Annotated in this window: 55 protein-coding genes, 3 tRNA genes and 1 pseudogene (2 of these 59 running past the window's edge); 27 read left to right on the forward strand and 32 right to left on the reverse strand. The window is 53.8% G+C overall.

What is annotated here, in order from left to right; all coding sequences use genetic code 11:
- The 7 genes from infC to cobA form a co-directional block, all read right to left on the reverse strand.
- Positions 1-97, reverse strand: the 5' end (the start) of a protein-coding gene (gene infC / locus ACR0L3_RS05490) for a translation initiation factor IF-3 (RefSeq protein ID WP_480744672.1). Its footprint begins 494 nt before the window's first position; 97 of the gene's 591 nt are visible here — the first part of the coding sequence; it begins with the start codon at positions 95-97; the stop codon falls past the left edge of the window.
- A gap of 117 nt (positions 98-214) precedes the next feature.
- Positions 215-1,048 (reverse strand): ferredoxin--NADP reductase, encoded by an 834-nt coding sequence (locus tag ACR0L3_RS05495; protein ID WP_480744286.1) that lies wholly within the window; start codon positions 1,046-1,048, stop codon positions 215-217.
- Between the two features lie 106 nt (positions 1,049-1,154).
- The gene (locus ACR0L3_RS05500; protein WP_480744288.1) at positions 1,155-1,562 is read right to left on the reverse strand and encodes a DUF934 domain-containing protein; all 408 of its coding nucleotides are present in this window, start codon (positions 1,560-1,562) and stop codon (positions 1,155-1,157) included.
- Positions 1,559-2,320, reverse strand: a complete 762-nt coding sequence (locus ACR0L3_RS05505; RefSeq protein WP_480744290.1) for a phosphoadenylyl-sulfate reductase — start codon at positions 2,318-2,320, stop codon at positions 1,559-1,561. The genes ACR0L3_RS05500 and ACR0L3_RS05505 overlap by 4 nt, the downstream gene beginning before the upstream one ends.
- The gene (locus ACR0L3_RS05510) at positions 2,310-3,974 is read right to left on the reverse strand and encodes a nitrite/sulfite reductase (RefSeq protein WP_480744292.1); all 1,665 of its coding nucleotides are present in this window, start codon (positions 3,972-3,974) and stop codon (positions 2,310-2,312) included. Before ACR0L3_RS05510 ends, ACR0L3_RS05505 begins: the two co-directional genes overlap by 11 nt.
- A 66-nt stretch (positions 3,975-4,040) precedes the next feature.
- Positions 4,041-4,355: a DUF2849 domain-containing protein gene (locus tag ACR0L3_RS05515; RefSeq protein WP_480744294.1), complete on the reverse strand. Its 315-nt coding sequence runs from the start codon at positions 4,353-4,355 to the stop codon at positions 4,041-4,043.
- Positions 4,355-5,131 carry a uroporphyrinogen-III C-methyltransferase gene (gene cobA, locus ACR0L3_RS05520; protein ID WP_480744295.1) on the reverse strand — a complete coding sequence of 259 codons (777 nt, stop codon included), beginning with the start codon at positions 5,129-5,131 and terminating at the stop codon, positions 4,355-4,357. Before cobA ends, ACR0L3_RS05515 begins: the two co-directional genes overlap by 1 nt.
- Before the next feature lie 140 nt (positions 5,132-5,271).
- On the opposite strand from cobA, the gene ACR0L3_RS05525 reads away from it, so the two are divergent.
- Positions 5,272-5,751: an Lrp/AsnC family transcriptional regulator gene (locus ACR0L3_RS05525; RefSeq protein ID WP_170324770.1), complete on the forward strand. Its 480-nt coding sequence runs from the start codon at positions 5,272-5,274 to the stop codon at positions 5,749-5,751.
- A gap of 6 nt (positions 5,752-5,757) precedes the next feature.
- Here ACR0L3_RS05525 and ACR0L3_RS05530 read toward each other — a convergent pair whose 3' ends face one another.
- Positions 5,758-6,930 carry a cytochrome P450 gene (locus ACR0L3_RS05530; protein WP_480744673.1) on the reverse strand — a complete coding sequence of 391 codons (1,173 nt, stop codon included), beginning with the start codon at positions 6,928-6,930 and terminating at the stop codon, positions 5,758-5,760.
- Positions 6,931-6,977: 47 nt separating this feature from the next.
- Here ACR0L3_RS05530 and ACR0L3_RS05535 point away from each other — a divergent pair, with 47 nt between their 5' ends.
- The 6 genes from ACR0L3_RS05535 (at position 6,978) to ACR0L3_RS05560 (ending at position 13,953) form a co-directional block, all read left to right on the forward strand.
- Positions 6,978-8,711 carry a sensor histidine kinase gene (locus ACR0L3_RS05535; RefSeq protein ID WP_480744297.1) on the forward strand — a complete coding sequence of 578 codons (1,734 nt, stop codon included), beginning with the start codon at positions 6,978-6,980 and terminating at the stop codon, positions 8,709-8,711.
- A complete protein-coding gene (locus tag ACR0L3_RS05540; protein ID WP_480744298.1) occupies positions 8,708-9,937 on the forward strand; it encodes a sigma-54-dependent transcriptional regulator in 1,230 nt (409 codons plus the stop codon). The genes ACR0L3_RS05535 and ACR0L3_RS05540 overlap by 4 nt, the downstream gene beginning before the upstream one ends.
- A gap of 370 nt (positions 9,938-10,307) precedes the next feature.
- Complete coding sequence (locus ACR0L3_RS05545; RefSeq protein WP_480744300.1) at positions 10,308-11,309, forward strand: DctP family TRAP transporter solute-binding subunit; 1,002 nt, start codon at positions 10,308-10,310, stop codon at positions 11,307-11,309.
- A gap of 116 nt (positions 11,310-11,425) precedes the next feature.
- Positions 11,426-12,103 (forward strand): TRAP transporter small permease, encoded by a 678-nt coding sequence (locus ACR0L3_RS05550; RefSeq protein WP_480744302.1) that lies wholly within the window; start codon positions 11,426-11,428, stop codon positions 12,101-12,103.
- Complete coding sequence (locus ACR0L3_RS05555; protein WP_480744304.1) at positions 12,103-13,479, forward strand: TRAP transporter large permease; 1,377 nt, start codon at positions 12,103-12,105, stop codon at positions 13,477-13,479. The genes ACR0L3_RS05550 and ACR0L3_RS05555 overlap by 1 nt, the downstream gene beginning before the upstream one ends.
- A 162-nt stretch (positions 13,480-13,641) precedes the next feature.
- Positions 13,642-13,953, forward strand: coding sequence for a DMT family transporter (locus ACR0L3_RS05560; protein ID WP_480744305.1), 312 nt, complete (start codon positions 13,642-13,644; stop codon positions 13,951-13,953).
- A gap of 8 nt (positions 13,954-13,961) precedes the next feature.
- On the opposite strand, the gene tpiA is transcribed toward ACR0L3_RS05560, so the two are convergent.
- On the reverse strand, positions 13,962-14,711 hold the full coding sequence (gene tpiA / locus ACR0L3_RS05565) for a triose-phosphate isomerase (RefSeq protein ID WP_480744307.1): 750 nt from the start codon (positions 14,709-14,711) through the stop codon (positions 13,962-13,964).
- Positions 14,712-14,833: 122 nt separating this feature from the next.
- Between tpiA and ACR0L3_RS05570 the strand changes: the two genes are divergently transcribed.
- Positions 14,834-15,745, forward strand: a complete 912-nt coding sequence (locus ACR0L3_RS05570; protein ID WP_480744309.1) for an isopenicillin N synthase family dioxygenase — start codon at positions 14,834-14,836, stop codon at positions 15,743-15,745.
- Here the strand turns inward: ACR0L3_RS05570 and ACR0L3_RS05575 are convergent.
- A complete protein-coding gene (locus ACR0L3_RS05575) occupies positions 15,742-16,107 on the reverse strand; it encodes a HesB/IscA family protein (protein WP_480744310.1) in 366 nt (121 codons plus the stop codon). The two genes, ACR0L3_RS05570 and ACR0L3_RS05575, sit on opposite strands and share 4 nt — an antisense overlap.
- 177 nt (positions 16,108-16,284) lie before the next feature.
- Between ACR0L3_RS05575 and ACR0L3_RS05580 the strand changes: the two genes are divergently transcribed.
- A complete protein-coding gene (locus tag ACR0L3_RS05580) occupies positions 16,285-16,620 on the forward strand; it encodes a hypothetical protein (RefSeq protein WP_480744312.1) in 336 nt (111 codons plus the stop codon).
- A gap of 224 nt (positions 16,621-16,844) precedes the next feature.
- Here ACR0L3_RS05580 and ACR0L3_RS05585 read toward each other — a convergent pair whose 3' ends face one another.
- The 3 genes from ACR0L3_RS05585 to ACR0L3_RS05595 all read right to left on the reverse strand — a co-directional run bounded on the left by ACR0L3_RS05585 (position 16,845) and on the right by ACR0L3_RS05595 (position 18,474).
- A complete protein-coding gene (locus ACR0L3_RS05585) occupies positions 16,845-17,207 on the reverse strand; it encodes an SUF system Fe-S cluster assembly protein (protein WP_480744314.1) in 363 nt (120 codons plus the stop codon).
- A gap of 98 nt (positions 17,208-17,305) precedes the next feature.
- Entirely contained in the window at positions 17,306-17,584 is a 279-nt protein-coding gene (locus ACR0L3_RS05590; RefSeq protein WP_480744316.1) for an NfeD family protein, read from the reverse strand.
- Entirely contained in the window at positions 17,584-18,474 is an 891-nt protein-coding gene (locus tag ACR0L3_RS05595; RefSeq protein ID WP_480744317.1) for an SPFH domain-containing protein, read from the reverse strand. Before ACR0L3_RS05595 ends, ACR0L3_RS05590 begins: the two co-directional genes overlap by 1 nt.
- A gap of 175 nt (positions 18,475-18,649) precedes the next feature.
- Between ACR0L3_RS05595 and ACR0L3_RS05600 the strand changes: the two genes are divergently transcribed.
- On the forward strand, positions 18,650-19,561 hold the full coding sequence (locus tag ACR0L3_RS05600) for a nucleoside hydrolase (protein WP_480744318.1): 912 nt from the start codon (positions 18,650-18,652) through the stop codon (positions 19,559-19,561).
- Positions 19,562-19,623: 62 nt separating this feature from the next.
- Complete coding sequence (gene tgt, locus ACR0L3_RS05605) at positions 19,624-20,754, forward strand: tRNA guanosine(34) transglycosylase Tgt (RefSeq protein WP_480744319.1); 1,131 nt, start codon at positions 19,624-19,626, stop codon at positions 20,752-20,754.
- Here tgt and ACR0L3_RS05610 read toward each other — a convergent pair.
- Positions 20,751-21,389: a hypothetical protein gene (locus ACR0L3_RS05610; protein ID WP_480744321.1), complete on the reverse strand. Its 639-nt coding sequence runs from the start codon at positions 21,387-21,389 to the stop codon at positions 20,751-20,753. The genes tgt and ACR0L3_RS05610 overlap by 4 nt on opposite strands.
- 567 nt (positions 21,390-21,956) lie before the next feature.
- Between ACR0L3_RS05610 and lon the strand changes: the two genes are divergently transcribed.
- Both lon and ACR0L3_RS05620 read left to right on the forward strand, forming a co-directional pair.
- Positions 21,957-24,365: an endopeptidase La gene (lon, locus tag ACR0L3_RS05615; RefSeq protein WP_480744322.1), complete on the forward strand. Its 2,409-nt coding sequence runs from the start codon at positions 21,957-21,959 to the stop codon at positions 24,363-24,365.
- A 294-nt stretch (positions 24,366-24,659) separates the two neighbouring features.
- On the forward strand, positions 24,660-25,775 hold the full coding sequence (locus tag ACR0L3_RS05620) for a hypothetical protein (protein ID WP_480744324.1): 1,116 nt from the start codon (positions 24,660-24,662) through the stop codon (positions 25,773-25,775).
- Between the two features lie 254 nt (positions 25,776-26,029).
- On the opposite strand, the gene ACR0L3_RS05625 is transcribed toward ACR0L3_RS05620, so the two are convergent.
- Positions 26,030-26,106, reverse strand: a tRNA-OTHER gene (locus ACR0L3_RS05625).
- 169 nt (positions 26,107-26,275) lie between these two features.
- On the opposite strand from ACR0L3_RS05625, the pseudogene ACR0L3_RS05630 reads away from it, so the two are divergent.
- Positions 26,276-27,038: pseudogene (locus ACR0L3_RS05630) on the forward strand (IS5 family transposase).
- Positions 27,039-27,060: 22 nt separating this feature from the next.
- Here the strand turns inward: ACR0L3_RS05630 and ACR0L3_RS05635 are convergent.
- Entirely contained in the window at positions 27,061-28,917 is a 1,857-nt protein-coding gene (locus ACR0L3_RS05635) for a M10 family metallopeptidase (RefSeq protein WP_480744326.1), read from the reverse strand.
- Between the two features lie 514 nt (positions 28,918-29,431).
- Here ACR0L3_RS05635 and ACR0L3_RS05640 point away from each other — a divergent pair.
- The 3 genes from ACR0L3_RS05640 to uvrA all read left to right on the forward strand — a co-directional run bounded on the left by ACR0L3_RS05640 (position 29,432) and on the right by uvrA (position 32,672).
- Positions 29,432-29,508: transfer RNA gene (locus ACR0L3_RS05640), tRNA-Asp, on the forward strand.
- Positions 29,509-29,559: 51 nt separating this feature from the next.
- Positions 29,560-29,636 (forward strand) — tRNA-Asp (locus tag ACR0L3_RS05645).
- A 177-nt stretch (positions 29,637-29,813) separates the two neighbouring features.
- A complete protein-coding gene (uvrA, locus tag ACR0L3_RS05650) occupies positions 29,814-32,672 on the forward strand; it encodes an excinuclease ABC subunit UvrA (RefSeq protein WP_480744328.1) in 2,859 nt (952 codons plus the stop codon).
- Positions 32,673-32,685: 13 nt separating this feature from the next.
- Here uvrA and ACR0L3_RS05655 read toward each other — a convergent pair whose 3' ends face one another.
- The 5 genes from ACR0L3_RS05655 to ACR0L3_RS05675 form a co-directional block, all read right to left on the reverse strand.
- Positions 32,686-33,009, reverse strand: coding sequence for a hypothetical protein (locus ACR0L3_RS05655; RefSeq protein WP_480744330.1), 324 nt, complete (start codon positions 33,007-33,009; stop codon positions 32,686-32,688).
- 102 nt (positions 33,010-33,111) lie between these two features.
- Positions 33,112-33,984: a 3-hydroxyisobutyrate dehydrogenase gene (gene mmsB, locus ACR0L3_RS05660; protein WP_480744331.1), complete on the reverse strand. Its 873-nt coding sequence runs from the start codon at positions 33,982-33,984 to the stop codon at positions 33,112-33,114.
- A gap of 3 nt (positions 33,985-33,987) precedes the next feature.
- On the reverse strand, positions 33,988-35,028 hold the full coding sequence (locus ACR0L3_RS05665) for an enoyl-CoA hydratase/isomerase family protein (protein ID WP_480744333.1): 1,041 nt from the start codon (positions 35,026-35,028) through the stop codon (positions 33,988-33,990).
- Positions 35,029-35,035: 7 nt separating this feature from the next.
- On the reverse strand, positions 35,036-36,178 hold the full coding sequence (locus ACR0L3_RS05670; protein WP_480744335.1) for an acyl-CoA dehydrogenase family protein: 1,143 nt from the start codon (positions 36,176-36,178) through the stop codon (positions 35,036-35,038).
- Between the two features lie 96 nt (positions 36,179-36,274).
- The gene (locus ACR0L3_RS05675; protein WP_480744337.1) at positions 36,275-37,390 is read right to left on the reverse strand and encodes a carboxylate-amine ligase; all 1,116 of its coding nucleotides are present in this window, start codon (positions 37,388-37,390) and stop codon (positions 36,275-36,277) included.
- Positions 37,391-37,523: 133 nt separating this feature from the next.
- Between ACR0L3_RS05675 and ACR0L3_RS05680 the strand changes: the two genes are divergently transcribed.
- Positions 37,524-38,375: a class I SAM-dependent methyltransferase gene (locus ACR0L3_RS05680; RefSeq protein WP_480744339.1), complete on the forward strand. Its 852-nt coding sequence runs from the start codon at positions 37,524-37,526 to the stop codon at positions 38,373-38,375.
- Between the two features lie 71 nt (positions 38,376-38,446).
- The gene (locus ACR0L3_RS05685) at positions 38,447-38,923 is read left to right on the forward strand and encodes a fasciclin domain-containing protein (RefSeq protein ID WP_480744340.1); all 477 of its coding nucleotides are present in this window, start codon (positions 38,447-38,449) and stop codon (positions 38,921-38,923) included.
- Between the two features lie 54 nt (positions 38,924-38,977).
- On the opposite strand, the gene ACR0L3_RS05690 is transcribed toward ACR0L3_RS05685, so the two are convergent.
- Entirely contained in the window at positions 38,978-39,562 is a 585-nt protein-coding gene (locus tag ACR0L3_RS05690; RefSeq protein ID WP_480744674.1) for a L,D-transpeptidase, read from the reverse strand.
- Between the two features lie 198 nt (positions 39,563-39,760).
- Positions 39,761-41,260, reverse strand: a complete 1,500-nt coding sequence (locus ACR0L3_RS05695) for a CoA-acylating methylmalonate-semialdehyde dehydrogenase (protein ID WP_480744342.1) — start codon at positions 41,258-41,260, stop codon at positions 39,761-39,763.
- Positions 41,261-41,362: 102 nt separating this feature from the next.
- On the opposite strand from ACR0L3_RS05695, the gene ACR0L3_RS05700 reads away from it, so the two are divergent.
- The 3 genes from ACR0L3_RS05700 to coaD all read left to right on the forward strand — a co-directional run bounded on the left by ACR0L3_RS05700 (position 41,363) and on the right by coaD (position 43,337).
- The gene (locus ACR0L3_RS05700) at positions 41,363-42,265 is read left to right on the forward strand and encodes a LysR family transcriptional regulator (RefSeq protein ID WP_480744343.1); all 903 of its coding nucleotides are present in this window, start codon (positions 41,363-41,365) and stop codon (positions 42,263-42,265) included.
- A 58-nt stretch (positions 42,266-42,323) separates the two neighbouring features.
- Positions 42,324-42,761, forward strand: a complete 438-nt coding sequence (locus ACR0L3_RS05705; protein WP_480744344.1) for a CBS domain-containing protein — start codon at positions 42,324-42,326, stop codon at positions 42,759-42,761.
- Between the two features lie 84 nt (positions 42,762-42,845).
- Positions 42,846-43,337 carry a pantetheine-phosphate adenylyltransferase gene (gene coaD, locus ACR0L3_RS05710; RefSeq protein WP_480744346.1) on the forward strand — a complete coding sequence of 164 codons (492 nt, stop codon included), beginning with the start codon at positions 42,846-42,848 and terminating at the stop codon, positions 43,335-43,337.
- On the opposite strand, the gene gap (ACR0L3_RS05715) is transcribed toward coaD, so the two are convergent.
- The 3 genes from gap (ACR0L3_RS05715) to gap (ACR0L3_RS05725) form a co-directional block, all read right to left on the reverse strand.
- Positions 43,329-44,333, reverse strand: a complete 1,005-nt coding sequence (gene gap / locus ACR0L3_RS05715) for a type I glyceraldehyde-3-phosphate dehydrogenase (protein WP_480744347.1) — start codon at positions 44,331-44,333, stop codon at positions 43,329-43,331. The genes coaD and gap (ACR0L3_RS05715) overlap by 9 nt on opposite strands.
- An 81-nt stretch (positions 44,334-44,414) precedes the next feature.
- Positions 44,415-44,558, reverse strand: a complete 144-nt coding sequence (locus ACR0L3_RS05720) for a hypothetical protein (RefSeq protein ID WP_480744348.1) — start codon at positions 44,556-44,558, stop codon at positions 44,415-44,417.
- A 71-nt stretch (positions 44,559-44,629) separates the two neighbouring features.
- Entirely contained in the window at positions 44,630-45,631 is a 1,002-nt protein-coding gene (gene gap / locus ACR0L3_RS05725) for a type I glyceraldehyde-3-phosphate dehydrogenase (protein WP_480744350.1), read from the reverse strand.
- Between the two features lie 182 nt (positions 45,632-45,813).
- Here gap (ACR0L3_RS05725) and ACR0L3_RS05730 point away from each other — a divergent pair, with 182 nt between their 5' ends.
- Entirely contained in the window at positions 45,814-46,779 is a 966-nt protein-coding gene (locus ACR0L3_RS05730) for a DUF808 domain-containing protein (RefSeq protein ID WP_480744352.1), read from the forward strand.
- A gap of 169 nt (positions 46,780-46,948) precedes the next feature.
- The gene (locus tag ACR0L3_RS05735; RefSeq protein ID WP_480744354.1) at positions 46,949-47,287 is read left to right on the forward strand and encodes a GYD domain-containing protein; all 339 of its coding nucleotides are present in this window, start codon (positions 46,949-46,951) and stop codon (positions 47,285-47,287) included.
- Positions 47,288-47,337: 50 nt separating this feature from the next.
- Here the strand turns inward: ACR0L3_RS05735 and tkt are convergent, their stop codons facing one another.
- Positions 47,338-49,359, reverse strand: coding sequence for a transketolase (gene tkt / locus ACR0L3_RS05740; protein WP_480744355.1), 2,022 nt, complete (start codon positions 49,357-49,359; stop codon positions 47,338-47,340).
- Between the two features lie 246 nt (positions 49,360-49,605).
- Here tkt and ACR0L3_RS05745 point away from each other — a divergent pair, with 246 nt between their 5' ends.
- The 3 genes from ACR0L3_RS05745 to ACR0L3_RS05755 are packed head-to-tail and all read left to right on the forward strand — an operon-like array spanning position 49,606 to position 51,199.
- Positions 49,606-50,454: a hypothetical protein gene (locus tag ACR0L3_RS05745; RefSeq protein ID WP_480744357.1), complete on the forward strand. Its 849-nt coding sequence runs from the start codon at positions 49,606-49,608 to the stop codon at positions 50,452-50,454.
- Positions 50,454-50,849, forward strand: coding sequence for a cell division protein ZapA (locus ACR0L3_RS05750; protein ID WP_480744358.1), 396 nt, complete (start codon positions 50,454-50,456; stop codon positions 50,847-50,849). Before ACR0L3_RS05745 ends, ACR0L3_RS05750 begins: the two co-directional genes overlap by 1 nt.
- Complete coding sequence (locus ACR0L3_RS05755) at positions 50,846-51,199, forward strand: MliC family protein (RefSeq protein ID WP_480744360.1); 354 nt, start codon at positions 50,846-50,848, stop codon at positions 51,197-51,199. The genes ACR0L3_RS05750 and ACR0L3_RS05755 overlap by 4 nt, the downstream gene beginning before the upstream one ends.
- Here the strand turns inward: ACR0L3_RS05755 and grxD are convergent, their stop codons facing one another.
- The 5 genes from grxD to ACR0L3_RS05780 all read right to left on the reverse strand — a co-directional run.
- Positions 51,200-51,565 carry a Grx4 family monothiol glutaredoxin gene (gene grxD / locus ACR0L3_RS05760; RefSeq protein WP_480744362.1) on the reverse strand — a complete coding sequence of 122 codons (366 nt, stop codon included), beginning with the start codon at positions 51,563-51,565 and terminating at the stop codon, positions 51,200-51,202. It lies immediately after the preceding gene.
- Positions 51,552-51,842 (reverse strand): hypothetical protein, encoded by a 291-nt coding sequence (locus ACR0L3_RS05765; RefSeq protein WP_480744363.1) that lies wholly within the window; start codon positions 51,840-51,842, stop codon positions 51,552-51,554. The genes grxD and ACR0L3_RS05765 overlap by 14 nt, the downstream gene beginning before the upstream one ends.
- A gap of 43 nt (positions 51,843-51,885) precedes the next feature.
- Positions 51,886-52,122: a BolA/IbaG family iron-sulfur metabolism protein gene (locus ACR0L3_RS05770; protein WP_170354080.1), complete on the reverse strand. Its 237-nt coding sequence runs from the start codon at positions 52,120-52,122 to the stop codon at positions 51,886-51,888.
- 135 nt (positions 52,123-52,257) lie between these two features.
- On the reverse strand, positions 52,258-54,417 hold the full coding sequence (gene purL, locus ACR0L3_RS05775; protein WP_480744675.1) for a phosphoribosylformylglycinamidine synthase subunit PurL: 2,160 nt from the start codon (positions 54,415-54,417) through the stop codon (positions 52,258-52,260).
- A gap of 168 nt (positions 54,418-54,585) precedes the next feature.
- On the reverse strand, positions 54,586-56,471 hold the 3' portion of the coding sequence (locus ACR0L3_RS05780) for a mechanosensitive ion channel family protein (RefSeq protein ID WP_480744365.1). It continues 400 nt past the right edge of the window; only the last 1,886 of its 2,286 coding nucleotides appear in the window; its start codon lies off the right edge, out of view; the stop codon is at positions 54,586-54,588.

Consider the following 56,471-nt stretch of genomic DNA (forward strand, 5'->3'; position numbering starts at 1 on the left):
TGACGCGCGGTCCGGTATCTCTCTGCGGCGGCGCGTTGTGGGGTCTGCGAGCTATGGGTTCATTCCTTTGATGATTGCAGAATTTCGAGCCCGAAATCTAGACCGCCCCGCGCCCTGATTCAAGCGCCATCCGCGTCGAAACGGCTGAAATTCACAGGTTTTGCAGCGGGTTTTTGCACGGGCCACCATCATTCCGGTGGCCCGAACGAATGGATCAGCCCACAAAAGCCTTTTCGATCACGAATTCCTTGGGTTCAGAGTTGGCGCCTTCACGTAGGCCGAACTCTTCCAGGATTGTCTTGATGTCCAGGTTAAAGGCCAGCGAACCGCAGACCATCGCGCGGTCGGTGTCGGGGTTGATGCCGCCTTCGATGCCCAGGTCAGAAAACACTGTGCCGTCTTTAAGCAGTTCAGTGATACGGCCCATCTTAGGGCTCTCTTCCCGGGTAGTGGTCGGGTAGTAACGGATCTTGTCGGCAAAGCCTTCGCCCATAAGCTCGGCCAGCATTTCGTCCTGACGAATGTTTTCGATCAGCTGTCGCCCATATTCCAACTCGGCCACTTCACGGCAGGTATGAGTAATGATGATCTCATCATAGTCCTCATAGGTCTGCGGCTCGCGCAGCAACGAGGCAAACGGCGCAAAGCCTGTTCCGGTGGCAAAGAACCAAAGGCGCTTACCAGGCAGCAGCGCGTCGTGCACCAGCGTTCCAACGGGCTTGGGTCGCAGGATGATCTGATCACCCGCTTTGATGTGCTGCAGCTTTGAGGTCAGCGGACCGTCCTGCACCTTGATTGAGTAGAACTCAAGCTCTTCATCCCACGAAGGAGATGCGATGGAATAGGCACGCAGTAGCGGTTTACCGTTGTCACCCAGCAGGCCAATCATCACGAACTCACCTGAGCGGAACCGCAGCGAGGCAGGGCGGGACACCTTGAACGAGAACAGGCTATCGGTCCAATGCTTCACATCGGTCACGGTCTGGGCGTCCGGCAGAACAGGGGCCTTTACGGCGGTGGCTTCGGTCACGGGTTTCATCTCTGTCATCGTTTCACTGCCGGTGAGGTAAACCGACATCTCCGTTTAATCTTTGATCCAAGTCAGGAAAAGGGGCATGTGCCCCCACGTCCCTTAAATGTTACCGCTTGCTGTCTTAGCCGCGGAGGCGGGCTTGATAGCTATGGTCCTTCCAGTTGGCACGTGCCAACCATTGGTCTTCGGGTTGTCTAGTGGCCAACTCATTGTCGATCTCGACCTCGTCAAAACCGCTGCGGCGGGCCATGGCGTACTGATCCGCAAGAATGTGCCCCTTGGCACGCAGGCGACCGGTATAACCCTTTAGTCGCAGAATCCGCGCAATGGTGAAGCCACGCCCATCCGACGAGGACGGAAAGTCAACGCGCACCATTTGGGCGTTACCTAGTCGGTCAACCAGTTCATCCGGGTCAGTGTCAGATGAAACGTCCAGAGCGACGATGTCGTTCGCTGCGTCTTCCAGTGTGACAAAGCCGTCAGTCCAATCATCAGGGGCGAACCCCGTATCCGATACGATTACGTTCATGTTTTCTCTCCGGCGCGCACCAACTTGCCGTCAACAAAATGGATGCCGCATTCTTCCTTGTTCTGGTCGCGCCACCGTCCGGCGCGGGGGTCTTCGCCCTCTTTGACCGGTGAAGTGCAGGGCGCACAACCGATCGAAGGGTATCCTTTGGCCACCAGCGGATGCCGGGGCAGATTGTTTTCTTCCATATAGGCGCGAACATCTTCGGGTGCCCAATGGGCCAGAGGGTTAACCTTGATGCGGCCAGTACCGTCTTCAACCTCAAAGAAGTCTAGCGCGGCGCGACTGCCCGACTGGAATCGTTTGCGTCCGGTAATCCAGCCATCGAAGCCCGTCAATGCGCGCTGCAGCGGGAAGGTCTTTCGCAGGTTGCAGCACGCATCCATGTCCCGCAGGCGCAATGCGCCATAAGGGTCTTCGCGCTGTATATCCTCATCCTCGGCGCGGATGATTTGGACGTTTTTCAAACCCAAACGCTCACTGACTTCCTGCTGGTATTCCAACGTTTCGGTGAACAGCATCAGCGTGTCCACGAACAGCACCGGGGTCATCTTGTCGACCACTGCTGCCATGTGTAGCAACACGACCGATTCCGCCCCGAAGCTGGAGACCAGAGCAAGCTCTTCGATCTCCTCCAGCGCGCCATGCATGACGTCATGGGCGCTGTGGTGGCGGAACCGGGCATTCAGCGCCTCAACCTTTTCGGTCAGTTCGCTTCGGTCCTTGCCCAGTTCCGTTTGGATCAGGTCAAGCGGCATTCGCCTGAGCCTCGGGGTAGAGCGCTGCCTTGAACGGAGCCATACCGACACGGCGGTAAGTTTCCAGGAAGGTTTCTTCGGCGCTCTCACGCTGGTTCAGGTATGTGTCTACGATACGTTCAACAGCCGGAACAATCTCATCATAGGCAAAGCCGGGACCAGTACGATCACCGATGGCTGCGGTTTCAGTACCATCACCACCTAAAGTGATCTGATAGTTCTCGACGCCTGCACGATCCAGACCCAGGATGCCGATGTGTCCGACATGGTGGTGACCACATGCGTTGATGCAGCCTGAAATCTTGATCTTCAGGTGTCCGATATCGTGTTCCAGCTTCAGCTCGTCAAAGCGGGTCGCGATCTGTTGGGCAACCGGGATCGAGCGGGCCGTCGCCAGCGCGCAGTAATCCATGCCGGGGCAGGCGATGATATCGCTGATCAGGCCGATATTAGCGGTGGCCAGTTCGTATTCCTTCAGCTTCGCATGGATCGCTGGCAGGTCCGACTTGTGGACATGCGGCAGGATCACGTTCTGCTCATGGCTGATGCGCAGCTCGTCATAGGCGAACTCTTCGGCCAGATCGGCCATGACACGCATTTGTTCAGCCGTTGCATCACCCGGTGTTGCGCCGTGCTTTTTGATCGAAATCGTGACGATCGCATGATCCGCATTCTTGTGCGGTGCGATGTTGGTGTCGACCCATGACCGGAAGACCGGATCGTTAGCGTACGCGCTTTCAAAAGAAGCTACCGAACCTTCGCGGAAGGCAGGGGCAGCGAAGTGACCCTTGATCTCTTCCAGCAGGTTCATGTCTGCGCCTTTGAATTGCGGGCGGATCTTCAGATAGCGTTCGTTGACCTTGGCGCGGATGGTGTCGATACCATTCTCGTGCACGGTTATTTTGATACGCGCTTTATACTTGTTATCACGGCGTCCGATCTGGTTCCAAACCGAAACGGTGGCTTCCAAATAAGCCAGCAGGTCATCAAAAGCGACGAACTCTGACAGTTCCTTGCCGATCATAGGTGTGCGGCCCAGACCGCCGCCGACCAGAATGCGCGCGCCTAGAACGCCGTCACGCTCAACCAGTTGCAGGCCGATATCGTGCGCCTTGATGACGGCACGGTCGTTTTCGCTGCCGGTGATGGCAATCTTGAACTTACGCGGCATGAACTGGAATTCCGGGTGGTCGGTTGACCATTGGCGCAGCAGTTCCGCATAGGGTCGCGGGTCAGCGACTTCGTCCGCCGCAGCTCCGGCGAAATGGTCCGCTGTCACGTTCCGAATAGTGTTGCCCGAGGTCTGAATGGCATGCATGCCAACTTCAGCCAGCGCGTCCAGCATGTCTGGCACGTCTTTTAGTTTTGGCCAGTTGTACTGGATGTTTTGACGGGTGGTGAAGTGGCCATAACCTTTGTCCCACTTTTCCGCCAGCAGTGCCAATTGGCGCATTTGCGCGCTTGAAAGTGTGCCATAGGGGATAGCAACCCGCAGCATATAAGCGTGCAGCTGCAGATACAGGCCGTTCATCAGGCGCAGGGGTTTGAATTCGTCTTCAGTCAGCGATCCGTCAATACGGCGCTCGACTTGTGCGCGAAACTGCTTGTTGCGCTCTTCCAGGAATGCTGTGTCGAACTCGGAGTAGCGATACATGTCTAGCTGTCCTTAGTTGCAGCCCCGAAACCTTGGGGCCTTGAAGGGGAGAGAGAGGGCCGAAGTTTAGGCCCGGGGCTGCGTTGGTTTTTCCTGCTTGCCGTGGGCATAGTTGGACGGTCCGGTACGGCGGAAGTCCTCGCGGAAATGGGTGGGTTCGGGACCGTTGGCACCTGAGACGGCATCGGCCAGATAGGCGCCTACGATTTTGTTGGCTTGGCGTGTTGCATCAAGCAGACGGACCTGTGCGTGGGCCTCGTCTGTGATCAGCTCGGCCTCCGACAATTCGCGTGACCAGCGGTCATCTTCAGTCAGGTAAATAACGTCGCCTTCCAGCAGATCGTTGGCGGTGACCACTTTGGGGGTAAATGCGCGGGCCATCAGGCGTGCTCCTTCTTGAATTCGGTCAAAGCCTGAGCCGCCTGTCGCGGGGCAAGGCCGTAAAAAGTGAGGGTTGGGCCGTCCATTTCGGCGGCGTTCAAGTCACTGGGCAAATTGTCCAGCGTCGTTACCAGAACGCGTTGATCAATACGCGACGCGTTTTCGACCAGAGTCACCGGTGTTTCACGGTCAGCACCGTGCATAATCAGGCGACCCTGTATGAATCGGGCCGACTTTTTGCCCATATAGATCGCCGCTACGGACCCAGGTCGCGCAAGCGCGTTCCAATCGTGATCAGCAAAACCCTTCATGTCGTGGCCGGTCAGGAAACGAATTGACGAATTTCGTCCCCGACGGGTCAGGCTTTGACCGATGCCCGCGACTGCGGCAGATGCTGCTGTGATGCCGGGAACAATCTGCCACGAGATACCGGCAGCTTCGACCGCCTCGATCTCTTGATCCAGACGGCCAAATACGGTCGGGTCGCCGGATTTCAGGCGCACGATGCGCTGGCCTTTCAGGGCGTATTCAACCATTAGGGCGTCAATGTCTTCCTGCCTCCAAGAAGGCCCAAATCCCGCCTTGCCAACATCAACCAGAGTGGCCGTCTTGCCTGCCAGTTCCAGCACCTCGGCGCTTATCAGGCGGTCATGCAAAACGACATCAGCGCGCTCGAGGGCGTTCAGCGCCTTAAGCGTTAGCAATTCCGCATCACCCGGACCTGCGCCGACAAAGTCGACGTGTCCTTTGCCATCATATGATTGCGTAAGTTGCATGAGTGATTCCGTTTGTTTGACTTGGATTGCAATATAGGAAATATTCCCGTAATTACGCCATATGGGCGCTCAAATAAGAACAAACGTTCTGCCGCGTTCGAGATCAGGGACGTAAGTTCCGAAACGAAGGGAAAATTGGAATGTCGGTGCGGATTGATGACACGGATCGGAAAATTCTGGTCGAGCTGCAGCGGGACGCCAGCCAATCGCTGGATGAAATAGCAGCCCGTGTAGGTAGTTCCAAGACCCCTGTATGGAATCGAATCCGCAAGCTGAAAGGGGCAGGGGTCATTGGTCAGCAGACAGTTTTGCTGGACGCCGAAGCACTTGGATTTGAAGCGACGTTCTTTGTCCTGATCCGTACGTCGGAACACGAGGCCGAGTGGCAGCGCAAGTTCCTCAAAGCCTTGCGAGATCGCCCAGAAGTGCAAGAGGCGCACCGATTGGCGGGGGATATCGACTATATCCTGAAAGTTCGGGTCAAGAATGCGCGCGCTTACGACGAATTCTATCAGACACTGATTTCCGAAGTGCGCGTCCACAACGTGACGGCGTTATTGTCTATGGAAGAGATCAAGTCCACAACCATGTTGCCTTTGAACGCTCTGATCGAAAGCTGAGCAGAGTTAAACCTCAACCATCAACCGGGTCAGCCCGTGAAAATGGTAAGTGGAGGAATATTCCGGTTTGCCGCTCAGGCGCAGGTTAGGGCACCGCTCGAATAGGGCCCTAAGTGCAATACGCATTTCCAACCGTGCCAGCGGGGCTCCGACGCAGAAATGAAGGCCGCCCCCGAAGCTGGAGTTGGTGATAACTGGACGCGACGGATTGAAATGGTTTGGATCTGCCCAAACAGTTGAGTCCCGGTTTGCGGCACCTAGCAGCAACGCGATTTGATCGCCGCGCTTAAAGCTCTGTCCAAAGACTTCTACATCTTCATAGGCATAGCGCATGAACATATGAAGCGGAGGGTCGTAACGCAGTATTTCTTCGACCAACCCATCGAGCGCAAGGTCGTCTGGGTTAAGTCTGTGTTCCAGAACCGTTTTCACGCCGTTTCCCAACGAGTGGACAGTGGCTTCGTGCCCGGCATTTAGCAATAGAATGCAGGTTGCTATGAGTTCATCATGTGAGAGTTTTTCGCCATCTTCTTCAGCAGCGATCAGGCGCGTAATCAAGTCGTCTCTCGGCTCGGTGCGACGTTGATCGATGTATCCGCCGAGGAAGGCAGTGAAATCCTGCGCAGCGGTCTCCGCCGCGTCTTCGGTCTGGCGTGTGCGGCCGGCTTGATACATAGCAACCATCGCGTGTGACCAACGCAACAGGTCGGGCGACATCTCCTCGGGTGTGCCTAAAAGTCGGCAGATGGTGATTACCGGAACCTGCGTACAAAACGCGTCCAGTAAATCAAAGGGCGTGCTTGGAAAGCGGTCGATCAGCGTGTGGCTAAGGTCAGTTATAGACGGTTCCAGCGCGGTGATTGCACGCGACGTGAAGGCGCGCATGACCAAAGCTCGAATGCGTGTGTGTCGCGGTGGTTCGACCTCTAAAAGAGAATTTTCTTCGGTGACCAACCATGAAGCCAAATGCGCGGGACCGGGGACTTTTAGGTCAGCTGGAGTTTCGCGCCCAAAGCGGCGATCTTTCAACAATAGCTGAACAGCCCTGTGCGAGACCGCAGCGACTTTTTTGTAATCATACCAATAGACAAAATCGCCCTCAGCTCTGGCCCTGTCATAGAATGGGTAAGGGTTTTGAACGAAACCCGGATCAAGCGGGGACTGGAACACCGTCTTCATGCTGCACAGACTTGCCATGCGGCGCGTCGAATGCAAGACCCATAGTTATGCAAAGGGTAGCGGTGATCCTAGGATTTCTTTTTGCCGTCGGGCTGTTGTCCGTTGGAGTGTGGTCCTATGGCTATCGTCAGGCTTTATCCCAGTTGAGCGAAAAAGCTGAAGCGGATTTGGAGCTGGCAGCTGATAGGCTGAGTACACAGATGCAGGTTTACCAAGAACTTGCGGTGCTGATGGCCAAACATCCCGCCTTACGTTCGCTTGAAACTCCGAATGAGCGTCGTGCTGCTCGGGCCTTGTTATTGGACGTGGCAGACAAGACGGCGGCGGTCAACATGATGTATTTGGACCGGTCTGGTCAGGTGCTGACGTCCGCGCAGCCTGTGCCAGAGGTCAACATGGAAGGACACCCCGCCTTCCAGCGTGCGTTGCAAGGCGCGTTGGGTAGCGCACATGGCGTGGTGCCGACAAACGGTGATCGATTCTACTCGTATGCGGCTCCGGCTTTTGATGACGCGGGACAGGTAGAAGGCGCCTTGATGGTCGTTGCAGACGTGCAGGACGTAGAACAAACGTGGCGAGGCAGTACCGAAGCAGTTTTCTTTGTCGATGCAGAGGGTGTGGTTTTTATCTCGAACCGCTCTGATCTTTTGTTTTGGCGACGCGATGACGGGCAGAGTGGACTGACACCGCCAGAAGCGCGAGAGGTCTATTTCCGATCATCTTGGGTAGGCTCGCATGAGCTTTGGACGATGAACTGGGGCCGATACTTACCTAGTCGTGCCTTGCATCTGATGTTGGATTTGCCCGTGATCGACATGACAGCCGAAGTATTGGTTGATGTTTCTCCGGCACGGCGGCTGGCCGGGCTACAAGCCGCGACCGTTGCAGCAATCTGTCTTGCATTCGGGGCGCTGTTGTTCTTGGCTACCGAACGCCGGCGCGCTTTGGCCGAGGCGAACGTCGTTCTGGAAAGCCGTGTCGCGAAACGAACACGCGACCTGACCGTCGCCAACACCGCCCTGCGACGAGAAGTGCACGAACGACAAGAGGCCGAAGCTGCACTGAAACTCGCCCAAGAGGAGTTGGTTCAGGCAGGCAAGCTCAGTGCCTTGGGGCAGATGTCGGCGGGCATCAGTCATGAATTGAACCAACCATTGATGGCGATCCAGCAATTTGCCGACAACGGGGCTGCTTTTTTATCTAAAGGGCGGGAACAAAAGGCCTCAGAAAATCTGACCCGCATCTCCGACATGGCTGCCCGGATGGCGCGTATCATCAAAAACTTACGTGCTTTTGCTCGTAACGAAAGTGAACCAATGGGCAAAGTCAATCTGGTTCAGGTCATCGACACAGCCGTTGAGTTGACTGAGGCTAGATTGAAGGCGGATGGGGTTGCGATGAACTGGCAACGTCCTGAAGACCCCGTGTTTGCTTGGGGCGGAGAGGTGCGATTGGTTCAGGTGTTTGTAAACCTGATAAATAACGCCGCAGACGCGATGAGCCAGCAGAACGACCGACTAATTCACATAACAATAGACGCCAAAGAAAAGCTTGCCGTAATAGTGCGAGACATCGGCCCAGGCATCGAGAATACCGAGAAATTGTTTGAACCGTTTTATACAACTAAGGCTGTGGGATCGTCCGACGGGATGGGGCTTGGTTTGTCGATCTCATATGGTTTGGTTCAGAGTTTCGGTGGAAATATCCGAGGAACCAACGTTCACAATGGTGCAGAGTTTACTGTTGAGCTTGAATACTATCGGAAAGACAAAGTGGCATGATGCGCAAAGTTCTTTTGGTCGATGATGACGCCGCAGTTCGAGAGGCGCTGGCTCAGACGCTGGAATTAGCTGACTACAATCCTGTTTCAGCCGGGTCGTTTGTGGCTGCCAAAGATCATATTCGTGCAGATTTTCCGGGGGTAGTAATATCGGATATCCGGATGCCGGGTAGAGATGGCTTTCACTTATTGAATTACACGCGTGAGATTGACCCGGATTTGCCCGTCATCTTGTTGACCGGTGAGGGTGACATTCCAATGGCGGTACGGGCCATGGGGCAGGGTGCTTTCGATTTTCTGGAAAAGCCATGTGCCGCCGCGGACCTGCTTGAGGTTTTGGGTAGGGCATTTTCTGCCCGGACCCAAATACTGGAACAACGCGCTCTGAAACACGAATTGGAGCGCGGCGATCCCGCCGCTCGCTTGCTGTTTGGGTTGTCTTCTCAGGCCGAAGCGCTGCGAGAGCGAGTTCGCTCGGTGGCGCCGACAGGGGCGGAGGTTCTTGTAACAGGCCCTCCAGGCAGCGGGATTTCAAAGGTGGCTGAAGTTGTGCACCTGATGTCGCCCTACGGGCAAGGTCCGTTTGTTAAAAGGCCTTCATCGGGTTTGACACCAGACGCTCTGGTTCAGGTTTGTGAAGACGCCGCCGGAGGGTCCTTGTTTCTGGATGAGATTTCGGCGATGCCAGAAGCCACGCAATACGCCGCGCTCGAGTTGGTGGAGCAGGGGGTCAGCGCACGTATTCTTGCAGGCACAACGGCGGATTTGTCCCTCATGTCTGCCGAGGGGCGATTTCATGCGGATCTGTTCTATCGATTGGATGTCATGCGGGTTCGCATTCCATCTTTGGCCGAGCGGCCGGATGATATCCCTGTAATTTTTCGCCATTACGTTGCGCAGGCTGCAGAACAGGCTGGTATTGCGGAGCCTGAGATATCCTCGGAGCATCTTGCATCTTTGATGGCTAGTGACTGGCCGGGAAACGCGCGGTCGCTCATGTCGGCAGCAATGCGGTTTGTTTTGGGTATGCCGGAGGAGGTTACTCAGGCCACCGATCTGGGATTGAGTGAACAAATGGCCAGGGTGGAACGGTCTTTGTTGGTAGCTGCCTTGGGGCGACACAATGGAAAGGCCTCGGACGCAGCCAAAGCGCTGAAGCTGCCGCGAAAAACGTTCTACGATAAGTTGGCCCGTTATCAGATTCGTCCTGAGGATTATCGAAGGTAGCAAGGAGTGTTCCAGAACTCTTTTAGCTTATTTTCATAAGGTTAAAATGGTTGAGCCTATCCGTTCGCAGGCGCGGACTGCGATTGGTGGGTGTGGTCAAAGATGTGATTCTGCGTAGATGATTCGAGAAAGGTGCGAAAATCCGCACAACAGCCAATACGCCTGTGCGGATTTTCGCACAAAGTTCGTCGCGCCGAAAAAATATATACGAAAAGCGATTTTTAATATGCTGTTTTATAAAGAAAAAAAGTGATCACTTGGGCGGCGCAACAAAACATTGAGGAGTGACCATCGATTCGGTTCACTGCGCGGCATGCGGCGTTAAACCGGCGCCGAAACGAAGATCTAGAAGTCTGGGAGGAATAGACTGATGAAACTGCTGACAACAGCTGCAACAGCGCTTGCATTGAGCGTAACCGCGACTGCAGGTATGGCGGCCTGTGATGACGGTGAAATCGTCGTGAAATTCGCGCACGTAACAAACACCGACAAACACCCAAAAGGTATCGCCGCATCGTTGCTGGAGCAGCGCGTCAATGACGAGATGCAAGGCGTGATGTGTATGGAAGTCTATCCAAACTCGACGCTTTACAACGACGACAAAGTGCTGGAGGCAATGTTGCAAGGCGACGTGCAACTTGCAGCCCCTTCGCTTTCGAAGTTTGAGAAATTCACCAAACAGTTCCGTCTCTTTGATCTGCCATTCATGTTCAAAAACATTGACGCCGTAGACGCATTTCAGGCTTCGGCAGACGGTCAGGCTATGAAAGACAGCATGCAACGTCGCGGCCTGCAGGGTCTGGAATTCTGGCACAACGGCATGAAGCAAATGTCGGCCAACACACCCTTGGTTGATCCGTCGGATGCAGATGGTTTGAAATTCCGCGTGCAGTCTTCGGACGTGCTTGTGGCGCAGATGGAAGCTATCGGTGGTAGCCCCCAGAAAATGGCGTTCTCGGAAGTGTACGGCGCGCTGCAGCAGGGCGTTGTTGATGGCCAAGAAAACACCTGGTCGAACATCTACGGCAAGAAGTTCTTTGAGGTTCAAGACGGCATTACCGAGACCAACCATGGAATCATCGATTACCTGGTTGTAACTTCGGTAGACTGGCTGGACAGCCTTGATCCGGAAGTCCGTGATCAATTCCTTACTATTCTGAGCGAAGTGACTGAGACCCGAAACAAAGAAGCCTTTGCCGTGAACGAAGCTGCCAAGGTCTCGATTACTGATGCAGGCGGTATCATCCGCGAACTGAACCCTGAACAGCGCCAAGCTTGGGTTGATGCAATGAAGCCGGTTTGGGATCAGTTCGCAGGCGACGTTGGTCAGGACAAGATCGACGCTGCTCAGGCGATCAACGCTGGGTTCTAAACCCGACTGAGGCCACGCGTCTTGGGCTGGGGAGTTATAGACGCGCAGGCCGGGCGGGCCACATCTAGGCCCGCCCGCTAACACTCTCATCACAAAAAAATTGCGGGGACAGAAAGATGTCTGGTGCGAAACCCGGCCAAGGCGGGCTGGTCGACCATATCGAAGAAACCCTGATTGCGTTGTTGCTGGGCCTTATGACGGCTGTGACCTTTGCCAACGTGATTGCACGGTTTGTATTCAACTCTAACATTCTGTGGGCGCTCGAGCTGACAGTGTTCACCTTTGGCTGGTTAGTGCTGCTAGGGGCGTCTTACGCGGTAAAAAAGCACGCACATCTAGGTGTCGACGCGATCCTGAATATGCTTGCACCGGCACCGAGGCGAATTCTGGCGCTGATCGCTGTGGCATGCTGTCTGGTGTTCTCACTACTAATGCTCAAAGGCGCTTATGACTATTGGGCCGTGTTCGCTGACTTGCCGCCCACCTCGGGCCGTTGGTTCCCCACAGGGTTCAATTTTGATGCACGCAGTCAGAGTTTCTACGAAGTTGACGACATTCCCATGGTCGCGCCACTGCGGTTCCTGGAAGAGATGATCAACTACGGAGAATCTTACGAGAAACTGCCAAAGGTCGTTCCCTACTTTGTTCTGCCTCTTTCGATGCTGCTGCTGGTAATCCGGTTTGCGCAAGTGGCTCTGCAGATCTGGCGTGGAGAAACAGACCGCCTTGTCGCAAGCCACGAAGTTGAAGACGAGATTGAAGAAGTGCGCGCTCAGCAGGGGGAGCATGACTGATGGACGTAGTACTTCTTTTTTCTATGGTCATTGGCCTGCTCTTGATCGGTGTTCCGATCGCGGTCTCATTGGGCCTTAGTTCGACCCTGTTCCTGCTAATCTATTCCGACAGTTCGCTGGCCTCGGTCGCAGGAACGCTGTTTGAGGCGTTTGAAGGGCATTTCACTCTGTTGGCGATTCCGTTCTTCATCCTTGCGTCATCCTTCATGACGACAGGTGGCGTGGCACGGCGGATCATTCGGTTCTCAATCGCCTGTGTAGGGCACCTGCCGGGTGGTCTGGCGATTGCGGGTGTCTTTGCCTGTATGCTGTTTGCGGCGTTGTCCGGGTCGTCTCCGGCGACTGTTGTGGCCATCGGTTCGATTGTCATCGCAGGGATGCGGCAGGTGGGCTATTCCAAGGAGTTCGCTGCCGGTGTGATCTGTAACGCAGGTACGCTGGGCATCCTGATCCCGCCGTCGATCGTGATGGTTGTCTATGCGGCGGCCGTTGAGGTTTCGGTCGGGCGCATGTTCCTAGCGGGTGTTATTCCTGGCCTGATGGCGGGTCTGATGCTGATGATCACCATCTACGTCATGGCCAAGGTCAAGAACCTGCCTAAAGGCGACTGGAAAGGTTGGGGGGAAATCTTCACCTCGGCGCGCGAGGCCGGTTGGGGGCTGTTCCTGATCGTCATCATTCTAGGCGGCATTTATGGCGGTATCTTTACACCGACGGAGGCCGCTGCAGTTGCCGCTGTCTACGCCTTCTTCATCGCAAGCTTCGTCTACAAGGACATGGGGCCACTGAGCACAGAAGAGGGCGCGAAGAACTTGTCGCTGATGAAAAAGCCCTATGCCCTGGTGACAGCATTCTTTCACCCCGACACCAAGCACACGCTGTTTGAGGCCGGTAAACTGACCGTGACGCTGCTGTTCGTCATCGCAAACGCGTTGATCCTGAAACACGTACTGACTGATGAGCAGGTGCCGCAGCATATCGCCAGCGCCATGCTATCCGCGGGTCTGGGTCCGGTTACGTTCCTGATCGTGGTCAACGTGATCCTACTGATCGGTGGTCAGTTCATGGAGCCGTCGGGCCTGCTGGTCATCGTGGCACCGCTGGTGTTCCCGATTGCGATCGAGCTGGGTATCGATCCGATCCATTTGGGCATCATCATGGTGGTGAACATGGAGATCGGGATGATCACGCCTCCGGTCGGTCTGAACCTGTTTGTAACCTCGGGCGTGGCGGGGATGCCGATGATGAAAGTCGTCAAGGCGGCGCTGCCGTTCCTGGCTGTGCTGTTCGTCTTCCTGATCATGGTGACGTACATACCGTGGATATCGACCTTCTTGCCCAACACCTTCATGGGGCCAGAGATCATTACGAATTAGCGAGGGTAAACTTTGCTTCTGGCCGGGCAGCGCAAACTGCCCGGCCTTTTTCTTTGCAGGCCACTTGAAGTCGTGCTTGGTACTCCCATATCGACTCTAGAGGACGACCTCCCCACAATGGGTGATCATTCGGGACGACCCGAATTTGTTCGAGGTGTCCTTATGTCCTGGATTTTCTTACTTCTCGCTGGCTTGCTGGAAATCGTTTGGGCGGTTGCCATGAAGCAGTCTGCGGGCTTCACACGGCTATGGCCGACCGCGATCATGGGCGTTTCCATGATCGGGTCTTTCGGATTACTGGCGATGGCAATGCGCACGCTGCCTTTAGGGACGGCTTATGTCATCTGGACCGGCATCGGCGCGGTAGGAGCGTTTTTGGTCGGCATCATGTTGTTGGGCGAAACGGTAAATGCCGCTCGCATCATCGCTGCGGTTCTAATCGTTACGGGTCTTGTAACGATGAAATTGGCCTGAGCTTGCGCTCAGGCCTTTTGCAAAGCGTCGATGATACCTGAAAAATCCTGCGCCTTCAGGCTAGCACCACCAACCAGTGCACCATCTACGTTTGAGACACCGAATATGTCTTCTGCATTAGAGGGTTTGACTGAGCCGCCATAAAGCAAGCGCACAGACCGGCCAACGCCTTCACCAAACCGCCGTTCGAGACGGTTACGGATGAAATCATGTACTTCACCGATTTCATTAAGTGTGGGTACTTTCCCGGTGCCAATGGCCCAGATGGGTTCGTATGCCACGATCAAGTTCTCACCAGTCGACTGATCCGGGATTGATCCTGACAATTGGCCGCCGATTATATCCAGCGTATTGGCAGCCTCACGCTGCTCCAGGCTTTCACCTACGCAGATAATTGTTTTCAACCCCGCATCCATAGCTGCACGCGCTTTGGCACGAACATCTTCGTTTTGCTCACCGTGATCTTCGCGGCGTTCGGAATGACCCAGAATGACTGCGCTCGCGCCAGCGTCGACCAGCATGTCCGCGCTGATGTCACCCGTGTGCGCGCCCGAAGTTTCTGTGTGGCAATTCTGGCCGCCAACGGTGATTTCGGTATCGCGCACGACGATTGAAGCTCGGTGCAGTAGGGTGGATGGCGGGCAGATCAATACATCAATCGATGGGGTGGGATAAGCGCGCGCCAGAGCCTCTAACTCGCTCAGCGCTGCCGTGGTTCCATTCATTTTCCAATTACCAGCCGCCAGCTTGCGCCGCATATTCCAAACTCCCAGATTGTTCCTAATTTAAGAACCGGATAACACCGTCAGTCGAATCTGACAATTGTGGTTGCTGCGTGAGTTCAGAACTCTACCTGCAGCCCGATACCCGGAAAGAGCGAATGATCGAAAACCTTGACCTTGAGAAATTGGACCAACGTGATCCAGCAGAGATGGCTAAACTGTCGCGTGCAATGAGCGAGGTTGGCTTTCTAACCGTTTCGAACACGGGTCTAAGCGGTGATCGGGTGCGTCAAGTGATTTCGGTTTACCGTGATTTCTTCCACTTACCTGCCGCACAAAAGATGCAGGTGGATATGGCTCATACCGGATCAAATCGAGGCTGGGGCGCACCGCTTTCCGAACAGGTAGATTCAGACGCGAATCCTGATTTCAAGGAAGTGTTCGATTGCGGATTTGAACTGCCTTCTAACAGTCCCTACGCAGACGCGGGCCTAAGCGTCTATGCGCCAAATCTTTGGCCTCGGACCCCACAAGAATTCCAAGAAATCATCGAGGCATATTATTCAGATGCATGTGCGGTGGCCATGCGGGTGCTTCGCGCAATAGCGGTTGCACTTGGGCAAAGGGCTGACAGCTTCAATGACGCATTCGATGCGCCGATGGCGCTTTTACGCGGCAACTACTATCCGCAGCGCCCGGATTGGGCGGGTGATCGTGATTTCGGGATAGGCGCTCATACGGATTATGGTTGTCTGACGTTGCTGGCGACCGACGGAACCGCTGGGCTTGAAGTGTGCATGCCGGATGGTAGCTGGGAGCATGTCACAGCCGAGCCTGGTCAGTTCGTCATAAACTTCGGTGAGATGCTTGAATTTTGGACCGCTGGAAGGGTCAAGGCCACGCTGCACCGGGTGATTGGAAGCTCGCAAGAGCGTTTGTCAGTGCCGCTATTCTTTAACCCGTCGTACGACACCAACGTGGCACCGCCAAATGCCGACTTTACTATCAGCGCTGGCGATCACCTGACACGTCGGTTTAACGAAACCTACGTACACTTGCAGGCATCTTAGGTTTGCGGTGAAAGTCCTTCGTCGAACTTGATCGACTCGCCGCATCCGCATGCATCGACAACATTCGGGTTGCGGAACTTGAAGCCACTTTCCAAAAGTGAGACCTCGTAATCGATTTCGGTGCCGAACAGGAACATTTGAGCCATAGGGGCGATCATAACGCGAGCGCCACCTTGTTCTACAACCTCGTCGTTCGGATCGGCTTGCTCGACATAGTCCATGGTATATTCCATACCGGCACAACCGCCTTTCTTGATGCCAATGCGCAGCCCTGCATGGCCGCCAGATTCCATCAAGCGGGCAATCTGCTCTACTGCCTTTGGCGTCATGGTCACGGCTTGTTTGCCGGGAATGCCGAACATAGTGATCTCCGTTTTCGCGTACGCTATAACTTAGTGCCGACTAGGCAAGGGCTCAAGACATAGCAGCCATTCTTACCTAACTTTTCGTCGCCTCTATAATGAAGCTTGCCTTTTGAAACAGTGTGACCTTAGCTGATCGTACGAGTTTTCTTTCGGGTCGTTAAGGGAAGAGGCAAGATGATTAATTATAAACTACCATTCAAAAACAATGCTATAGCAGTGTTTATTGTAGCGATTTCTTTCGCTGCAGGACCGGTATCGGCTGACACCGAACCCAAAAGGCACCCGGTCAATTGTGCGACCGCCGAAGGCGATTTGCGGGCGATAGCGGCGGAAAAAAAGCACGCCGAGGATCAACAAGTGGAGAGTGTGGTTTCCATTTTACCGGCAGGAGCGCTGTTGGGGTTAATAACGGGCACTGAAAACAAAAGGTTGTCTATGTTGTCAGGGGACTACGTCAAAGCACTGGATGATCGAGCTGCAGAAATCAAATCCACTTGTGGCGTTCAATAATCGTTCGGGCAAACCGAAAAAGACCGCCCTCGGGCAAGAGCGGTCTGTTATTCGAGTATTGAGTTGGACTGTTTTGGGGGACACAAGAAATTGTTCAGCCCGTGCTTAGCTATTCGGGATGCAAGTGCAAGCACGCCGGGACTATTCTCGGTCTAAGTAACGGTTTTTCTAAACCTTTGTAAAAATATAATAAATATTTTGCGACAAAGGTTTAGCTCGTAGCTTTACATAAAGCCCAGTTCCAGACGCGCTTCGTCAGACATCATTTCCATACCCCAGGGCGGTTCCCAAGTCAGTTCAACGTCAACTTCTTTAACGCCAGCTACGGGCTCGATCGCCTCAACAATCCAGCCAGGCATATCACCTGCAACGGGGCATCCTGGTGCCGTCAGCGTCATGATAACATTGACCGCGTTTTCCGCAGTAATATCAATCGTGTAGATAAGCCCAAGATCGTAGATATTTACGGGAATTTCAGGATCAAACACCGTGCGGCATGCTTCCACTACAGTGTCGTAAAGGGGATGTTCAATGCTTGAAGGCGCAATCAGCGGCGTGCCTTCAAACTGTTCACTCGGATGAGTCATTCGTGCCTCGGGTTTGTTACCTGAGCATTTATATAGGGAACACCAACGGCAGCGTCCAGAGGTGCAATGACGCCCCCAAAAAGGGGCGTCGGCATCATTCAGTCGTTGATGTCGTGTCGGAACTTTTTCACCTGACCATGTGGAAGGGCAAAGATACGCCGAAGCGTCAGCCATGCAACCAACGACAGTACCGCAAAAATAAGCAACAGGATCGGTAGCGACGGAGTGACCGCTGGAATGATCAGCAACAGTCCGGTGACGGCGGCTCCGATTGCAAAGCCTAGAAAGATAAATCCGGGTAGGACGATCTCAAGGATGCCAAGGACAAGCGCTCCGGCAAGCCATAACCACCAGGTTAGCCAGAAGGGATCAGCCATTATTTGCGTCCTTTCAGCATGTTAAAAGCGTTTCCAAAGGCTTCGAGTGCATTGGCGGGCACAACGATGGTTTGGGATCCGGTGCCGTTTCCAAGAGCATTCAGCGCTTCGACTTGTTTCAAAGCAACCTGATACTGCGCGGCTTCGATACCGTTATCCTGAATGGCTTTGGCGACCACACCGGTTGCATAGGCTTCTGCCTCGGCCTGTATGCGGCGCGCTTTTGCGGTTTGCTCAGCTGCATACAACTCGGCGTCAGCGCTTAGTTCGACCGCGCGTTTTTGACCTTCGGCCTCGGTCACCTGCGCACGACGCGCGCGCTCAGCGTTCAGCTGCTGCAACATCGCGTCTCGGGTGGCTTGGTCAAGGTTTACGTCCAGAATCTCAGCACGGGTCACTTCGATCCCCCAATCATCCACGGCGGTTTCGACGCTTTCCTGAATGCGGGTGATCAGTTGCGCACGGTTGGATTGCACTTCATCCAAGTCCATTTTACCAATTTCCGCCCGAACGATACCGGCCACAGTTGTAGCAATCGCTCCGTCTACGTCACGGATACGGTACACGGTCTTTTCGGGTTCAAGGATGCGGTAAAACACTGAGGTGTCGATTTGCACCAAAACGTTGTCTTTCGTGATCGCGTCCTGCGTTGCGTTCGGCAATTGGCGTTCAAGAATGGATATCTTGTGGCGTGCAACATCCAGAAAAGGAACGATAAAGTTAATACCGGGGCCAAGCACAGAGTGAAGGCGCCCAAACCGTTCGACCACATACTTTTCGGATTGAGGTACGATTTTGATACCCTTGAAGATGACGGTGATAATCAAAACTGCCGCCAGCACGTAGATAATGTTCGACGTCAGCAATCCAATAATCTGGTCTTCGGTCATATCTGTCCTCTTTTATTGTGTACGATGGTATACATGTGGGGGTTGAGTCCGCAAATTTCAACTCTGGTATGAAGGGGTTGGGCGCGGAAGCAAATCTTATAAGAGCCAGTTAAGCAGCAGAATATTCGGATTGTGACCGCTTTGCATCCCGATATGTTTGAGATATCGGATCGGTATGAAACTTATTATCGACACTGATCCCGGCATCGACGATGCCATGGCCATTTCCTACGCATTCGCTGCGCCCGAGATCGACTTGATTGGTCTAACAACAGTTTTTGGAAACACGCATGTGCATCAGTCCAGCCGCAATGCTAGATTTTTGCTGAACAAGCTTGGGTCGGATGTTCCGGTGGCCGAAGGTGCCGCGTACGCTTTTGGGCAGGAAGCGCACTCTCCGTCCAAACATGTGCACGGCTCGGAAGGCTTTGGTGATATCACCAGCATACCCGAGGTCGGGGTAAATCACCCGATGTCAGCCGCTGAATTCCTGGTTGATATGGCACGCCTGCATAAAAATGAGTTGGTTGTTTGCGCAGTTGGTCCGTTGACCAATATTGCCGAAGCGATGCGGTTGGACCCAGCCTTTGCATCCAACATCAAACGTTTGGTGATCATGGGAGGCGCGGTTTACCGTCCGGGCAATGTCACACCCCATGCCGAGGCAAACATCTATCACGATGCAAAGGCGGCTGATGAAGTCTTCGCAGCTCCACCTGAAACTGTGCTGGTGGGTTTGGATGTGACACTCAAAACCCTTTATCGAACAGCGGACTTCGAACAGTTGGCCAAGCGATCGCTAAACATGGGCGGGTTTTTGCGGGATATCTCTCGGTTCTACCTGCAGTTTTACAAAGACGTTGGTGGGCTTGAAGGCTGTGGTCTTCATGATTCAACAGCCGTGATTGCCTGCACGCATGAACCCATGTTTGAGACGGTAAAAACCGGTCTAGCGGTAGTGACCGAAGGCGCGGAAATCGGCGCAACGCGTCCTGATCCATCTCGGCCACCCATCAGTGTCTGTCGGGACGTAGACGGGGCAGGGGTCGTGCACCTGTTTACCGAGCGCGTTGCCTCGCTGCCCTGACGGGTTGCATTGGTTGGACAGATCGGGCACATGCACCCGGTTCAGCGACCCCGAGGCGACACATGACCGAGCGTTTTTCATTTGAACTGCAAGCAACCGATGGCAAGGCCAGGACTGGTGTGATCCATACCCCGCGTGGCGAAGTGCGCACTCCGGCGTTTATGCCAGTAGGGACTGCGGCAACGGTGAAAGCAATGATGCCGGAAAGTGTTCGCGCAACCGGGGCAGACATTCTGTTGGGCAACACGTACCACCTGATGCTGCGCCCCACAGCTGAACGCATCGACCGTCTGGGTGGGCTTCACAAATTCATGAATTGGGAACGACCCATTCTGACGGATTCGGGTGGATTTCAGGTCATGTCACTTGCTGGGTTGCGCAAGCTCACCGAAAAGGGAGTGACGTTCAAATCGCATGTGGACGGTTCCAAACACGAACTGTCACCTGAACGGTCGATGGAGATCCAACGCCTACTGGGGTCAGACATTGTAATGTGTTTCGACGAATGCCCAGCTTTACCCGCCGACCGGGACCGCATCGCCGAATCCATGCGACTGTCGATGCGGTGGGCGGACCGATCGCGTGAAGCTTTTGGGGATCGGCCGGGTCACGCATTGTTTGGCATCATGCAAGGTGGGTTGGAAAAAGACCTTCGCGAAGAAAGCGCCGAGGCGCTAAAGGCAATCGGTTTCGAGGGATATGCGGTTGGTGGTCTTGCCGTGGGCGAGGGACAGGAGGCCATGTTCGACTGCCTCGACTATGCACCTGACTACCTTCCAACGGACAAGCCGCGCTATCTTATGGGAGTCGGCAAACCCGACGACATTGTTGGCGCTGTCGCGCGTGGGATTGACATGATGGACTGTGTTTTGCCCTCGCGGTCAGGTCGTACAGGGCAGGTGTTCACGCGTTACGGTGTCGTGAACATCAAAAACGCGCGCCATGCGGATGATCCGCGCCCCCTCGACGAAAACTGTTCTTGCCCCGCGTGCTCAAACTATTCGCGGGCCTATCTGCACCATGTGTTCCGGTCCAACGAGATGATCTCGGGCATGCTGCTGACCTGGCACAACCTGCATTACTTCCAAGAGATCATGCAGGGCATGCGGGATGCTATCACCGCTGGGACGTTTGAGGCATGGCAGGCAGAGTTCCATGCACAACGCGCGCAGGGCGATATAGAACCACTTTAGCCGCGCAGCATTTGGCGCCCTTGGAGAGAGCCGTCACGACGCCCGGAAAAACGGCGTTTCATGCTGTAAATTGTGTCGCGAAAGTCGTTGGATAAGTAGAGAAACAGTCGTTTCCCAAGGGGAACATCCACCAGTTGACGCGAATAATCCACCCGACACTTTTTCCCATTTGGTGTAATTTTAACTTCGATAATTTGGTTTGGGTCCGAGCACCCTTGCAGAGAGCGAGTGCTAAAACGAAACTCAGTAAAAGGCACTGCGTATTCGACGAAGACTTCTTGCGTCATATTTTCAAGATCTCCGCGTCGAGGGAGCGTCATGACAAAGCTTGCGTCACTGCCAATTGGCGAAGGCAGGAATTGTGTATTCGCCCAATAGTACTGGCCCGGTTTGTCAGGGTTCGGGAAGAATGCGTTCCAGATGTCTTCAGGGTCACCGGTTAAGCGAAAAGTCTTTGTGCGCTTTTTCATGTCTTTCTTCATTACGCCACCGAACCAGGAACCGTAGACAGCCAGATAAATTAGGATGCTCAAGGCCGCTAACACGACACAATCAACCCATCCCGGCAACGTTTCTGGCGGTAGGAAAGCGCGAACGGGCGCAATAACCAGCATCAATAAAATCAAAGACACCAACCAAACTTCCATCAAAGGAAGCATGAAAGTTGCAAAAAGCGAAAATACAATAAGGGGAGCGCCGACACAGATTGCGATGGTGAGTGCAAATGCAACTGGCGCAAGTGGCCCCCTTACGTCTTCCGGCCAATCTGCGTAACCCAGCAAAAAACTTAGCAAAAGAAACACTGACAGTAGCAGGCTGCAAAGAATGAACCGGCGGTACTGTAAGAAAATGCGGGTTAGCATGGTCAACTCAGTTTAAATGAAAACTCTTTGCGACAAGCAACTAATGGTTGATCTGGGGCGCAACATGACGTGTTTGTGGTTAAAATTTGATGATACTTGAAAAACTGCTGGAGCTTTGCGTTGCCGCGTATGTAAGCGCGTGGTTTTTCCAGAAAATTGCGATGGCGTGTAGTTTGTCGCCTTGCCCTTGTCGAACACAACCGTCATTCTGACTCTTGATACATGGCGGTAAGGTTGAAAAAGGGCGATGAGGCCCCACCTTTATCGTCCAAGACAGGAGATGGCCGAGCGTTGCCTGAACAGGGACCGGAGCCATCTTGCCAACGATAAGGATTGAGCATGCAAGAGCCTCTGAATTCCTCGTACCCCGTACTTCCGCTTCGCGATATCGTGGTGTTCCCACATATGATCGTGCCGCTGTTCGTGGGTCGGGAAAAATCCGTCCGCGCACTTGAAGAAGTGATGCAAGACGACAAGCAGATTTTGCTATCCAGCCAGATTGATCCGGGTGACGATGACCCGGCCGAAGACGGAATTTACCGCTCCGGTGTTCTGGCAAACGTTCTGCAATTGCTGAAGCTGCCCGACGGCACTGTTAAGGTGCTGGTCGAAGGCCAAGCCCGTGTGCAAATCACCGAATTTCTTGAAAACGAAGAGTTTTTCGAGGCGCGCGCCGAATACCTAACGGAAATTCCGGGTGACGTCACCACGACCGAAGCGCTGCTGCGTACCGTCGCGGATGAGTTCGAGCGCTATGCCAAGGTGCGTAAGAACATTCCCGAAGAAGCTTTGACTGCTGTGGGTGAAACCACTGAACCTGCCAAGCTGGCAGACCTCGTTTCGGGCCATCTGGGCATTGAGGTAGAGCAAAAGCAGGAGCTGCTTGAGACACTCTCGGTCAGCGAGCGGCTTGAGAAAGTCTATGGCCTGATGCAGGGCGAAATGTCGGTTCTGCAGGTCGAGAAAAAGATCAAGACCCGCGTCAAATCCCAAATGGAGAAGACGCAGCGCGAGTATTATCTGAATGAGCAGATGAAAGCGATTCAGAAGGAACTCGGCGATGGTGAGGACGGCTCGAATGAGGTCGCCGAACTGGAAGCAAAAATCGCTGAGACCAAGCTGTCAAAAGAGGCGCGCGAAAAGGCGGAAGGTGAGCTGAAGAAGCTCAAGAACATGTCGCCCATGTCGGCAGAAGCAACCGTTGTGCGCAACTATTTGGACTGGATCCTGTCACTGCCGTGGGGCACCAAATCCCGCGTCAAAAAGGATCTGGGTCGTGCGCAGGATATTCTGGATGCCGATCACTACGGTCTTGAGAAAGTTAAAGAGCGGATCGTCGAATATCTGGCTGTTCAACAGCGCTCGAAAAAGCTGAAAGGCCCAATCCTCTGCCTTGTCGGCCCTCCGGGTGTGGGTAAAACCTCGCTGGGTAAATCTGTTGCAAAAGCCACGGGACGCGAATTCATTCGCATCTCGCTGGGTGGGGTGCGTGACGAATCTGAGATTCGCGGTCACCGTCGGACCTATATTGGTTCGATGCCTGGTAAGATTATCCAAGCGCTGAAAAAGGCGAAGACCACGAACCCGCTCATCCTACTAGATGAGATCGACAAGATGGGGCAGGACTTCCGTGGCGATCCAGCCTCGGCCATGCTGGAAGTGTTGGACCCGGAACAAAACAACACGTTCATGGACCACTACCTTGAGGTCGAATATGACCTGTCCAACGTGATGTTCCTGACCACCTCGAACAGCTACAACATGCCTGGGCCTCTACTGGATCGGATGGAGATCATCCCGCTGGCCGGTTACACCGAAGAGGAAAAGAGTGAGATCGCCAAGCAGCATCTTATTAGCAAGCAAGTCAAGAACCATGGTCTGAAGGCCAAGGAATTTGAGCTGACCGACGAGGCGCTGCAAAAGATGATCCGTACCTACACCCGTGAAGCGGGTGTGCGGAGTCTTGAACGCGAAATTGCCAAAGTGGCGCGTAAATCGCTGACAAAGATCATCAAAAAAGAGGCGGAGTCGGTCACGGTGACGCCGGACAATTTGGATGACTTCCTAGGTGTGCCGAAGTACCGGTACGGCCTTGCAGAACAGGATGATCAAGTGGGTGTTGTCACTGGTCTGGCCTGGACGTCTGTGGGTGGCGACTTGTTGCATATCGAGGCTCTAAAGTTGCCCGGCAAAGGGCGGATGAAAACCACCGGTAAGCTGGGCGACGTGATGAAAGAATCCATCGATGCGGCCTCGTCTTATGTGCGGTCAATTTCGCCTAAAATCGGGGTGAAGCCACCGAAGTTTGACAAGCTGGACATACACGTTCACGTGCCCGATGGCGCGACGCCTAAAGATGGCCCTTCGGCAGGTCTTGCGATGGTGACTTCGATTGTCTCAGTCCTGACCGGTATTCCTGTGCGTAAGGATATTGCGATGACGGGCGAGGTATCGTTGCGTGGCAACGCAATGCCGATAGGCGGGCTCAAAGAGAAGCTGCTCGCGGCACTTCGGGGTGGAATCAAAACGGTTCTTATTCCTGAAGAAAACGAGAAAGACCTGGCTGAAATTCCCGATAACGTGAAAAAAGGTTTGGAGATCATACCAGTCAAACACGTTTCGGAAGTTCTGGAACATTCCCTCGTTCGCAAGCCAGAGCCCATAGAGTGGGACGAAGCTGCCGAAGAAGCAGCGGCGGCTGCCGCAAAGACTTCGGACGCAACTGTGCCAACTGCAACGGCGCATTGATGAAAATAGAACAAGTAAAGGCGAGGCATATGCCTCGCCTTTACTTGTGAGTAGGGACAACGCGGCACTCCACAGCTTCCTTTTCAAATTTTTATTTACCGCCAATGTTTCTTGCGAAGAACCGCCAGTTTTAGTACTCGACTAGCTAACTGAGCGGTCGCGGATATCGTATGGCTTGGGTTTGGCTAAAATCCTTGTTTGTGCTGCATTCTCAAACTGTCTGAGTTTATTTAAGAAAAGCGGAAGCGAGCAAATTACAGCTTGATCGCTAAAAGAATAAGATTGGGGCGAGTTATGAAACTCACACTTCATATTGGGATGCCAAAAGCGGGATCAACGTCAATTCAGCATAGTTTGCATAAGGCCAGAAAAAAGATTCTCAAATATGGATGTTTGTATCCTGATACGCTTTACATTCACGCTCGACATCATTGGTTGCAGCCGTTGGTTTATACCGACCCAAACCGCTCACCTTCTGTTGTGGCGCGCATGGGGTTCAGTAACGAAGAAGCAAAAAGGCAGGCCTTGGAAGAATGGGATTTTTTTCAGAAACAGCTTGAACCCAACCGCCCAGATCATTTGATTTTGAGCAGCGAGGTACTTTTTGCAAAGTACTCTGAGGAAGAAATTGCAAGAGCTAAGAAATTTCTACCGACGCTAACAGATGACATACAAGTATTAGCCTATGTGCGAAGCCCGGTGAAACGGTATATTTCAATGGTACAGCAAGGCCTCAAGTCGAGTTCCAATATAGCCCAACCGGGTGGTACGCACACTGCGAAAGTTTTGGAATCATATCGCAGCATTTATGGTCGGGATGTTCAGACTCGGATATTTGAAAAGTCCAAACTCTCGAAACAAGACGTTGTTGCTGATTTTTTGGAGTGGGCGAACCTCCCTATTCCATACGAAAAATTGCGGAAAATGCAAAGCAATGAGAGTGTATCGGCCGAAGGTATGGCGATCTTGCAAGAACTCTCACCGCCTGTGGGACCGAAGAACATGGACGAGCTCATGTTGAAACGATTAAGGTTCCGAGCGGTCCTTCTTGCAGACCAAGAAATTGAATCACCAACGAAACCAGAACTTAAGGCAGAGATCGCTGACTATATTACGGCACAGTGTTCCGAGTTGCCTTTGCTTCGTGACAGATACGGCATTGAGTTTGATGACATCGACTACAGCCTTGTTCAGGAAAAGCCCGAGCGCACACTGAAGGTCACGAAAATCGACCAATTGTGCTCTTACAATCAGGAACGCAAAGAAGCTGTATTAGAAAAAGCTCATGAGAATTTGGTAAAAATGATCAAACGAGCAGAGAGAAAGAACAAGCACGACGATACGGGTGGCGCTGAGAAGAATGGGATTCTCGTTAGCATTAAGGAGCTATTTTCTTCAAGTTCTTCGTGAGTACGTTTTTCTTTTAATTGCAAGTTTTCACTTTTACTCACCGAAAATGCAAAAAAGCACATAAAAAGATTGCGTTTTCTCTGGGCGCGCTAAATGGCCGCATGTTCTTTGTCAGTAGTCCTTGGTGGCCGCTTTCACTCAAATTCCGGTAACGAGCCCCATTAAATTTTTGACAGTATTGAGGCCTAAAGTTGTGAGCATCACAACTAAAGTTTTTAACGGAGTTTGAATTAAGTGAAAACCAGAATGCTGGCTGGTGGGTGGTAGCGAAGTTGAACCACTGACCTGTTCAATTTGAAAGTAGAGCGCCTTAGCGGTGGGCTAACTACCCCATCGGTAGCTAACTAAATCTCCAAAATTCACCCTGAAAGGATCTGCTGGCTCCCACCAAATCTGAAAAAACATGGGTTGAAAAAATCTGTAGTTTCGCGTTGTGGGCTCAGGACCCATTGAATTCCGCCGAGCCGCGTGATGCATCGAACGCAAAACAAGCAGTGAACATGTCAAACCTTTTCTCGCTGAGCGACGAGCAGACGGCCCGTCTGGAACCCTTCTTCCCGGAGTCCCACGGAAAGCCTCGCGTTCACGACCGATGAGTCTTGAGTGCAATTTTTTTCATCAACCGCAACGGTTTGCGATTGCGCAATGCCCTCAAGGAATAGGGCCACATAAGACGCTCTACACTCGTTGGAAGCAGTGGAGTGACAAGGGCATCTTTGCGCAGATGTTGATTGGTTTGGCCGCTGATCATGGTGAAGAGAAGACGGTCATGATCGACGCAATTTATCTCAAAGTCCATCGCACGGCGTCTAGCCTTGCGGTGAAATAGAGGTGGGGGGGCGTGACCGCCTGATCGGTCGAACCAAGGGCGGCATGGACACCAACTTGGACGCCATCTGCGACAGCCAAGGACGTCCACTGAACCTCTTTATGACTGCTGGTCAGGTCAGTGATTACATCGGCGCGCGGGCTATCGTAGGCAGCCTGCCAAAGTTGGGTTGGCTGCTCGGCGACCGCAGTTACGACGCGGGTTGGTTCAGAGAATCGTTGAATAACTGGGGGTTACGCGCCTGCATTCCAAACATGAAGCAACGAAATACCACCGTCTGATACGATAAGCGACATTACAAACGACGTAACCGCATTGAGATCATGTTCGGAAGACTGAAAGAAAGGTGGCGCGTCGCAATCCGATATGACAGATACCCAAAGGCCTTCATATCGCCAATCGCGATGGCAACACTCGTCATTTACTTGCTATGAGTCCCGAGCCTAGCTGTCTGGCTCAAAGAATGAAGTCATCTGCAGTCAGATTGTGCAATCCTTTAAGGTAAATGATCATCTCAGGATCTTTCTCAGCATCGGTATCCACGTAAACCAGCGTATGGTCATTTGAGCTGCCCGGCTTGTTCTTTTTGACGAAATAAATCTCGCCTTCTTCAGAACTCCCAGCGCGTGTTTTACCGTTGAACGTAAAAACATCATCAGTTTCCAACACTGTGCTGGCGTCGATTGCGCTTAAGTCGATTTGGTCCTCACCCCTAGTAAAGTCTTTGATAACATCAGATTTCGACGATTTGGCTTTGCTTTCACCGACAGCAAGAAAGACAAAAACATCAGAGCCAGCGCCTCCAGACATAATGTCGTTTCCAAAACCACCGATCAGGGTGTCGTCGTCCAGCCCACCTTTAAGAATGTCTTTACCACTGGAACCAAGCAACTGGTCGTCACCAATTCCACCATCGAGGATATCTTTACCTGCACCACCATTGAGCACGTCATTTCCAGAACCACCGATTAGCTTGTTTTCAGCTGAACTTCCGTTGATTTTATCATTCGCACTGGATCCAAATACATTCTCGATACTGATTATCGTGTCTGTTCCATATCCGGTGTTTTGCGCAGAGTTGTGCGACAGGTCGATCGTTGCCTGTAAGGTGCCGACAATTTTCAACCAATCAGAACCAGATCCGCCATGAACGACATCGTTGCCATCGTTGCCTGTAAATATGATGGTGTCGCTGTTCTTTCCACCTAAAATAGTGTCATTTCCGGTTCCACCGTTCAGCGTATCTTTGCCTTTATGGCCGAATAACCTGTCGTCGCCCCCTTGGCCTTGGACCGTGTCGTTACCTCGCTTCCCATTTAGGATGTTGTCCGCTTCGTTCCCATAGATGCGATCATTTCCTTTTCCACCAATGGCGTTTTCTATTACGACACCATTTGCGATCGTGAAGCCGCCGCGAATACCGGCCACAAAACTCGGCGAGCCGCCCGCATTGCTTCCTTCCAGGTCGGCATCGTTTAGGTTGATCCTAACTTTTTTGTTGTGTCCGTCTGCCGTGATTGTGTCGTTACCACCGGTGTCCCAGATTGATTGCCACTTCGTACCTTTGCCGTTCTTGTCTGGCAGCTTGTAAGTGCTGTTGCCTATGTTGTTTTCTGCGGCGCCGTAAATTGCTTGCAGCGCCGCAATATCCAACGCCATTGGACCTGCAACGTCACCGTATTTTAATGACTTAACAGGCAGTTTTGAGGCGTAGCCCGCGTTGTAGGACATAATAGTGAAAATGGCCTGGTTTTGCCCATCAGTGCCGAAATCGTTGACCGAAGAGCTTACGCCGGGAAAAATTGAAGATCCGCCACCTCTATCATGGGGGTGTGCCAGCCCGAGTCCGTGAAGGATTTCATGCACAATAATTGCAAAGCCTTGCCCACCTTTTTTTACAGCGTCTTTGCTAAAAAAGGATGAGTTATAGGCAAAAGCCCCAGACAGTGCGTTGGATCCAAATTGTTTAAAGAATGGTTCGTCACCGGGGATTTGGTGAAAGCCGAGGCCACCCAACGATCTTTGGGATTCAAGCCCGTAGGTGAGATCAACCTGATTAATTTTTCGGTCTTCGGTTAAAAAGCTTCTTTGCTGAAATTCAACAGGTATGAAGGTTTCGATCAGAGCAAAAGCCTTTCGAATCGCATCTTTCAAGTATCCGGGAAACTTCCGTTCGCCCAAGGTTCCGTTGTCGAACGAATAGGTGATTACGCCGTCGCTAGAACTAACATCCCAAGAGTTGCCCCAGATCAGACTGTCTACATAAACATACCCTGTCGGATCGTTCCCCGGAGAAGACACCGCTGTCGCCATAATAGTTTGCCCCCTTAACTCAAAGTACCGTTCAATCAAAAATAATGTTTTAGTCAGTTACCCCGTATTTTCGCGCTGAGAGGCGAAGAAACTTTGCCTACAAGTCGATGCACTTACGTCAGTCATCCGAAGTTATGACTGAAAAACACGTGCGGCGCTCCACTTTGAGCCATTGCGTATTTGTGCTAACGATGTGCAGTTTTGTTGCGAATTGTGGTTGTAATGCAGTAGTTTAAGTTACTTCATTTAGCTTTTGGCAAGTCCCAACGCAAATCGGGTTTTTCTCAGACAGCCTTTCAGATCACCAGCATACAGCGTTTTCTTTGGCCTGTCATCGGCATGTAAGTTGATCCTAAAGGCGTAAATCTCTTGGCATAGTTTTGTCGGCTCAATTGCTCGTTCGAACCGGCGGCATGGAAAGTTCTAGGATTCTCAAAAAACTTCAAAACGCCGCTTGACGCTGCCCGACCATAGCCATAATACACCCCAACGTTCAGCAACGAACGGGTAGCGGGCGGTTGTAGCTCAGTTGGTTAGAGTACCGGCCTGTCACGCCGGGGGTCGCGGGTTCGAGCCCCGTCAACCGCGCCATCGCTGCCAGCCTTTGGTCCGGGCAAATGGATCAGACATAGACCCTAATGCGCGGTTGTAGCTCAGTTGGTTAGAGTACCGGCCTGTCACGCCGGGGGTCGCGGGTTCGAGCCCCGTCAACCGCGCCATTTCCCTTAGAAACGATGAATTCCTCTCCCCTTTACTGGGGATGGTCCTCGGGTCGGGGTTTTTGTGTCAGGAGATGTCGGCAATAATCCGAAAGTTCATACTTTGTTCTAACTTTTCTGTTGGAGACTCGGTGCCGCTCGCCTATTTCTAAGACACTTAAGTGTTGGGGGCCGAAAATGGCTGAGCTGAAGAATATCGAGGTGCGCGGCGCGCGCGAGCATAACCTCAAGGGTATCGACGTGGACATCCCGCGCGATCAACTGGTGGTTATCACTGGTTTGTCGGGTTCCGGCAAGTCGTCTCTGGCATTTGACACGATCTATGCCGAAGGTCAGCGTCGCTATGTCGAAAGCTTGTCGGCCTATGCGCGTCAGTTCCTTGACATGATGGAGAAGCCCGATGTCGATCACATCAGCGGTTTGTCCCCGGCTATCTCCATCGAGCAGAAAACTACATCGAAGAATCCGCGCTCAACCGTAGGAACGGTCACCGAAATCTACGACTATCTGCGCCTTCTTTTTGCCCGCGCAGGCACGCCATTTAGCCCCGCAACTGGTTTGCCGATCGAGGCGCAGCAGGTGCAGGATATGGTCGATCGGATTATGGCGATGGAAGAGGGCACGCGCGGCTATCTGTTGGCACCCATCGTGCGCGATCGGAAAGGTGAGTACAAAAAAGAGTTCCTAGAACTGCGCAAGCAGGGCTTTCAGCGCGTAAAGGTTGATGGGGAGTTCTATGAGCTCGACGAACCGCCGACATTGGACAAGAAATTCCGTCACGACATCGACGTCGTGGTCGACCGTCTGGTCGTTCGTGAGGGGATGGAGACGCGGCTGGCCGACAGCTTGCGCACTGCACTGGACTTGGCAGACGGAATTGCAGTTCTGGAAACCGCGCCGCGTGAGGGTGACGCAGAGCGGATTACGTTCAGCGAAAACTTTGCCTGTCCTGTCAGCGGCTTCACTATCCCTGAAATCGAACCGCGCCTGTTTTCGTTCAACGCACCCTTCGGTGCTTGCCCGGATTGTGACGGGCTGGGTGTTGAGCTATTCTTTGACGAACGGCTCGTGGTGCCAGACCAAACGTTGAAACTATACGATGGTGCTCTGGCCCCGTGGCGCAAAGGTAAGTCTCCGTATTTCCTGCAGACCATTGAGGCTATCGCGCGACACTATGAGTTTGACAAGAACACGCCGTGGAAAGATCTTCCCGAAAAGGTGCAGCAAGTATTCCTGCGCGGGTCAGGCGACGAGGAAATCCAGTTCCGCTATGACGAAGGTGGACGGGTTTACCAGGTTACCCGTAGCTTTGAGGGGGTAATTCCCAACATGGAGCGCCGCTATCGCGAAACTGACAGCAACTGGATTCGCGAGGAATTTGAACGGTATCAAAACAACCGTCCCTGTGGTTCGTGCCATGGTTACCGCCTGCGTCCCGAAGCGCTGGCCGTAAAGATCGCCGGTCTGCACGTAGGGCAGGTGGTTCAGATGTCGATCAAAGAAGCTTTGGCGTGGGTCGAAGATGCACCAAACCATCTGAGCGCTCAGAAGAATGAAATTGCCCGCGCTATTCTAAAGGAGATTCGCGAGCGCCTTGGTTTCCTGAATAATGTGGGTTTGGAATATCTTACGTTATCCCGTTCAAGCGGCACGCTGTCGGGCGGAGAAAGTCAGCGCATTCGACTGGCAAGTCAGATCGGCTCGGGTCTTACAGGGGTTCTTTACGTCTTGGACGAACCCTCCATAGGTCTGCACCAGCGCGACAATGATCGCTTGCTGGGAACTCTCAAAAACCTTCGCGATCAGGGCAACACGGTTATCGTAGTTGAACATGACGAAGAAGCAATCCGTGAAGCGGATTATGTGTTTGATATCGGTCCCGGTGCCGGTGTTCACGGAGGGCAGGTTGTAAGCGAAGGCACACCAGATCAGATTGCGGCTGATGCCGCGTCAATGACGGGACAATATCTTGCCGGCACTCGGGAGATTTCAGTGCCTTCTGAGCGGCGTAAGGGGAACAAAAAGAAAGTCTCAGTTGTAAAAGCAACCGGGAACAACCTTAAAAACGTTACAGCCGATTTCCCGCTGGGCAAGTTTGTCTGTGTGACCGGGGTTTCAGGTGGTGGTAAATCCACGCTTACGATTGAGACGCTGTTCAAGACGGCCTCGATGAGATTGAACGGCGCGCGCCAGACTCCGGCGCCTTGTGAGACGATCAAAGGGTTGGAGCATTTAGACAAAGTTATCGACATTGACCAACGTCCAATCGGACGAACTCCGCGTTCAAATCCAGCGACTTACACCGGAGCCTTCACGCCGATCCGCGATTGGTTTGCCGGTTTGCCCGAAGCCAAAGCGCGCGGATACAAGCCGGGGCGCTTCAGCTTTAACGTCAAGGGCGGGCGATGTGAGGCCTGTCAGGGCGACGGTGTCATCAAGATCGAAATGCACTTCCTGCCCGACGTTTATGTGACCTGTGAAACTTGCAAGGGTGCGCGTTACAATCGCGAAACGCTCGAAATCAAGTTCAAGGGTAAATCCATCGCCGACGTGCTTGATATGACAGTGGAAGACGCGCAAGAGTTCTTTAAGGCCGTGCCGTCAATCCGGGATAAGATGGATGCACTGGCGAGGGTTGGCCTCGGTTATATCAAGGTCGGTCAACAGGCGACGACGCTTTCTGGCGGTGAAGCTCAGCGGGTCAAACTGTCAAAGGAACTGTCCAAACGTTCGACTGGGCGAACACTATATATTCTGGATGAGCCTACCACTGGGCTTCATTTCGAAGACGTTCGTAAGCTGTTGGAAGTACTGCACGAGTTGGTCGATCAGGGAAATACGGTTGTGGTCATCGAGCACAATCTGGACGTCGTTAAAACAGCAGATCACATCATTGATATTGGCCCCGAAGGCGGCGACGGCGGTGGTGAAATCGTGGCGACTGGGACGCCAGAGGACGTAGCAGCGGTCGAGCGCAGCCATACTGGACGCTATCTTAAGCAGATGCTGGAAGGAACACGGGTCGCCGCAGAGTGATACGTGCTCACCCTTAGTTGAGGATGTCAGCCACGGCACCAATCAGGTTAAGCACTTTCCGGGTGTCTGGGTCGACGCGGTAAACATAGTCACCTGCACGAACATACGAGTATTTTCGGTTCAGACCATAGCGATACGGATCATTAATCCAGCGGTAGTCATTGTAGATGAAATCACCGTTTCCGTAGATTTTCTTTGCTTGTCCTGGCGGTACACAAGGCACAGACTTTTTGGCCAATCCCGGCGGGCAATGTCCTGATTTGTTTTTGGCCATCGTCGCAGCAGGGACTAACGCCAACGCCATGATGGTGGCTGTCGTCATCAAAGTTTTTGTCATTCTGCAGTCCTTTGCGATTTGGCGGAAGTGAACCCGTCACAGCTCATAAATGGCTGTCCGCACAGCGGCTGTCAAACCGCTGTGCGGGTTATCGCTCAGCACCTAACCTCGGCCGCGTTTTTCGAACCGTGGCAGCATGGCCGAAAAATCTTTTCCCATACCGCCTTCGGATTCGACGAATTGCTCGTACAACTCAGTTGCGGCGTGACCCATTGGCGTGTCGGCATCTGTGCTTTCAGCTGCTTGCTGACTAAGCCTGAGATCTTTCAGCATTAGCTCAGCGGCGAAACCAGGCTGGTAGTCATTGTCCGCCGGACTGGTCGGGCCAACGCCAGGGGCAGGGCAATAGGCGTTCATCGTCCAGCTGTAACCCGAGGACGTGCTGACCACATCAAACATCTTTTGGCGGTCCAAGCCCAGTTTGTCAGCCAGTGCAAAGGCTTCGCAGGTGGCAATCATAGTCACACCAAGAATCATGTTGTTGCAGATCTTGGCGGCTTGACCTGCACCAGATTCTCCACAATGCACAGCTTTTTGCCCCATGATATCGAACAGAGGAGCGGCTTTTGCGAAGGCCGTGTCGCTCCCACCGGCCATGAAAGTCAACGTTCCCGCCGCTGCGCCACCAATCCCGCCTGAGACAGGTGCGTCGACGGCGAGGATACTCGCCTTATTTGCCTGATCCGCAACAGCGCGTGCGCTGTCGACATCCACGGTTGAACAGTCAATCCAGACGGCACCGGATTGCATCGCAGGTATGATTTCGTCCGCGACCGAGCGCAGGATTTGCCCATTCGGTAGCATAGTGATGACGATTTCAGCATTTGCCGCAGCTTCCGCACCTGAATCAGCCATTGTGACGCCTGTCACCTCAACGTTGGCCATGTCAAAGCCTGTCACCTCATGTCCCGCTTTGGCCAAGTTGGATGCCATCGGATTGCCCATGTTACCCAAACCGATAAATCCGACTTTCATCACTTATCTCTCCTCAAATGTCAGCGTGTCTTTTCCCAAGGGCAGTAGCATTTTGGACACCGAGACCGCCGGTACGGACCGGTTCTGGAACTGCCAGCGCGGGTTACGGTCCTTGTCGACGATTTGTGCACGGATGCCTTCCAGGAAATCCCCGTGCTCCATAGCGCGGAACGTGTAGCGATATTCCATTTCCAACGCTTTGCGCTGTGTCAGGCTTGGGCCACGCAGACGATGGAGGATTTCTACTGTACAAGCCATCGACAGCGGTGAATTGCGATCCATCAACTTGCGCGCTTCGGTTACCATGGGGTGGTCCGAATGAGACAGAGCGTTCAGTATGTCACCGAAACTTTCACCCGCGAAATGGGCGTCAATTTCGGGCTGTTGTTTCTCAAGGGTGCTGTCTGGAGGACGTGTGGCGTGGGTTCTCAACAATTCTGCGTCACCGGAGGCTTCGAGCATTTCGATCAGATCGGCCCATAATTCTTTAGGGATAAAATGGTCAGCGAAGCCCGCGAAAATAGCGTCTCCTGGCCCCATGCGATGGCCGGTTGTTCCCAGATATTCGCCTAAGCGTCCGGGCGCCAACGCTAACATCAAGGTGCTGCCTACATCCGGAACAAGCCCGATCGAGCATTCCGGCAGCGCTATTTTCGAACTTTCGCAGACTATGCGATGACTACCATGGCAGCCGACCCCGACGCCGCCACCCATGGTGAACCCCTGCAAGAAGCTAACGACCGGTTTGGGGTATTCAAAGATCAACGCGTTCAGACGGTATTCGTCTCTCCAGAAGGTACGCCCGTATTCGTAATCACCTTTCGTTCCCGTGGCATACAGGTCGGCTATGTCTCCGCCCGCGCAAAAGGCCTTGTCGCCTTCGGCGTCCAGAATCACCAGATCAACGGCGTCATCTTCGCGCCAGTTTCGCAGGGCGGTGTCGATAGCCATGCACATGTCGTACGTCATAGCATTCAACGCATTGGGGCGGGTCAAGGTTACGCGCCCGGCACGGCCAGTAACCCGTATTTCGATGTCAGACATTGGCTCCTCAGCGTTCGGCGAGCATTTGGCGGGAGACGATTACCCGCATGATTTCATTTGTACCTTCCAGAATCTGGTGAACACGCAGATCGCGGACCAATTTCTCGATTCCATAGTCGGCGAGATAACCATAACCGCCGTGCAATTGCAGGCATTGATCCACAACTTTCGATCCGGTCTCAGTCACGAACTTTTTGGCCATGGCGCAGAATTTGGTGGCGTCGGGTGCGCCTTGATCCAATTTCCACGCAGCTTGGCGTAAGAAGGTTCGGGCGGCCTGTAGTTCAATCTCCATATCCGCCAGTCGGAACTGCAAGGCCTGAAATTGGTCGATGGATTGGCCAAAGGCTTTGCGCTCGGACATATACTGAAGGGTCATGTTCAACCCCGTCTGCGCGGCTCCTAACGAGCAGGAAGCGATGTTTAGTCGTCCACCATCCAGACCCATCATCGCGTATTTGAATCCGTCACCTTCAAGACCGACAAGGTTGCTAGAAGGAATGTGGCAATCATCGAACTGCACCTGTGCGGTGGGTTGGCTTTTCCAACCCATCTTTTGTTCCAACGCACCAAAACTTAAACCAGGCGCACCGTCTTCAACATAAACGGTTGAAATACCCTTGGGGCCATCCTGCCCGGTACGCACCATACAAACATAAGCATCGGAATACCCGCCGCCCGAGATAAAAGCCTTGGTGCCGTTCAGCGTGTAGCCCTCATTCGTGCGATCCGCACGTGTCTTCAATGCGGCAGCGTCTGAGCCCGATCCCGGTTCAGTCAAGCAATAGCTCAGGACAGTGTTCAGGCTCAGCACACCAGGCATGACTCGAGATTTCAGATCGTCATCACCGAAGCTATCCAACATTTTGGCGCACATATTGTGGATAGACAGGAATGCTGCAACCGAAGGGCAGGCCATCGAAAGGGCTTCGAACACCAAGGTCCCGTCCAAACGGCTTAAGCCAGAGCCACCGCTTTCCTCCGACACATAGAGACCGCCGAACCCGAGTTCACCAACTTGCGGCCAAAGATCTTTGGGGATGGTGCCGTCCGCCTCCCACTGACGGGCGTAGGGGGCGATGTTGTCCTGCCCGAAATCAAATGCCATGTCGAAGATCGCGGTTTGCTCTTCTGTCAGTGCGAAATCCAAGGCTTGCCTCCCACGCTGCCGGTTGAATTGAACAACTGTTCTATTTCTGAATTCTTACAGAAATTTTACACGGCCAGCAATCGTTCGCAGCGGGTGTCAGAGATCGAGATGAAATTCTTCGATTAAGTGTTTTACGACGGCTTTGCCAGGATCTTCATCTTTAGCCACGGCTTCGGCATAGACGCGACGTTGGCGCGTAGCCGAGGTTCCATTCTGGGCAATCTGCTGCAAGCGCGCCAGTTCTGTCATTGTGCCCAGCGCCTCGGCGTCTTCGGCCAGCATACCCATCAACTCGCCCATCAATTCGGGCATTGGTTTGATAGATCGGTCACCGAAATCAATTAGACCCTCGCCAACGCCATATCGCTGCGCTCGCCAACGATTTTCACCGATCAGGAACTGGTCATAGTTGCGCCAGCGAAGGTTTCGGTCTTTCAAACGACACAGCATTCGGGTCAACGCTTGCACCAACGCTGCCAGTGACAATGTATGCTCCAGCCGTGGTTGCACATCCATTATACGCGTTTCTAATGTCGGGAACCGGTGGGATGGACGCAAATCCCACCAAATTTTAGTCGTATCCTCGATCACACCAAGTTCAACCAGAATGCCGGTGGTGCGTTCATAGTCGGCCCAACTGGCCAGAACCGGAGGAAGCCCTGTGCGTGGAAGGTTATCAAATACCGTAAGGCGATAAGAGGACAGGCCGGTGTCTTCTCCGTTCCAATAGGGCGACGATGTCGACAACGCCAGCAAATGGGGCAGGAAATAAGAAAGCTGCGGCATCAGATCAGCACGCAGGGTAGGGTCCTCGACGCCAACATGGACGTGCATCCCACAGATCAGCATGCGCCGCGCGACGCCACCTAAGGCATGTTGCAGCGCGTCATAGCGATCTTTTCGGGTATGGACCTGTTTCTTCCAATCAGCGAATGGGTGGCAGGACACGGCAATTGGGGCAAGGTTATATGCGGCCGCCCTTTCCGCCACGCATGACCGGAGACGCTTCAAATCCTCACGGGCGGATTTAATCGTCGTGTGGGCGCGGGTTCCAACTTCGATCTGGCATTGAAGGAATTCAGGGCTAACTTGGCCTTCAAAATCAGACTGGCAGGCTTCCATCAGTGCGGCAGGTGCTTCGGCGAGTTGCAAGCTGTCGCGATCGACTAACAAATACTCTTCTTCTATGCCCAGCGTAAATTCCTGCTGCATGGCTGTCCTCGTACAACTATTCCAACCAGTGAATACGGAAATTGCCGTTTTGCCAAGCGTTTGGCGCACCTGTTCTTGCAGAGGCACGTCAAGCAAAGGTATTGAACAAGCGCAATGAACGCGGAGTGGCCCTTTGAAACCCAGAAAATTCCCTCAGATCAATGAAGCCCTGGACGAATTGGGGGTAAAACTGGTCGACAAAGCCGCGGAGCGAGAGGAACGCGCGCGGCTCGAGGCGTTTGAAAGGGCAGGCGGGCTTAACCGTCCAGCCTTTGCCTTGTCACCAGGGATGGAAGGTTTTGATATCGCGCAACTGGTTGCTGAATTCGACCAGCACGCTGAGGCGTTGGAAGCTTTGAAAGACCCTAAGCGCAATCAGACAGGTTACCAGTTCGGCAATGGTTACTACGACAGTCCCGATGCTGAGGCACTCTACCTTATGATCCGCCGGTTTGCGCCCAAGCGGGTTATCGAGGTTGGCTGTGGCAACTCAACCCGCGTCACCCGGCAGGCAATCATAGATGGTGGTCTGGATACTCAGATCACTGCGATTGACCCATACCCACGTGCTGACATTGCGCATGTCGTGGATCGGTTCGAGCAGAAACGGCTAGAAGAAGTCGACCCGGCACTGTTCGACCAACTCGAAGCAGGTGATGTTCTGTTCATTGACTCCAGCCATGTTGTACGGATGAGCAACGACGTCGCGCATCTGTTCTGTCGCATCATTCCAACTTTGAAGCCGGGTGTCGTGATCCACGTTCACGATGTTTTTTTGCCCTACGAGTATCCCAAGCGTTTCTTCTATGACTGCCCCGGATGGGGAGAGCAGTACATGCTACACGTCTTGCTGCAATCTGGTGCATATTCAATGCTTTGGCCTGGTTATTACCTGCAGCAAGATCGCCCTGATGCTGTCGAAGCATTGCCGTTTCTGAAAGACGGACGCGCCCAAAGTATCTGGGTTCAGGTCAAAGAAAAATGATCTCAGAGTGATCCGGTGCGGCAAAACGCCCGTAGTCCTTTCCATAACTAGCTGGAGAGGAGACAACAGCCATGTTCCGCCGCACTTTAATGGGCGCCGCCGCCGCATTTGCCCTGACTTTGCCTGTGAAGGCGCAAGCTGCCGACATCGTAGACACCGCCGTATCGGCAGGATCCTTCAATACCTTGGTCGCTGCAGTTCAAGCAGCCGGTCTAGTAGACACTTTGAAAAGCGATGGCCCGTTCACCGTTTTCGCACCGACGGACGAGGCGTTTGCTGCTCTGCCAGAAGGTACAGTAGAAACATTGCTATTGCCTGAAAATAAGGACCAGCTGGTCGAAATTCTGACCTACCACGTGGTACCAGCAAAAGTAATGTCCGGCGATATCGCTGGTAAGCGCGCGAAGGTGCTGACCGTACAGGGTGATCGTCTGAGCGTTAACGCGAAGAACGGCGTTAAAGTCAACGATGCTGAGGTCATTCAAGCTGACATCGAAACCAGCAATGGTGTGATCCATGTGGTCGATGCGGTGATCTTGCCGGAATAAAAAATCATCTACAGAACAAGAAAGCCCCGGTCCTGATGGCCGGGGCTTTTGTATTCAGACCAGTCTGACCTGAGTCCCGATTTGGACCAGAGGATAAAGCTCCTCAACATGTTGATTGTACAGGCCGATGCAGCCGGAGGAGCTCTGACGGCCGATTTTACGCGTATCATGTGTGCCGTGAACCAGATACGCAGGCCAACCCAGATACATGGCACGCGTGCCAAGTGGGTTTCCGGGATCGCCCCCTTCCATGCGAACGGGCAAAGTTGGGTCACGTTCACGCATATTGGCGGTCGGGGTCCAGCTTGGGAACTCGGTCTTGCGAACAACCTTGGTGTAACCACGTTTGGTCAGCTCTTCGCTCATCGGAACTGAACTCGGGTACAGCTTGTAGGTTCCGTCTGGGCCCCAATAATGAACCGCGCGGCTGGTGATATCTGCCAGTAGACAGCCGGCACCCAGTTCATCGAAGTGATCTTGCCAATTCTGTTGCGAGAACGAAGAGACATTGCGGCGCACCGGCAGCTGCGTGCTGATCGCGTCTTCGTCAGTTGGGAAGGCATCCGTGCTTTGCGCACGAACGATGGCGGGCGTCGCCAGTAGAGATGCTGCGCCCAACAACGCAGAGCGTCGGGTCATGCGGGGATTCGACAAGTTGGCCTCCGGTTCAGGAAATGCTCGAGCAATAAGTTGCCGGTAAATTATTGGTCATTGCCCAGTATTTCTAGGGTTCTTGAACTAAATTTATCGTGAAGCTGCTCGTATTGGAGGCGCGTTGCCGAAAAAAAACCCGGCCTAAGAGGGGTCGGGTTTGTCGGAGTACTAATCTGGTGGCAATCAGTCCATTGCTTTGAAGTTGAATTCGCCACCTTCTTTAATGCCCGAGGGCCAGCGCGCGGTCACTGTCTTGGTTCGTGTGTAGAACTTGAAACTGTCGGGACCGTGCTGGTTCAGATCGCCAAACATGGATTTCTTCCAGCCGCCGAAGGTGTGATAGGCCAGCGGCACTGGGATCGGAACGTTGATACCGACCATCCCGATGTTCACGCGGCTAGCAAAGTCACGAGCGGTGTCGCCATCGCGGGTGAAGATCGCGGTGCCGTTGCCGTATTCGTGGTCCATGGCCAGCTTCAGCGCTTCCTCATAGGAACCAGCACGAACGGTCGAAAGGACAGGGCCAAAGATCTCTTGTTTGTAGATGTCCATTTCGGGCGTCACACGGTCGAACAGATGCGGGCCGACGAAGAAGCCATCTTCGTACCCCTGCAGACTAAAGTCACGGTTGTCGACGACAAGTTCCGCGCCCTGTTCCACGCCCGAGTTGATCAGGCCAAGGATACGTTCCTTTGCCGCTCCGGTCACGACCGGGCCCATATCCACATCGTCTCCCGCAGTGTATGGGCCGACCTTCAGCTTTTCTACACGCGGGATCAGTTTTTCGATCAACGCGTCAGCTGTTTCTTCGCCAACAGGCACAGCGACTGAGACCGCCATGCAGCGTTCGCCAGCAGCGCCGAAACCGGCACCAACCAGCGCATCGGCTGCCTGATCCAAATCTGCATCGGGCATAACGATCATGTGGTTTTTGGCGCCGCCAAAACACTGCGCGCGTTTGCCGTTGGCCGTTGCGCGAGAATAAATGTAATGAGCGATTGGAGTAGACCCAACAAAGCTGACGCCTTGAATGATTTCGCTGTCCAGAAGAGTGTCTACGGCTTCTTTGTCGCCGTTGACGACTTGGAATACACCCTTTGGCAGCCCCGCTTCGACGAACAGTTCAGCCAGCATCAGCGGGACTGACGGGTCACGTTCGGACGGTTTCAAAACAACCGCGTTCCCGCAGGCAAGCGCCGGGCCGACATGCCACAGAGGCATCATAGCAGGGAAATTGAACGGCATGATCGCGGCCACAACACCCAGCGGTTGCCGCATGGAATACATGTCGATGCCAGGGCCGGCGCTGTCCGTAAACTCACCTTTCAGCATCTGAGGCGCGCCGATGCAGTATTCGATAACTTCCAGACCACGCTGCAAGTCACCTTTGGCGTCAGGAATGGTCTTACCGTGTTCGCGGCTCAGCGCTTCGGCCAGTTTGTCCATGTCGCGGTTCATCAGGTGAACCATCGCCATCATGACGCGCGCGCGTTTTTGCGGGTTGGTAGCACCCCATGCTGGTTGGGCAATCGCTGCTTGCTCGATGGCTGCGGTTGTTTCAGCAGCGCTCGCCATCGGACATTTGTACTGAACTTCGCCCGTTGCGGGGTTAAAGACTTCACCGAACCGGCCGGATGTGCCAGCGGTTTGCTCGCCGTTGAGGAAATGGGTCAGGTCTAGCATCGAAAACTCCTCCGATAATTTGCGCGCAGTTTAGACTTGCAAAAATTCCGCGAACAGAGGCAATATTTCAAAATCGCTTTGCAAAAATGCAAAAGGAACGAGATGGATCCAAATTGGGATGATATGCGCGTGTTTCTGGCCGTAGCGCGCGAGGAAAGCCTGTCCTCGGCAGGCCGTATTCTTAAGATGGATCCCGCGACGGTCGGGCGGCGAATTGCCCGTTTGGAAGCGAACATGGATGCATTGTTTTTCACGAAATCGCATCAGGGCTACGTGCTGACGACTGCGGGTGAACGCCTTTTGGAGCATGGTTTGCAAGCCGAAGAAGCGATGCGTGCGGCTGCTGGCGCCGTAACCGGATCAACCAAGTTGTTAAGTGGTCAGATTCGGATCGGCGCGCCGGACGGAAGCGCGAATTATCTGCTACCGCAGGTTTGCGCAAAAATCAGCGATGCAAATCCCGACTTGGACATCCAGATTCTTGCCCTGCCAAGGATCATCAACCTCTCTCGGCGAGAGGCGGATATGGCCATCACGGTTAGCGCCCCAACTGCAGGCAAATTGGTGGTGAAGAAAGTCAGCGATTACAAACTGCACATGGTTGCTGCAATGGAATACCTTGATCGACATGATCCAATCCACTCGGTCGCAGATTTGAAGGGGCATCGTTTGATTGGCTATATCCCAGACATGATCTTCGACCGCGAATTGGATTATCTCAATGATATCGGCATTGACCGTGTCGCGCTTGCATCGAATTCGGTTTCCGTTCAGCTGCGGCAGGTGTCGCTGGGCACAGGGGTGTGCGTTGCCCATGACTTCACTTTACCTTTTCATCCGAACCTTCGGAAAATCTTGACGGATCAAATGAGTTTAACGCGAAGCTTCTATCTGGTGCGACATCAGGGAGATCAGCGTAACGAACGACTGAACCGCTTTGCCGAGGCCCTAACACGAGGTCTCCGTGACGAAGTTGCGCGGTTAGAAGCCGACGCCGACGCTTGACAGGTCGATCCAATCGCGCAACGCTTTGGATAAGTTCATAATTCCGGAGGTGTTCTTCATGCTCGTTCAGGCCATTCTGAAATCCAAAGCGACAGAAGGCGTGGTGACGGTCGAACCTTCAGCGACAGTCTCAGAGGCTTCGAAAATCCTGGCAGAAAAGCGGATTGGTACTGTTATCGTGTCAGAGGATAGTGGTGTAACCGCCGTTGGTATCTTGTCTGAGCGGGATATTGTTCGTGAACTAGCGGCCAGTGGTAGCGGTTGTTTGAACCAGCCGGTCTCGCAATATATGACCCGAGACCTTGTCACAGCTACGCGTCAGGAAACTGTTAAGGACATCATGACCCGGATGACCGAGGGTCGCTTTCGCCACATGCCTGTTGTCGAGGACGGAAAACTGGTTGGCATTGTGACGATCGGGGACGTGGTTAAGGCGCAACTGACTGAGTTGGCCATGGAAAAAGACGCCCTTCAGGGTATGATTATGGGCCACTAACCGGTCTGGGCAACCAGCAACCTCTTGCGCCGACAGTTATCTTGTGTTTGCTGGCGCAGAACTTCCAGAACGCAGGAGAGTGTGATGCGGGTTGGTCTTTACCCCGGAACCTTTGACCCGATTACTCTGGGCCACATCGATATTATCCGCCGTGCCTCGGCTTTGGTGGATAAGTTGGTAATAGGTGTTGCCATCAATCGAGATAAGGGGCCGTTGTTTTCACTGGAAGAACGCGTGGCCATGATCGAGGCCGAATGCGCACATCTGACGGAACAGACCGGAACCGAAATCGTCGCCCATCCCTTTGAAAACCTATTGATCGACTGTGCACGCGACGTGGGTGCTCAGATCATTGTGCGAGGGCTTCGCGCTGTGGCGGACTTTGAATATGAATTCCAGATGGTTGGAATGAACCGCGCTTTGGATGATTCAATCGAAACGGTGTTTCTTATGGCTGAGGCGCGGCATCAGGCTATCGCCTCGAAACTGGTTAAAGAGATCGCTCGTTTAAATGGGGACGTGTCGAAATTCGTTACGCCCCGTGTAAACTCAGCTCTGCGTGAGCGGTTAGGTTAACGCACCCATCGCGGCGGCAGTATCCAGCATCCGGTTCGAGAAACCCCATTCGTTGTCGTACCAGGCCAATACGCGGACCATTGTGCCATCAGTAACTTTGGTTTCGACAAGCGACACGGTCGAACTGTGGGCATCGTGATTGAAGTCCATCGAAACCAGTGGGCGGCTTTCTGCGGCCAGAACGCCGGGGATTTTAGCTGCAGCTTCAACGAACAGCGCGTTGACCTCTTCTTCAGTCGTCGGGCGCGAAACTTCGGCCACCAGATCAACGACCGACACATTCGGGGTGGGAACACGGATCGCCTGACCGGTCAACTTTCCGGCTAGTTTCGGTAGAACCAATCCAACGGCAGCGGCAGCACCGGTCGTGGTTGGGATCATTGACAGGGCAGCCGCACGCGACAGGTAGGGATCCTTTCCTGCCGTGTCGTGAACCGGTTGGCTAGCAGTATAGGCATGAACGGTGGTCATGTTGCCGTGCACGATTCCAAGGCCATCATCCAAAGCAGCGGCAACCGGCGACAGGCAGTTGGTGGTGCAAGAGGCGTTCGAGACAACCAAATCTTCTGCAGTCAATTCGCTATCGTTGACGCCAAATACAATTGTCTTAACGGCGCCATCGCCACGTGCGGGCGCCGAAATAAGCACTTTCTTTGAGCCATTCTTCAAGTGGCGTTCGGCCGCCTCACGGGTGCGGAAAACGCCAGTGCATTCCAGTACGACGTCCACGTCCGACCAATTCAGCGCCTCAGGGTCGCGTTCGCTCGTCAGGCGGATTGGTCCGGCACCTACATCCATACCTTCGTCTGACAGTGTCACTTTATGAGGATAGCGACCATGCACACTGTCAAATTCGAACAGATGCGCGTTCATTTCGGGCTTACCGAGATCATTAATAGCGACAATTTCTACGTCTGTACGACCGGCTTCTATTACCGCGCGCAAAACGCCGCGTCCGATCCGTCCAAATCCGTTGATAGCCAGCTTGAGTGTCATGTTCCGCTCCGTCCGAATGTCAGCAAAATGAAGTTAGCGCTAACAAAGCTAGATTGGTGGAAATGTCAAGTAAAACCTCGGTCAGCGCCAGAAGGCGAGCCAGTCCAGAAAGGCGTAAAGTTTCTTACCTAGGAAGACCAAATGCTCTGGTCCGAACAAGGCATAGTCCAGAACGAACCCACCGAGGATCAAGAGGCCAAGCCAGATAGCAATTTGGTTGGTCATAGTGTCCCCAAACGAAAAAGTCCGCCCAGATAACCTGAGCGAACTAAAAGGATCAATAATCCAAATTGGTCTTAGTTAAGGCGGCCCATCGCGACTGCAACGTCGGCCATGCGAACCGAGAAGCCCCATTCGTTGTCATACCACGCCAAAACTCGAACTAAGCGGCCATCGACAACGCGGGTCTGGTCCGGCGCGAAGATTGAACTTTCTTCGGTGTGGTTGAAATCGGTTGAGACCAGCGGTGCAGGTTCATAGCCAAGCACTCGCTGCATCGGGCCTTGCGCTGCTTCGCGGACGATTTCATTAACTTCTTCTACAGTGACTTCGCGTGTTGCGCGGAAGGTCAGGTCAACAGCCGAGACATTTGGGGTAGGGACGCGGATCGCGGACCCATCCAAACGTCCTTTCAGGTTTGGCAAGACCTCACCCAGGGCTTTGGCGGCACCGGTCGAGGTCGGAATCATTGACATTGCGGCAGCGCGAGCGCGGTACAGGTCGCTGTGGCGACGATCCAAAGTCGGTTGGTCACCCGTGTAAGCGTGGATCGTGGTCATGATACCGTTTTCGATACCAATACCTTCGTCCAAAACCTTAGCAAGCGGAGCAAGGCAGTTCGTGGTGCAAGACCCGTTGGAAACCATATTGTCGTTCGCGGTCAAAGTGTTGTGGTTCACACCGAAAACGATGGTCTTGTCAACGTTAATACCTGGCGCGGACAATAGAACTTTGCCAGCCCCACGTTCCATGTGAGTTTTTGCCTTGGTTCCGTCGTTGAACTTACCGGTGCATTCCAGAACAACGTCGCAGCCGTCCCAGTCCAGCTCGTTCATGTCGTAAGTCGAAAACATTTCCATCGGGCCACGACCCAAGTCCATGGTGTTTCCATTTACTGCGATGTCACGAGGAAAACGTCCATGGATGCTGTCGTATTTCAAAAGATGTGCCGAGGTTTCCAATGGGCCGGTTGCGTTGACCTTGATCACTTCGATGTCGTTACGTCCCGACGCGGCAATGTGCGACAGGGTGCAGCGGCCGATGCGGCCAAAACCATTGATACCGACCTTGATGGTCATATGACGTCTCCAAAATGGGCTTGCGTTGCAGGCCATATAGCGGTGAAAATTGAATCCCAAAAGAGTAAAAGAAACATATTTTTAAGGTGTTAGCGCAAACCTGTGACGATTGCGCTAACGCTTGCGCTAGCTGCGGGATCGGGTAGGGTCCACTTGCGACAGGTGACAGGAAAGGATACGCCATGAGCGGTCTGTTGGCCCTTTTGGATGATGTGGCGGGGATCGCCAAAGTTGCTGCGGCATCGGTGGACGATGTGGTTGCTGCTGCGGGAAAGGCCGGGGCCAAAACCGCGGGTGTTATCATCGATGATGCAGCTGTCACCCCGAAATACGTTCAAGGCTTTGCGCCCGCGCGCGAATTACCAATAATTTGGCGCATAGCGCGTGGATCTGTTTTCAACAAAATCGTTCTGTTGCTACCAGTCGCTTTGTTGCTGGCCAATTTTGCGCCTTGGCTGATCACGCCTTTGCTGATGATTGGCGGCTCTTACTTATGCTTCGAAGGCGCTGAGAAAATCTTTCACGTGCTATTCCCTCACGGCAGCCATGTCATTGAAGAAGATATGAACGTACGAGACCCAGGTCATCTGGAGGAGCAGAAGGTCAAAGGCGCGATCAAGACGGATTTCATCCTCTCAGCGGAAATTATGACCATTGCACTAGCGGCGATTGAGGCACCAAATCTGTGGATGCAGGCGGCAACGCTCGCAGTTGTTGGAATTGGTGTGACTGTGGCGGTTTATGGTTCTGTTGCGCTGATCGTTAAGATGGATGACGTGGGGCTATATCTGGCCCAAAATGCACCAACGCCTGTCGGTCGTGGGTTGGGGCGAGGACTGGTTAAGGCGATGCCCGGCGTGATGAAGACCCTGTCGATTGTTGGCACGGCTGCGATGTTGTGGGTTGGTGGGTCAATCGTCATTCATGGCATGGAAGTTTTGGGCTTTGGCTGGCTGGGCCACCACATCCATGATTTGGCTTATGCCATTGGACACTCCGTTTCTGAGCAATGGGTCGAGGCGGTTGAATGGATATCCAAAGCAACTATGGATGGTATCTTCGGCTTAGCTTGGGGATTTGTTCTGATCCCGGTGGCAACTCGATTGATTTCGCCGCTCATGGTCAAGTTCCAATCCCGAAAATCCTAAGAAAAAACCAATTCCGAAAGTCCAAAAAAATCTTGTGCAGCCTTCCGCGCGTCACCTGTCGGTGTGTTGAACGCGTTTGAATGCTATGATCGCGGCGCACGCGACAATCTTGCGTGCATTGATTGGTCCACATTCTCAGACGCAAATTCGATACTAATAGGAGAAGGTTATGCCACTTTTCATGCTAATGGCACAGTTTACACCTCAGGCACTTGCGGCGGTAGTCGAGGGGGAACTTAACCGAGAGGAAATGGCGCGAAAAGCTGTAGAAGCTGCGGGGGGTAAACTGCTCGGATTTTACGGCCTCTTAGGCCAGGATTATCACATCGCTTTTATTTGCGATTTTCCTAAGATGAGCGATTTTCTTGCAATCGAAATGTCCGCTAACGTATTAGGTTCAAACGAGAAGCTGAAATCCGTTCCTCTTTACGACTGGAACGAATACAAAGATGCGCTTGAGACTTACAAGACGGTCAAGGAAGTTTATACGCCTCCCGGGCAGTCATAAAAAAACGCCGACTCTTAAAGTCGGCGTTTTCTCGTTTCAAAGTTTCGTGGTTAACCCAAAAGCTCTTTAACCTTCGCAGCAGTTGCTTCGGCGGTGATGCCGAAATGCTTGTACAATTCACCGGCAGGGGCGGATGCACCAAAGCTCGACATGCCGATGAAACCGGCCTTGGCTTCGCGACCACGTTCACCCAATAGCCAGCGGTCCCAACCACCGGCACGGACGGCGGCTTCGATGCCAACGCGCACGGGTCCAGCAGGTAGGACGCGCTTGCGGTAGGCTTCGTCTTGTTGCGCGAACAGCTCCATGCAGGGCATCGAAACGACGCGGGTGCCGATGCCTTCGGCTTCAAGCATCGCTTTGGCTTCCATTGCCAGAGACACCTCGGACCCAGTGGCTATCAGGATGGCCTGACGTTTACCCTCGGCCTCGGCCAGAACATAGGCACCCTGAGCTACGAGGTTCTTGGTCTTGTGATCCTTGCGAACGGTCGGCACGCCCTGACGGGTCAGCGACAGGACCGAGGGGCTGTCCTTGAAGGTCAGCGCCAGTTCCCAAGCTTCAGCCGTCTCAACCGTGTCGGCGGGGCGGAACACATAGGTGTTTGGCGTCGCGCGCGAGATGGCCAGATGCTCGACCGGCTGGTGGGTTGGACCGTCTTCGCCAAGGCCAATCGAGTCGTGGGTCATCACAAAGACCGACGGGATTTTCATCAGGGCCGCCAGTCGCATGGATGGGCGGGCATAGTCTGTGAACGCCATGAACGTACCGCCATAGGGGCGGATGCCACCGTGCAGAGCCATCCCGTTCATTGCAGCGGCCATACCGTGTTCGCGGATGCCGTAGTGGATATAGCGGCCCTTACGGTTTTCCGGCAGAAAAACACCCATATCAGCCGACTTGGTATTGTTCGAACCGGTCAGGTCTGCCGAGCCGCCAACGGTCTCGGTCATGATCGGGTTCACGACGTTTAGAACCTTTTCAGACGAAGCACGGGTCGCCATTTTCGGCTGATCTTCCGACACCTGCTTTTTGAACGCGCGGATGGCGCTCGCCAGCTTCTTAGGTGCTTCAAACGCATAGGCACGGTTGAACTCAGCCTGTTTGCGCTCGGACAGTTGCGCAAAACGCTCCTCCCAGGCTGCGCGCTCGGTCACTCCACGAGCGCCGATGGCTTCCCAAGCGGATTTTATGTTGGCCGGAATTTCGAACGCATCATGCGGCCAGCCATAGCCTTCTTTTGCCGCTTTCAGCTGTTCCTGATCGGTCAGCGCACCGTGACCTTTCGAAGTGCCCTGCGCCGCATGACCCAATGCGATATGGCTTTCACACGCGATCATGGTCGGTTTGCTTGACTTCTTCGCCTCAACGATGGCCGCATCAATGGCTTTCGGATCATGTCCGTCGATCTCAATGACATGCCAGCCCGAGGCCGCGAAGCGACGCACCTGATCGGTGCGGTCGGCCATGTCGACGGTTCCGTCGATGGTGATGTTGTTGTTATCCCAGAAGACAACCAACTTGCTCAGCTCATGCCGTCCAGCCAGAGTGATCGCTTCTTGGCTAACGCCTTCCATCAGGCAGCCATCGCCAGCGATCACGTAGGTGTAGTGATCGACAACCTTTTTACCGTAATGCGCGCGCTGGATTTCCTCGGCCATGGCAAAGCCGACGGCGTTTGAAATACCCTGACCGAGCGGACCAGTCGTTGTTTCAATTCCATCAACTAGGAAGTTCTCGGGATGGCCTGCGGTTTTCGCGCCCAATTGGCGGAAGTTTTTGATTTCCTCAAGCGTCACGTCGCCATGACCAGTAAGATAAAGCAGCGAATAAATCAGCATCGAACCGTGACCCGCTGACAGGATAAACCGGTCGCGGTCCGGCCAGTTCGGGGCCGAGGCGTCGTATTTCAGGTGCTTTTCAAACAGCACGGTCGCAACATCGGCCATGCCCATTGGCATGCCGGAATGGCCAGAATTGGCGGCGGCGACAGCATCAAGGGTCAGGGTGCGGATGGCCGCAGCTTTGTCCCAGTGTTCGGGGTTGGCATTGCGCAGCGCAGTCAGGTCCACGGGCGTTGTTCCTTTGGATTACAGGCAGATGGGCGCTCAATACCATCCACCCCCCAAAGTGCAAGCGGAACTAGGTGTTTCGAAGTGGTTTGGATGTAAGCGTGGTTCAAGAATGCAGTCCAAGTAATTGAAAGCAAACAGTGGGTATTTTGCGCCTTGTTCGGTTAGACTAGGTCAAGACGCGGGCTACATTGATTCGGATGCAGCCACGAAACGAACGAACCTTGAAAATGAGGTGGCAGGGGCATGAGCCAGATCGAAGAATTACAGCGTCGTATCGTTGCTGCGATTGACCGGATCGGAACCGGCGTAGAGGCGCTGAGAGATGTGGCACCGGACGGTGGTGGCAGTGATGATACTTTGCGCGCGGCATTGGATGACGAACGCGTTGCCAATGCGCAATTGGAAGAACGTCTGAAAACACTAAAAGAACGGCATGATCAAGAAGTCAGCGCTATGCGTGCTGACATGGAAAGCCTGCGCACAGCACCGGCGGCGGACGCTGAAAACGCTGCATTGCGAGAACAATTGGCCGAGGCAACTGCAAAGCTGACTGCGGTTGAAGCGGCGCGTTCAGAGCTGGCCGCAGCCAAGGAAGCTCTTGAAAACCAAGACGAACTCGAGGCGCTTAAAGCCGAAAATTCACAATTGAAGGCTGCTGTAACCGCGGTGCAAGCGGTCCAGGACGAAAACACTGAACTGAAAGCAGCAGTTGCTTCGGCACAAGAAGTTCAAGCTGAAAATGCGCGTCTAAGATCAGAGCTGGCGGATAGTGAACGCGTAGCAGAGCTGAGCGCCGAATTGGATATGTTACGCGCTGAACGCTCAAGCCACGGTGCCGCGATGTCCCGATTGGATGACGACCTACAGCGGATGCGCAAAGCCAATGAACAATTGCGACAATCAGTTGATGAGTTGCGGGCGGCCGCGGCAGAAGGCATTTCAGACGCTGATCTGCTAAACCGGGCCACGGTAGCCGAACTAGAGGCCACACGCGCAGCTCAGGCGACGGACGCAGCCGAGGCGCATGCAGTACTGGCCCGATTAGAACCCTTGTTGTCCAAGGCGAAATTGGCGGAAGGGGAGGTTGAATAATGCCCGAGGTAACTATTCAAATCGGCGGGCGCGGCTTTGACGTTTCGTGCCAAGAAGGTGAAGAATCATTTCTACACTCGGCCGCCAAAATGCTAGATGACGAGGCCCAGGTTCTGTCTGATCAGATCGGTCGTATGCCAGAGTCGCGGATGTTGCTGATGGCTGGGCTTATGCTAGCTGACAAAGCAGCTGGAACCGACGATCAAATAAAGGCGCTTGAAGCCAAGCTGGCCGAAGTTGAAGCCGAGCTTCATAGGCTAAGAAACATGCCGCAGCCTGCGCCCGAACGCATCGAGGTCGCAGTGGTTCCTCCTTCAGTGACGGACACCTTGGCCGAGTTGGCCGCAAGGGCCGAAGCGTTGGCCTCGGTGATCGAAGAAAGGTCCGCCGGATGAAAAAACTGAAGACGCTGGCCTGCGCAGCGCTGTTAGCGGTGCCGGGCAGCTTGGCTTGGGCTGAGATCGATATTCTTCCTGTGACATTTACATGTCAAAACGGAATTCCACTGCAAGTTGCTTATTTTAACGCACCCGACGGATCCAGTGCGGCAGCGATGATGGTGGATAATCAGCTCGTCACCCTGCGCCAGACTGAAAGCGGATCGGGCATTCGTTACGAATCCGAAGGCGGAGTAGGGACCTACATCCTGCGTTCCAAGGGATGGGAAGCAACGGTTAGCTATCTGGCGACAGGTGCGGATGCCGCCAGTGAGCAAGTCATCATGGAAAACTGCGTCAGTCGCTGATTAGCCAGCGTTCGCTTCACGAATTTTGTCGGCTGCATCTTTGTTGTAGCCGACTTCGTTTTCGTCAAACAAAGTATCCAGCTCACCCGACAGAGTCATCTCGGTGACGATGTCACAACCGCCAACGAATTCGCCTTTGACGAACAGCTGCGGTACTGTTGGCCAGTCAGTATAATCCTTAATACCTTGGCGTACTTCTTCGTCGGCAAGCACGTTTACGTCGGTGTAGTCTACGCCCATATAGTTCAAAACGCCTGCAACGCGTGATGAGAACCCGCATTGCGGCATCTCTTTGGTGCCTTTCATATACAACACCACATCGTTGGCTTTGACGATTTCGTCGATCTGAGTCTTAACGTCGGTCATCTTGCTTGTCCTCTTCACCCGTATTCGGGGTGTTCGTTTCGGTCTTTGACGGATCGGAGGTCCATCCTTCTTCCTCCAACCGTCGGTGTTCGGCCTGTGCAAGGGCTAAGGGATCCAGCCCGTATCGTTCAATCCCGCCGACCTTGCTTATCTTGTCCGGGTCCGGACGCATATCGGCGATGTTCCGTTTTCTGTTGCGCTTCAAATAGGCTTCGATCAGGGCAGCGGCAACTACCAACAAGGCAATTATTGCAACCCAAGAAAGCCACCCGCTCATTGTTCAGATATCTTCGGTTTAACAAAATGGCGGGTTGTTAGGGTCATTCAGGAACTTTCGTGGTCAGTGCCAGCGCGTGCAGCTCTCCGTCCGGGCCGTCCATTTTGCCTTTCAACGCAGCATAGACCGCGCGCTGCTGTTGAACCCGGTTTTTCCCGCGAAAGCTTTCGTCCACGACCATGGCGGACATGTGGACGCCGTCACTGCCGCCGACCTGGATTTCCGCATCTGGAAAGGCTTCGCGCAGCAGGTGTTCGATTTCGTGGGCGCTCATCGGCATGTAGGTTACTCCTGAAGATCTTTCCCAAGATGTAGAGCGCCCGGTCGAGGCGTGCAAGGGTGTGATGAGGGGATTGAAACGACAAAACCTGCGCCATTCTAGGCGCAGGTTTTCCAATTTAGTTCTGATGGGTGATCAGGCAACGGCGGCGGCGAAGCTGCCACGGAATGTGTCCGCCAATTCGGCGAGTGGTGCTTCGGAGTTTCCGATCTTTACCGACTCACCGGTAAAGCGACCAACCGAAACCAGCGGGACACCGGCTTGACCGGCGGTGATCATAAGCGCCTCGGCTTGATCGAAGTTGCAGGCAACCAAGTAGCGGGCCTGGTCTTCACCGAACAAAAATTCGGTCGATGCCTCATCCAGGTGAACGCCAACACCCGCTGCCTCGGCCAGTTCAAACGCAGCCAATGCAAGACCACCATCTCCTAGGTCGGTGCAGGCTTTGATCATTCCGCGATTTGCGCGAATGAACTCACCGTTGCGTTTTTCGGCGTCCAGATCCACGTGAGGCGCGTCGCCATCTTCACGGTTGAAAACCTCGGCCAGCAGGGCCGATTGCCCCAAGTGACCGTTGGTTTCCCCGATAACCAGAGCAACATGACCTTCGCGCACTTCGTTGCCGATGATTTCATCGCTGTGGTTCAACAGGCCAACCGCACCGATGGTCGGCGTCGGCAGAATTGCCTGACCGTCGGTCTCGTTATAAAGCGAGACGTTGCCCGAAACGATGGGCATATCCAACGCGGCCACCGCCTGACCGATACCCTGAATCGCGCCAACGAACTGACCCATGATTTCGGGTTTTTCGGGATTGCCGAAGTTCAGGTTGTCGGTGGTTGCCAGTGGTTTGGCCCCCACGGCGGTCAGGTTGCGGTAGGATTCAGCCACCGCCTGTTTACCGCCTTCGACCGGATTAGCGCGAACGTAGCGCGGGGTCACATCGCTGGTAAAAGCAAGTGCTTTGTTCGTGCCATGCACGCGAACCATACCCGCGCCCAGACCCGGGGTGCGAGCGCTGTCGGCCATGACCATCGTGTCATACTGTTCATAGACCCATTGCTTTCCGGCGTAGTTGGGCGAGGAGAGCAGGGCGCGCAGACCGTCAATAGGGTCGATCTGAGGTACCTCGGCCAGTTCTTCTGCTTTGGGTGTTGCGACCCAAGGGCGGTCATATTCCGGCGCCGTTGATGACAGCTTGGACAGAACCAGATCGGCTTTGACCTCTCCATTGTGAACAATCAGGAACCGGTCTTCCGCAATGGTTTCGCCGACGATGGCGAAATCCAGATCCCATTTTTCGAACACGGCGCGTGCTTCGGCCTCAAGCTCAGGCTTGAGAACCATCAGCATACGTTCCTGAGATTCCGACAGCATCATCTCGTATGCGGTCATGTTCTCTTCACGCTGCGGTACGTTTTCCAGATCAAGCCGAACGCCCAGGCCACCTTTGTCGCCCATTTCAACGGCGGAGCAGGTCAAGCCAGCGGCTCCCATATCCTGAATAGAAATGACGGCACCGGTTTGCATCAGCTCGAGTGTTGCTTCCATCAGACGCTTTTCGGTGAAAGGGTCGCCGACCTGAACGGTGGGACGTTTTTCCTCAATAGTGTCGTCGAACTCAGCTGAGGCCATGGTGGCACCGCCGACGCCATCGCGGCCGGTTTTTGCACCCAGGTAAACCACGGGCATGCCAACGCCCGACGCTGCTGAATAGAAAATCTTGTCGCTGTCAGCCAAACCAGCGGCGAATGCGTTTACAAGGCAGTTGCCGTTATACGCCGGGTGGAAGCGCACTTCTCCGCCGACACAAGGTACGCCAAAGCAGTTACCATACCCGCCAATGCCTTCGACAACACCGTTAACCAGTTGTCGGGTCTTGTGGTGCCCGGGTTCACCGAAAGACAGCGCATTCATCGACGCGATAGGACGTGCACCCATGGTGAAGACATCGCGCAAAATACCACCGACTCCGGTCGCGGCGCCTTGATAAGGTTCGATATAAGAGGGGTGGTTGTGGCTCTCCATTTTGAACACGACGGCTTGTCCATCACCTATATCGACAACGCCGGCATTTTCGCCCGGCCCGCAGATCACTTGAGGCCCCGAGGTGGGCAAGGTACGCAGCCATTTCTTTGAAGACTTGTAAGAGCAGTGCTCGTTCCACATGGCCGAAAAAATGCCAAGCTCGGTGAAGGTCGGCTCGCGGCCGATGATCTCAAGGATCATGTCGTATTCGTCGGGCTTCAATCCGTGGGCGGCAATCAAATCCGGTGTGATGGCGGGCTCTTGCATCGTCATTCCTATTCTCAAGGTGGCCGAGATTGCGCGCCTTTTAGGGCAAGGGCGCGTCAGTTGAAAGAGTTAAGACTGGTGCCAAGGAGTTTCGTTTTAATATCCGACAAGAAAAAGGCCGCCCGACAACCGTGATGGGCGGCCTTTTGTTGTGTTGGACGCTAGTTCTTATTTAGGCGCGCCGTGTCCAGAACCAGGCTTTTGTTCCTGCTGTTCGGCTTGCTGGTTCGCAATTTCTCCAGCCGCTGCACCAATCGCAGTTTTTTGCTCTTCGTTCAGATGTTCAGCTTCATCCAAACCGGGTATTGCGACGCGCACCTCTCTGCGGGCAAAGTCGATACCGTTTTCTTTGAACGCGGCTTTCACACGGTTGAAGATTTCCTTACGTAGGGTGAATTGTTTGCCCGGTTTGGCCATGAACTTGCCGCGAATGATCATGCCGACGTCGTCAAAGTCGAACACGCCTTGAGACTTGAAGGGCTGCAAGAATCCATCCTTATGGGTTTCATCTTCCATCATCTCGGCACCGATCTTTTTGAAGATCTTCTTCACCTTATTGGGGTCAGTGTCGAAGGGTACGGTAAACTTCAGCTTCATGATAACCCAGTCGCGACTATAGTTAGTCAGCTTTTGAATCTCACCATATGGAATTGTGTGCACCGGCCCGCGGTGGTGGCGCAGCTGCATTGAGCGGATCGAGATCTTCTCGACTGTGCCTGTGGTGCCTCCGACATCCACGTATTCGCCAACGCGGAAAGCATCATCAACCAGGAAGAAAATGCCACCAACGATATCGGCCACCAGTTTTTGAGCACCAAAGCCGATGGCCAAACCCAGAACCCCGGCACCGGCCAAAAGCGGTGTAATATTGATGCCCAAGGCGCCAAGCGCGAGCAGGACAAAGATTACAGCGATTGCCACCTGCGCTGTTACACGCAAGAGGGGCAGGACCGTCGCAAGGCGCGATCCACCCGATCCACCGCCTTCTCCGGCCTCTTCGTCCGGACTCTGATCCGCTGCGGTTTGTTCCTTTGCCAAACGGCGGTTGATCCAAAGTGAGACGAGTTCGTTCAGAATGTAGCCGACGGCGATGATGATAAAGAATTGGATCAGCTTGCTGCCGGATTCATCCCCGCCACCCGCGATTTCCTGAAGATCCAGATCCCAGGCTCTGGCTATCATCAGGATAACCAGAATACCGGCCAGAACCCGACCAATGCGGATGTAGCTGCGCTTGGTGGATTTATAGGCCTGTTCGGCCACCGGGCCTTCGCCCAGCATTGGAGGCTGCAGATGACGCACCAGGCCGCGTATCAGCGTATCCAGAGCGGGAGCGATCAGCAACCAGAACATGGTTGTAAAATGTGCCCCCTTGAGCAGTAGGACGCGCAACATCGGGTCACGTTGCGCGGCAAGAAATTCAACCAACAGCCAGATAACCGCCGAAACCGCGATGGCAAAATACGGGTAGTAGTGGGCAACTTCTTCGTCGAACTTTGTGCGGTCGGGGTCTGTTCCCAGCATCATCTGAGACAGACCTTCGCGCGCTTTCCACGCAATAACGCCGATATAGATATGGATCGCAGCGTTTAGCCAGAACCCGATACGTGTTTCGCCACCCGTGATCCCGTTCAATCTGTTGAAATGAAGGAGGAACAGGGTGAAGCCTATGAGGATAAGCAGGCCGATCAAGTTGCGATGCAGATACTTCGCCCAATGGTCATCAATGTTAACCAAGCGGTAGTGCGCTTTGTTCGGGGCCAGAATAAACCGCGAAGCCGCTGCACCCAGACGGGGTATCCAGATCAAATAGAACACAAATGGGGCTGCGTATGTCAGTTGTTCGGGCGACAAAAGACCACGTCCAAGGGCCCGGATGACAACGTAGAAAACAACCAGACCTGCAATCTCGCGGCAGAAGCGGCGGAACAAATAGCTGACTGCCCCCCACAGATCGTTTTCATCGGCTGGTTCAGCCTTGCTGTGCCATCTTCTGGTTAACAGGTCGAACAATTTTTCGGCGATGAACCCGACAATCAAAACACTCAGGATCA

The organism is Ruegeria sp. CK1, assembly GCF_056536545.1.

Coding starts and splice junctions, on each gene's coding strand:
- ACR0L3_RS05495 (WP_480744286.1), bottom strand. CDS start 1,048: ATGACAGAGATGAAACCCGTGACCGAAGCCACCGCCGTAAAGGCCCCT.
- ACR0L3_RS05500 (WP_480744288.1), bottom strand. CDS start 1,562: ATGAACGTAATCGTATCGGATACGGGGTTCGCCCCTGATGATTGGACT.
- ACR0L3_RS05505 (WP_480744290.1), bottom strand. CDS start 2,320: ATGCCGCTTGACCTGATCCAAACGGAACTGGGCAAGGACCGAAGCGAA.
- ACR0L3_RS05510 (WP_480744292.1), bottom strand. CDS start 3,974: ATGTATCGCTACTCCGAGTTCGACACAGCATTCCTGGAAGAGCGCAAC.
- ACR0L3_RS05515 (WP_480744294.1), bottom strand. CDS start 4,355: ATGGCCCGCGCATTTACCCCCAAAGTGGTCACCGCCAACGATCTGCTG.
- cobA (WP_480744295.1), bottom strand. CDS start 5,131: ATGCAACTTACGCAATCATATGATGGCAAAGGACACGTCGACTTTGTC.
- ACR0L3_RS05525 (WP_170324770.1), top strand. CDS start 5,272: ATGTCGGTGCGGATTGATGACACGGATCGGAAAATTCTGGTCGAGCTG.
- ACR0L3_RS05530 (WP_480744673.1), bottom strand. CDS start 6,930: ATGAAGACGGTGTTCCAGTCCCCGCTTGATCCGGGTTTCGTTCAAAAC.
- ACR0L3_RS05535 (WP_480744297.1), top strand. CDS start 6,978: ATGCAAAGGGTAGCGGTGATCCTAGGATTTCTTTTTGCCGTCGGGCTG.
- ACR0L3_RS05540 (WP_480744298.1), top strand. CDS start 8,708: ATGATGCGCAAAGTTCTTTTGGTCGATGATGACGCCGCAGTTCGAGAG.
- ACR0L3_RS05545 (WP_480744300.1), top strand. CDS start 10,308: ATGAAACTGCTGACAACAGCTGCAACAGCGCTTGCATTGAGCGTAACC.
- ACR0L3_RS05550 (WP_480744302.1), top strand. CDS start 11,426: ATGTCTGGTGCGAAACCCGGCCAAGGCGGGCTGGTCGACCATATCGAA.
- ACR0L3_RS05555 (WP_480744304.1), top strand. CDS start 12,103: ATGGACGTAGTACTTCTTTTTTCTATGGTCATTGGCCTGCTCTTGATC.
- ACR0L3_RS05560 (WP_480744305.1), top strand. CDS start 13,642: ATGTCCTGGATTTTCTTACTTCTCGCTGGCTTGCTGGAAATCGTTTGG.
- tpiA (WP_480744307.1), bottom strand. CDS start 14,711: ATGCGGCGCAAGCTGGCGGCTGGTAATTGGAAAATGAATGGAACCACG.
- ACR0L3_RS05570 (WP_480744309.1), top strand. CDS start 14,834: ATGATCGAAAACCTTGACCTTGAGAAATTGGACCAACGTGATCCAGCA.
- ACR0L3_RS05575 (WP_480744310.1), bottom strand. CDS start 16,107: ATGTTCGGCATTCCCGGCAAACAAGCCGTGACCATGACGCCAAAGGCA.
- ACR0L3_RS05580 (WP_480744312.1), top strand. CDS start 16,285: ATGATTAATTATAAACTACCATTCAAAAACAATGCTATAGCAGTGTTT.
- ACR0L3_RS05585 (WP_480744314.1), bottom strand. CDS start 17,207: ATGACTCATCCGAGTGAACAGTTTGAAGGCACGCCGCTGATTGCGCCT.
- ACR0L3_RS05590 (WP_480744316.1), bottom strand. CDS start 17,584: ATGGCTGATCCCTTCTGGCTAACCTGGTGGTTATGGCTTGCCGGAGCG.
- ACR0L3_RS05595 (WP_480744317.1), bottom strand. CDS start 18,474: ATGACCGAAGACCAGATTATTGGATTGCTGACGTCGAACATTATCTAC.
- ACR0L3_RS05600 (WP_480744318.1), top strand. CDS start 18,650: ATGAAACTTATTATCGACACTGATCCCGGCATCGACGATGCCATGGCC.
- tgt (WP_480744319.1), top strand. CDS start 19,624: ATGACCGAGCGTTTTTCATTTGAACTGCAAGCAACCGATGGCAAGGCC.
- lon (WP_480744322.1), top strand. CDS start 21,957: ATGCAAGAGCCTCTGAATTCCTCGTACCCCGTACTTCCGCTTCGCGAT.
- ACR0L3_RS05620 (WP_480744324.1), top strand. CDS start 24,660: ATGAAACTCACACTTCATATTGGGATGCCAAAAGCGGGATCAACGTCA.
- ACR0L3_RS05635 (WP_480744326.1), bottom strand. CDS start 28,917: ATGGCGACAGCGGTGTCTTCTCCGGGGAACGATCCGACAGGGTATGTT.
- uvrA (WP_480744328.1), top strand. CDS start 29,814: ATGGCTGAGCTGAAGAATATCGAGGTGCGCGGCGCGCGCGAGCATAAC.
- ACR0L3_RS05655 (WP_480744330.1), bottom strand. CDS start 33,009: ATGACAAAAACTTTGATGACGACAGCCACCATCATGGCGTTGGCGTTA.
- mmsB (WP_480744331.1), bottom strand. CDS start 33,984: ATGAAAGTCGGATTTATCGGTTTGGGTAACATGGGCAATCCGATGGCA.
- ACR0L3_RS05665 (WP_480744333.1), bottom strand. CDS start 35,028: ATGTCTGACATCGAAATACGGGTTACTGGCCGTGCCGGGCGCGTAACC.
- ACR0L3_RS05675 (WP_480744337.1), bottom strand. CDS start 37,390: ATGCAGCAGGAATTTACGCTGGGCATAGAAGAAGAGTATTTGTTAGTC.
- ACR0L3_RS05685 (WP_480744340.1), top strand. CDS start 38,447: ATGTTCCGCCGCACTTTAATGGGCGCCGCCGCCGCATTTGCCCTGACT.
- ACR0L3_RS05690 (WP_480744674.1), bottom strand. CDS start 39,562: ATGACCCGACGCTCTGCGTTGTTGGGCGCAGCATCTCTACTGGCGACG.
- ACR0L3_RS05695 (WP_480744342.1), bottom strand. CDS start 41,260: ATGCTAGACCTGACCCATTTCCTCAACGGCGAGCAAACCGCTGGCACA.
- ACR0L3_RS05700 (WP_480744343.1), top strand. CDS start 41,363: ATGGATCCAAATTGGGATGATATGCGCGTGTTTCTGGCCGTAGCGCGC.
- ACR0L3_RS05705 (WP_480744344.1), top strand. CDS start 42,324: ATGCTCGTTCAGGCCATTCTGAAATCCAAAGCGACAGAAGGCGTGGTG.
- coaD (WP_480744346.1), top strand. CDS start 42,846: ATGCGGGTTGGTCTTTACCCCGGAACCTTTGACCCGATTACTCTGGGC.
- gap (WP_480744347.1), bottom strand. CDS start 44,333: ATGACACTCAAGCTGGCTATCAACGGATTTGGACGGATCGGACGCGGC.
- ACR0L3_RS05720 (WP_480744348.1), bottom strand. CDS start 44,558: ATGACCAACCAAATTGCTATCTGGCTTGGCCTCTTGATCCTCGGTGGG.
- gap (WP_480744350.1), bottom strand. CDS start 45,631: ATGACCATCAAGGTCGGTATCAATGGTTTTGGCCGCATCGGCCGCTGC.
- ACR0L3_RS05730 (WP_480744352.1), top strand. CDS start 45,814: ATGAGCGGTCTGTTGGCCCTTTTGGATGATGTGGCGGGGATCGCCAAA.
- ACR0L3_RS05735 (WP_480744354.1), top strand. CDS start 46,949: ATGCCACTTTTCATGCTAATGGCACAGTTTACACCTCAGGCACTTGCG.
- ACR0L3_RS05745 (WP_480744357.1), top strand. CDS start 49,606: ATGAGCCAGATCGAAGAATTACAGCGTCGTATCGTTGCTGCGATTGAC.
- ACR0L3_RS05750 (WP_480744358.1), top strand. CDS start 50,454: ATGCCCGAGGTAACTATTCAAATCGGCGGGCGCGGCTTTGACGTTTCG.
- ACR0L3_RS05755 (WP_480744360.1), top strand. CDS start 50,846: ATGAAAAAACTGAAGACGCTGGCCTGCGCAGCGCTGTTAGCGGTGCCG.
- grxD (WP_480744362.1), bottom strand. CDS start 51,565: ATGACCGACGTTAAGACTCAGATCGACGAAATCGTCAAAGCCAACGAT.
- ACR0L3_RS05765 (WP_480744363.1), bottom strand. CDS start 51,842: ATGAGCGGGTGGCTTTCTTGGGTTGCAATAATTGCCTTGTTGGTAGTT.
- ACR0L3_RS05770 (WP_170354080.1), bottom strand. CDS start 52,122: ATGCCGATGAGCGCCCACGAAATCGAACACCTGCTGCGCGAAGCCTTT.
- purL (WP_480744675.1), bottom strand. CDS start 54,417: ATGCAAGAGCCCGCCATCACACCGGATTTGATTGCCGCCCACGGATTG.